The sequence below is a fragment of the Flavobacterium hibernum genome, from assembly GCF_000832125.1.
Taxonomy (GTDB): Bacteria; Bacteroidota; Bacteroidia; order Flavobacteriales; family Flavobacteriaceae; genus Flavobacterium; species Flavobacterium hibernum.
Genome location: NZ_JPRK01000005.1, coordinates 288357 through 346027, shown reverse-complemented (window position 1 = coordinate 346027; position 57671 = coordinate 288357). Strand labels below are relative to the sequence as shown.

The following is a 57671-nucleotide window of genomic DNA, read 5'->3' as shown; positions in this document are numbered from 1 at the left end:
GAAGCATCAATAGTAGTTTGAACTTCTTCAATCGTTCGTCCCGCAGCCCAATAAATATCCTTCAGGAAATTTTGGATGAAAGGAATGTCAAGTTTAGCTTTATCTGTTGAGACACTAATCATAGTTTATTGTTTTTTTGCCGCGAATTTCACTAATTTCCGCGAATTTTTTTTATTCTGCCACAGATTAAAGGATTAAATCTGTGTAAATCTTGTAATCTGTGGCAAAAAAATACAAGTATAATTCGTGTAAATTCGGGAAATTCGTGGCGACTTTTAAATCTTATATAAAATTGGTTTGCTTGGACTTGCATCATTTTCAAACGAAGCAATTTGAAGATTTAGTATATACTCTCCATCTTCAATTTCATCAGGAACAAAAATCATTTCAGTAATTGTTGCATTCAATCTTGCATCAGTGTTCAAGTTCAAAGTGTCTTTTACGTTCCAAAAAGCTTTGTGAGCCAATAATTTTCCTTCGTCATGTTCTTTGTCGACACTTGGTAAATCAATTAGTAAATGCTGAATTTCGCTTTCGCGGATAAATATCGCAGCCTCTTCAGATAAATAAGGAGGATTTGTATTCGAGTATTTTCTAGATTTTTTGTCTCTTTGATTTGGAAGCGTTCGAATTATTAAAGCCTCGTTTGTCATACTGAGTGAAGTCAAAGCGCTCAACGCATTCTGAACTTGCTTTCTAGTTATCACAAAATCATCTCCAATTTTTTCAGGTTCAACTGTAATCAATTTTGCAAAAAAGAAAAACTGTTTCAAGCACTGATTGATGCTATAAAAATCATTCGTAATATGGCCTAAACATTCCGTATGAGTTCCATGTCCATGCGGATTAAAAAAAATATTATTGAAATTAGTCGAAGATTTCCCTTCAGAAACTTTACCAATCCAATCGCCAAAAACAACAGGTTCAATAACCGGTTTTTCAATATACCAGGCAATTGGATTTTCATCAGTATTGGTTAACGGAATCGAAATATCGATTGGTTTTGATATGTCTATCTGATATTTGTTGTCAAGTAGTGCTAGCATAATGGAACGTGGATTTTACGGATATTCTAACGCAGATTTCACGGATTTATCAACGTTGCTTGCATCCGTTTTATTAGCGTTCAATTTTTATTCTTCCAAATTTAGATAAAATAAATCTGAAGCAATTCCATCAGTCAAAAATTTTCCTTTAGGAGTTGGTTTTAAAATGTTGTTTTCTATTGAAAGTAAATCGTCATTTAGGAATTTTTGAGATTGTTTGTTGAGGTAATTCAAATATTCCAATCCAAATTCATTTTCAATTCTCTCTAAAGATACACCCCAAATTGTTCGTAATCCCGTCATAATATATTCGTTATAACGATCTGATATTGTCAGGATTTCAGTTTCAAGAGGGAGTTTGTCTTCCTGAATTGATTTTATATAAAGTGAATTATTGGCAATATTCCAGCCTCTTTTTTCACCATCGTAACTGTGTGCCGAAGGACCAATTCCGATGTATTTTTTGCCCAGCCAATAAGCCGAATTGTTTTTGGAGAAATAACCTTCTTTTCCAAAATTCGATAATTCATAATGAATAAAGTCGTTTTTTTGAAGCGTTTCGACCAAAATCATAAAATGATTGGAAGCAACTTCATCTTGTGGTTCTGCAATTTTTCCGGTATCGATTAGTTTCCTTAAAGCAGTTTTGGGTTCAACAGTCAAAGCATAACTCGAAATATGCGGAATACCAAAACTCAAAGCTGTTTCGATATTTTTTTTCCACATTTCATCTGTCAATCCTGGAATCCCGTAAATCAAATCAAGTGAAATATTATCGAAATATTTTGTTGCTTCGGTCAAACAATTTATGGCTTCTGCCGAATTATGAGCACGATTCATCATCTTTAAATCATCTTCATAAAAAGATTGAATCCCAATGCTTAATCTGTTTATTGGACTCTTAGATAATTCGATTATTCGTTCAGTCGACAGATCATCAGGATTGGCTTCTAGTGTTATTTCGGGATTTTCGATAACATTATAATTATCGTAAATAGTATTTATGAGATGATTAATTTCGTCATTGCTCAAAACAGAAGGTGTTCCGCCACCAAAGTAAATGGTTTCAATTTGGTTGTCATTTTGAGCGGAGTCGAAAAGTTTAAACTCATTTTTACGCATGACAATTTCTTTGGCTAAAGCCAAAACCATCTCGTCTTTCTTTTTCATCGAAGTCGAAAAATGAAAATCACAATAATTACAAGCCTGCTTGCAAAAAGGTATATGAATGTATATTCCTGACATTTTTTAATTAGATAATGTGTCAATTAGATAATGTGTCAATTACATACTAAATATCCGTAATACAGGAATTATCTAATTATCTAATTGACACATTATCTCATTTTTTAACACGTTCTTCGTTTTGTTTCACAAAAGCATCCCAACCTGTATAACTTTTTCCGGCAACTATTTTTCCAGAGTTAAAGAAATGACAAACCGCTGCTGCCAAACCATCTGTAGAATCGAGATTTTTAGGTAATTCTTTTAAACCTAATAGTTGTTGAAGCATTTTTGCAACTTGTTCTTTACTGGCGTTTCCGTTTCCGGTAATAGCCATCTTTATTTTTTTAGGCTCATATTCGGTAATCGGAATATCTCTCGAAAGTCCTGCGGCCATTGCAACACCTTGTGCGCGACCAAGTTTTAACATTGATTGTACGTTTTTACCAAAGAAAGGAGCTTCAATAGCAATTTCGTCAGGATTGTGCGTTTCGATTAACTCAATAGTACGCTCAAAAATGATCTTTAGTTTTTGGTAATGATTGTCGTATTTGGATAATTGCAATTCGTTTAATTGCAAAAATTCCATTTTTTTATTGATAACTTTTATCAATCCAAAACCCATAATCGTTGTTCCTGGGTCAATACCTAATATGATGCGTTCTTTTGTCAAGAGGTTTTTGTTTCAAGTTTAAAGTTTCAGGTTTAGAAAAATTGCCACATTTTCTAATTTTCTAATTGGCACATTTGCTTACTTTTGCAGCATGATTTCAATTCCTCACAAAGCTAAACAATTCCTAGTTCTTCTAGTCAAACTTTTGATTGTAGGTGGCGCATTTTATTTTATTTACGATCAATTGGCGAATAATGACAAACTCGATTGGCAAAAGTTCATCACATTGTTTCGCAAAAATCAATCGGTTTTAGGAATCAGTTTTATATTGCTTTTGAGTGTTTTAAATCGCTATTTCGAGATTCTGAAATGGCAGAATCTGGCCAAAGTTATTCATGAAATTTCTTTCTTAGAAGCTACAAAACAAGTTTTGGCAGCATTAACTGCTGGAATTTTTACACCAAATGGAGTAGGAGAGTATGCAGGAAAGGCATTGTTCTACCCGAAATCTGAAGCTAAAAAAGTAGTTTTCTTAAACCTGATCTGCAACGGAATTCAAATGATTCTGACCATCATTTTTGGAATCTTTGGATTAATGTATTTCAATGTTAATTATAATGTGATTACGACCAAAACAGTTGCGATTTTATTTGGTGGATTTATTTTGGTTTTGATCGTTTTATTCTCTCTAAAGAAAATCAAAATAAAAGGATATTCGATTGAAAAATTAGTGCATAAGATTAATGAAATTCCAAAATCAGTTCATCGTAAAAACATTCTTTTTGGAATTTTGCGTTATTTGGTTTTTTCGCATCAATATTACTTTTTGTTTCTGGCTTTTGATGTTGAGTTGCCGTACTTTATTTTAATGGCAACCATCGCATCCGTTTATTTTTTAGCATCATCATTGCCAACATTTCAGTTTCTGGATTTTGCAGTAAAAGGAAGTGTTGCTATATATTTCTTTGGAATTCTTGGTGTAAACGAATGGATCGTCGTTTTTATTAGTACATTAATGTGGTTCTTGAATGTGGTTCTACCAGTTGTTTTAGGGAGTTATTTTGTTCTGAATTTTAAAACAAAACCAGCGGAATGATTTCTGGTTTGTTTCTCATATTAATCATTTATGCGATAAGTATTGTTTTGCTTGTTTATGGTTTTTTTAAAGTAAAAAGCTATCAGAAAACAGATTTAAAACCGCAAACAACTTTTACAATTGTAGTTCCGTTTAGGAATGAAGCCGAGAATTTACCTAATCTTTTACAGAGCTTTTCTAATTTAAATTATCCGACGGATTTATATGAAGTGATTTTGGTTGATGATAGTTCTAAAGAGAAGTTTCAATTATCGATTGTTAATTATCAATTATCAATTATAGACAATATTCGTGTTTCAAATTCTCCTAAAAAAGATGCTATTACAACAGCAATGCAACATGTAAAAACCAATTGGGTTATTACTACAGATGCTGATTGTTTGGTTCCTGAAAATTGGCTTTTAACGTTCGATAATTATATTCAAAAACATAATATTTCCATGTTGGCTGGCGCGGTTACGTATCAATGTGAGAACTTTTTTTTAGATCATTTTCAGCAACTAGATTTAACAAGTTTGCAAGGCGCTACAATTGGGAGTTTTGGATTAAAGAGCGCTTTTATGTGTAATGGGGCTAATTTTGCGTACAAAAAATCATTATTCGAATCGCTAAACGGATTCGACGGAAATAATAAAATAGCCAGTGGGGATGATGTTTTTTTATTGCAAAAAGCTGCAAATTTATTTCCAAACGAAGTTCATTATTTAAAAGCGAAGGAAGCTATTGTTATCACGAAACCAACAGAAAATTGGAAATCTTTATTTCATCAAAGAGTACGGTGGGCCGCGAAAACAGGTTCTTATGAAAGTAGTTTTGGAAAGTTTTTAGGATTGATTGTTTTTTTTGGCAATCTTACTATCGTAATTGGATTTGTACTGGTTGCTTTTAGAATTTTGCTCTGGGAAGTTTTAGTTTTAATACTTGCTTTCAAGTTTATTATCGATTTTATTTTGCTTTATATAACAAATCGATTCTTAAGTAAGAATAGAATTCAAAGTTTGCTTTTGAGTAGTCTACTTTATCCTTTTTTCAGTTCTGTAGTAGCTTTGTATAGTTTGTTTGGCTCTTATGAGTGGAAAGAGCGAAGATTTGGGAAATAATCTTAATGTCTATTTCTCAGTTTTAGCTTTAAGAATAACAGGTAGAATAAATTGAGTTTTTACTGGAATCCCACGTTTAATGGCTGGGTTTATCTTTGGGAAATCGACTAAACGGGCATGCAAAATACTATCAATTTTAATAGTGTCGTAAGCAACAGAATCTTTAGGGAATTGTGGCTCAAATTTCATGGTAGCATTAGGAAATACAGTAACTTTTACTTCGATTGTATCTAATTCCGGATACATTATTGAGAGCGTATCAATATCTAGTTTTTGCTGAATAAGCTGAGACATTACTTCAAAAAAACATTGTTTGCGTAGTTTTTTATCTGCTATTTTTTCGCAGTTTGAGACTGATGGGTATTCATCAACTTGTTTCCAGTTAATCGATTTTAATTCTTTTTGTAGTAACTCTTTTTCAGACGGAACCTGCTTCTCAAAATATTGACAAGAATTGAAAAATAATATAATTAAAAGAAGGAAAAATTGCTTCAAGATTTTGATGTTGGATTGAGTGTACTAATTAGGACACAAAAATACAATTATTTTTTTTGAGAAGCTTTGTATTCTAAATATTCTTCATAGCTTTCTGAAAGCCATTTTTCTTTGTTCTCTGCTGCAACTTGCTTTTGATCAGGATATAAAGAAGCTAGCCTGTCAGAAAAAGTGGCTATTTGAACAGTGTAATTATAAAACTCAGCTTTGCTCAAGGTTTTATTTGGATCGCTTTTGGCATTGAAAAATTCAAAAAAAAGATTGTCGAAATCTTTCATCGAAAAATTTAATACCTTTTTCTTAGTACTTTTATAAATGCTGTCTTGAACCAATTGATCGTTTATCGAAAGTTTTTTGGTTTGGGCATATATATTGTTGTTCATTAGGATAATCAATGAAGCGCATAATAGGAATTGTATAAACTGTCGCATTGATTGGTTTTATTAATAAGTTTGTAGGTACAAAATTACAAAAAAATATATGGATTCACTATTGTTACTACTTGGTTTTATATGTATGATTATTGGTATTTTTGGTAGTTTTTTGCCAGTTTTACCCGGATTGTCAAGTTGTTGGGTTGGTTTATTATTACTATATTTAACAAAAGCGGTCGAGAACAATTATTGGGTTTTAGGTATCACACTTTTGTTAACGATTGTTATTACCATTCTGGATCATGTGATTCCTGCTAAAGGAACCAAAAAATTTGGTGGTAGCTCTTACGGAATCTGGGGAACTAATATTGGTTTAATAGTTGGTATTTTGACTCCTATACCTTTTGGAGTTATTATTGGCCCTTTTGTAGGTGCATTTGTGGGCGAGTTAATTTATGATTCTAAAAATCATCAACGTGCACTAAAAGCAGCAACAGGTTCGTTACTTGGTTTTATCGCTTCAAGTTTTGTAAATTTTCTATTCTGTATTATTTACTTAGGTATTTTTGTTAGCATTGTTTGGCAAAACCGTGCAGGATTGTTTTGATTTAAGTAATTAAAATTGCGTATTTTCCTATTTTTTTAAATTTCATTAAAATTTCCTTATTTTTTTTGAAAATATTTTTCGTTTGTTTTGATAACGAAGATGTTATGTTTACTGGTGGTTTGAGATTTTTGACTTTAACAATTGTTAATTTTACAATTCACTATTTAACTTATTTTTTGGAAATGTTAAAATATTTTATATTTTTATCCCAATAAACGATAAAAAGCCTCACTTTATCGGCTATTTTGAATGGATTTAAATAATTTTTAAACAATTTAAGTATGACCCCAAACCTACAAATTGAACTTAGACGTTTTATTTCTTCTAATGTTGTTTCAAAGTTAAACAAGTTTTATTTTGAAAATGATGCACTTTTAATAAAGGGAATTGATGTTTCGATAGGTACAGTTTTAATGGGTTTATATAATAGGGCCGAGGAGTTAGATTTTTATAAAGATATTGTTTCATTGCTAGAAGACGATTCTACCTTTTATAAGGAAGTCGATTTTACATCAGGACGAATTTTATCTGTAGATGACTGCTACCGAATCGAAGGAAGCTCTATAGTTAAAGAGATTTTTACAAGCAAAAAAGGTAGGATTTCTGAAATGATTTCCAATGAAGTTGGAATTAAAAGTGAAACTGCCAGAGAGATTCTCAATTTTTCAGCTTTATTAGTCGTCTCTTATCTTAAGAATAACAGTCAATTGCTAGAAAGTTTAAAATTACTTTTGGAGGATCAAAAAAGAGATATTTTAAACAGTATTCCACCCGGAATCAAAATTATGCTTGGATTTTCATGTTATGAAACGGTTGAAGAAAAAAACCAATCAATAGGAAGGTCTATTTTTACACTTTTTGGTCATAACTTTTTTTAGTTTCTAAAATAAAAAATCCCATCTTACAAAAGTAAAATAGGATTTATATATAAAATCAATGTTGAATCGTTTCTTAAACGTTTTTCAAATTGATAATTTCTTGCTCAGTCAAAAAACGCCAGTTACCTCTTGGTAAATTCTTTTTAGTCAAACCAGCAAACGATACACGATCAATACGTAATACATCATAATCAAAGTGTTCAAAAATAGCACGAACAACTTTTACATTCGATGAACGTAATTTAAGACCTACTTCGCTTTTTGCTTCCTTTTCAATATAGCTTACTTCTTCAACAAATACGCGGTGACCGTCTAGAACCAAACCTTTGCTGATTTTTTCTAAATCCTCAAATTTCAAGTTTTTATCTAAAGAGACCTGGTAGATTTTAGATGACTTCTGATTTGGTAAAGTAAATTTACGAATCATATCAGTATCATTAGTAAACAACAACAAACCAGTTGTATTTTTGTCCATTCTTCCAATTGGACCAATTTTTGCATTTGTAGAACCACGAACAAGTTCTAGAACGTTACGATATTCCTGACCTTCGTCAAGAGCAGTAGTAAAGTTTTTAGGTTTGTTCAACAAGATGTACTCTTTCTTTTCAGGAGTCAAAGTAACGCCGTCAAAGTTTATAACATCATTAATTTTTACTAAATAACCCATTTCAGTTACCGGAACACCGTTTACTTTAACGTTTCCAGACTGAATGTATATATCAGCATCACGACGCGAACAAACACCAGAATTAGAGATGTATTTGTTCAAACGAATTTCGTCTGCAGCTTTTTGTCTTTTTGGAGCCTGATTCTGTTTTTTAATTTTTTCAGCCTTTTCTTCTTCGGCAGCCTTAACAGCAGGTTTCACTTTTTTTGGCCCTTGAGCGCGCTTCGCCATAGGAGGTTTTGGCTTGTTAGAGTTTGGTCTAGAGCCACTTGGTCTAGATCCGCCTCTTTTATTATTGCCTTCCTTATTGTTCATAAATTCTGTAATTTGTGCAAAGATAGTTTATTCTTGCTAAATAATCCTAAGTTCATTGTTCTTAGATTGATAGCTGTTATTTTTTGTAGATGTAGAAGCATTATAATTGGCATTTTTTTCAAGCATGGTTTCCCGCTTTTGCTCCAATCTTTTGTTTTTTAAAGGAAAAAACAAAAGGATTTCTGCGCAATCGGGGCTATCCTCAGACAATTAGCTTCTTTTAGACATTTTGTAAAAAAGGTTATTTTACAAAGAAGAATAAAATTTTGAAATTATAATTTATAAACCTTTTCAGTAATTCTTCGAGAATCTCAGTTCAATAGTTTTTAAGACTTTAATAGTAAATTCTTTCCGTGCCACAAAATACTTGGGTTAATCAAAACGATGCAGCAAACGCCGGAAACAATTAAAAACTTCAATACATTATGAAGCAGTAAATACTGTTCTTTAGAATTCGATTTCCATAAATAAATCAAGAAAAATAGTAATACAACAAAGCAGACATAAAAATAAATGTCCATATAACCCACATCATAAATGTTGATTAAAACGTAAACCGGAAGTACAGTTAGAAATGTTAGTATGGTAATAACTTGCTTAGAAATCTTTTCGTTATAAATTATTGGAATCGTTCTGTAATTGTTGGCCAAATCTCCTTTTAGATTCTCTAAGTCTTTGATCATTTCTCTAATAAGCAACAATAAAAACAAGAAAACGGCATGCGCGGAAATCACCATAAAATGACTCATATGATCCTCAATCTCTTCAAAAGAAATTTTGTTGTAGAAGTACAATAAAATCGCGAAAAATGGAATAACAGCCAGAAAAGCCGCAGTCAGATTGCCAACAATTGGATATTTTTTAATTTTATGTGAGTAGAACCAAATCAGGAAAATATAGGCCGAAAAGAATAAAAATGCACGCCAGGAAACAATCAAAGCCATTAAGGCTGCAATAAAATTAAGCGTAAAATAAACTGAAAGTTTCGTTTTTTGACTCACCAATCGATCCAACATAGATTTATTCGGTCTATTAATTAGATCTTTTTGGCTATCGTAAAAATTGTTAATAATATATCCCGATGCAATTGTAATCGCCGATGCAAAAACAATCAAAAATAAGTTGAAATCTAGTAAAATATCAAGTGCTCTTTTTTCAGGAGCCAAAATAAAAATTGCTGATAAGTATTGTGCTAAAACAATAATAGGAATGTTATAGCCTCTTACGACAGAGAACAAACTAACAATTTTCATCACTAAAAGCTTGTGCTGTCTGCTTAACATTTTATAAGATTAGTTTGGGGGATTAATTAAGACTTGTTTCTAAAAAATAGGTTTGCTGTAGATATTAAAGTTTGTCTTTTAATAGTGCTGCAGAACCAAGACCTAATTTTCTAATGCAAGCTAAGGCTTCTTTCTGAGAAATTCCAACTTCTGTAATATCTTTTTTATTTACAAAACATACAGAGCCAGTCCAAGGACTTGGTGCGTCAGGAACAAATACAGTAAAATTGTTTTCGTCTATTTGTTCTATTAAAAAAGCAAATTGCAATCCTGCATCTGTGGGAACTAAGACCACTTTTAAATTTTCATTAGATTCAAAGCCCATTATGTTTTCATTCGTTTTCTTCATGAATGAATAACCTGGAATGAAGCTTAGGATTCCGTTTTCTAATTTTTCAATTAGTCTTTTAGCATATTCTGTTCTGGCAATTAAACCGGCAGTAATACAAATAATGAATATGATTGTTATCGCAACTATTTCTTCGATTGCCAATCCTAAAATTTTCACTTTAGGGAAATGACTTATAATTGGATGTGTTATTTTCTGTATAATATGATATCCTTTTTCAAGAATAACCAATAACAAAACGATTGGCGCCAAAAACAGAATTCCTCCTAAAAAAGTTGCTTTGATGATTTTTAAAATGCTTTTCATATTAGATAGCTTTTATCTTAATAATTTCTGGAAAGACATATTTAGAAGGCTTGATTTTTAAAGAAGTTTTAAATTAGAATTGGTAAACAACTTCTAACTTATAATCTTTTAAAGATGCTTTAGCGCGCTCTAAATCTTCAGTAAAACCAAGAATGTACCCGCCACCGCCAGAACCACAAAGTTTTAAGTAATAATCATTTGTGTCAATTCCGTTTTGCCATATTCCATGAAATTGTTCCGGAATCATTGGTTTAAAGTTATTTAAAACGACTTTTGACAGCTTTTTAGTATTTGTGAATAATGATTTCATGTCGCCATGTAAAAAGTTCTCTACACAAGCGTCAGTATATTTTACAAATTGGTTTTTAAGCATCGCACGAAAACCTTTGTCTTTTAGGTTTTCCATAAAGATATTTACCATTGGAGCAGTTTCTCCAACAATTCCAGAATCTAATAAAAACACAGCCCCTTTTCCATCAAAACTTTGAGTAGGAATTCCCGTTGCTTCAATATTATCTTTGGAATTTATTAAAATGGGAATGCTTAAATAACTGTTTAAAGGATCTAAACCAGAACTTTTTCCGTGGAAAAAGCTCTCCATTTGAGAAAATATATTTTTTAATTGTAGCAGTTTTTCACGAGTTAAATTCTCTAAAACTGTTATTTTGTTTGTAGCATATTTATCATAAATAGCAGCCACAAGTGCGCCACTACTACCAACTCCATAGCCTTGAGGGATACTAGAATCGAAATACATTCCAGTTTCAACGTCATTTTTTAAAGTAGCCAAATCAAAAGTTACTAAATCTGGTTGCTCAGTTTGTAAAGTTTCAAGATAAGTTACGTAACGTTTTAAACTTGCGTTTGATGCCATAGCTTCCTCCGAAGGTTCTTCAGATTTCTTCAATGCACCGTTGTAAAAATTATAAGGAATAGAAAGTCCTTTAGAGTCGCGGATGATTCCGTATTCTCCAAAGAGTAATATTTTTGAGTAAAATAGTGGTCCTTTCATGTTTATTTTATGTCTAAAAATCAAAATTTTAATTAAAGGTACGGAAAATTATAATGCAATTGCACCGTCTCCAATTTGGTCGCAAATGTACTGACGATTCTGACAAAATACAACTAATTCGTCCTGAATAAATTGTAATACTTTCTGGCTAACGCTTTCGGGATAAAGTACATGAACATTTGCTCCCGCATCAAGCGTAAAACAAACGGGAATGTGAGTTTCATTTCTAAATTTCCAAATCGCATTAATGATCTGCAAAGTGTTTGGTTTCATTAAAATAAAATACGGCATCGAAGTCATCATCATCGCGTGCAAAGTCAAAGCTTCGCTTTCAACAACTTTAATGAACTCATCTAAATTTCCGCTTTCAAAAATAGCAATTAGCTGATCCAGATTTTCATGCGCCTGAGCAAAACGTCTTTCGGCATAAGGATGATTGTGCATTAAATCATGTCCAACGGTGCTCGAAACTTGTTTCTCACCTTTGTCCACTAGCAAAATAGTATCTTGATAATTCTTGAAATTGTCATGAATTACATACGGAAATTCAACTCCGTATAAATCTGAACTTTCTTCAATGTTTGCCTGATTTCCCCAAACAACAACGTTTCCTTTTACGCTTCTACAAGCACTTCCAGAGCCTAAACGTGCAAGAAAAGAAGCTTTTTGATAAAAATAGTCATCAGTCATTTTAGGATTTAGCAATCTTTCTAAACTCATAAAATTCATTGCCAAAGCTGCCATTCCCGATGCCGAAGAAGCAATTCCTGAACTGTGCGGAAATGTATTTTGAGTATCGATCGTAAAATGATAGTCTTTTAAAAAAGGTAAATAAATTTCAATTCGTTCTAAAAACTTCTGAATTTTTGGTTTAAAATCCTCTTTTGGTTTTCCTTCAAAAAGTAGATCAAAAGAAAATTCATTTGCCACGCTGAGCTGTCCCGAGACTTCGGCCGAAGCGCTTTTCTTAGTAAAGCCCAATTTCGTAATCGTTTTGCAATTTTTTAAAGTAAAACTTACCGAAGGGTTTGCCGGAATTTGATTGTCTTTTTTCCCCCAATATTTCACTAAAGCAATATTGCTGGGCGCACTCCATTCAAAGTTTCCTTTTTCTACTGTCGAAATATATTGATTTGGAATGAAATCAGTTGTTGTGAACATGAATTATAAAATTTTGGCAAAGATAGTTTTTTCACCATTATAGATAATTTTTTATCCGTGTAACTTGTGTAATAAATTGTAATAATTGAAAGGTAACCTATGTAGCTTCTATGGTTTAAACTTTCTTTTTCACTATTTTTGACTAAAAATTGAAATAGAATGAACAAGATAACCAAAATAGCAATTGCTCTGATAGTTTGTTTAGCAGTAGGATATTCTGCCAGTACTGTAACAAGACCAAGTGTAGAGGCTTGGTATCCAACTCTTATAAAACCAAGTTTTAATCCACCAAATTGGATTTTTATGCCAGTTTGGACTGTACTTTACATTTTTATGGCTGTTGCAGCAGGATTAGTTTGGGATAAGATAAAAGAACAAAATGAAGAGGTGAAAAAAGCACTTGGATTTTTTTTAATTCAATTGGCATTAAATGCAATCTGGTCTTATTTATTCTTTGGATTAAAAAATCCATTATTGGCTTTTATTGAAATTGCACTTTTATGGCTTATGATTTATGAAACGTATTTTAAATTCGTTAAAATCAATAAAATTGCTGGATATTTATTAATCCCCTATTTGGTGTGGGTTCTTTTTGCAGGAGTTTTAAATGCTAGTATTTGGTGGTTAAACAAATAATTGATTTTAGTGCAATGACTTAAATTCTTTGCTTTTAAGCATTAAAAAATCCATTGTCAAGAGAATATTACTGTGATTAAGTAGATTTAATGATCTTGGATCAGCATCACAGAAATCTAAGAACAATTCTTTTTCATCTTGTTTTAATTTTAAATCTTTTAGAAAGAAATCATCTGGAACAGATGTTTTTATTAGTTTTCTGAAGTCAATTTCGGGAGTTTTCTTTTTAGGTTCATTGTCTTCTTTCTTAAACAAATTGACTATACCCGTGCCAAGTCTTGCAAAATCGACACCATTTGTTATGGTTCCATCGTAAACGCCAGTGTACTTTTGTAAAGATGAAACATTTTTTGCGAATTTTATATCATCTATATCTTGCTGAGAAGTATGTATCGGAGCAAATTTTATGTTTGTAATAACGATTTCATTTAGTTCCTCAGGTTTTATAACCATATTGACAATAATATTGTCTTGATCTATATCTCTTTGAGTTAATTTTAATCGGGTGAAAAAATAATCTTTGGAGAAAAACAGTAAACTATCTTTTGCTTTTACCGAAATCGAAAATTCGCCCAAATCATTAGTAGTTGTATTTGTTTTGGCAGTTTTATTAATTACCTCGACTTTATTGAGAGGAGAATTATTAGAAATAACTTTTCCGTTAAGGAGTTTTTCGCTTTGGGAAATACTAAGCTGATACGTGAAAAAAGAAATTGTGGTAAGTAATTTTACTTTCATTTAAAGAACTTTTAGTTTTTAATCTCTGAGTTTAACTGCTGAAACTCTTTGTTTTTAGAATACAAAAAATCCATTGTATTTAAAATATTTGGATTTTCTAAAAGTCTTTTGGATTTTGGATCGGCATCGCAGAATTGAAGAAAAAGTTCCTTTTCTTCAGAATTTAATTTTAAATCTTTGAGAAAGAAATCTTCAGTACATGTGGTTATAATTAAATTTCTAAAATTACTTTTTGAAGTTTCTTTTTTGGGTACCTTTTTCTCTCTTTTGAATAAGTTGTAAACTTCCTTGCCCATACGAATGAAATCCATATCTAGTGGACCTCCTTTTACCTCATGAAAATTTTGAATTTTTAATCCCTCTTTTGATTTATGCGAATTTAATTTGATTTGTTTTATATCTTCTTTACTGAGAAAAACGGGTTTTATTGCTTGAGCAACAATTACCTCATTTAATTCTTCTGGTTTCGCAATCATATTTACTGTAAGATTATTGGTTTCGATTTCCTTTGCTGTAATATTCAACCGTGTGAATAGATAATCTTTTGTGAAAAATATTAAACTATCCTGCGCTTTTACTAGAATCGAGAATTCTCCACGCTCGTTTGTTCTTGTACTAGTTTGAGCTGTTTTATTTATTACTTCAACTTTATTGAGAGGAGAATTATTAGAAATAACTTTTCCGTTAAGGAGTTTTTCGGTTTGGGAAATACTAAGCTGATACGTGAAAAAAGAAATTGTGGTAAGTAATTTTACTCTCATATAGAATTAATTAGTTGAGAGTAAAATTATTAGAATTGTCTTAATGAAAACTTACAGAATGTGTAAATTCTTGTTAATAATATAGTTTGAGTTTTCGAACAAATTTTTCTAACTCTCCATTATTTTTTAAAACAGGTCCGTGACCAAAGCAGAGTATTTTTGGTTTTAAAGCTGCTAATTTTAAAATGGATTTTCTATTCGTTTCTTTATCAGAAGTAAATAACTGCGGCGGTTCATGTAAGCCGACTTTTGTTGTCAAAAGATTCATATTTGTCATCACATCACCAACAATTAAAACGCCATCACTTTCTCTGAAAAAGGACAAATGTCCGCTGGAATGCCCTGGAGTCTCAATAACTGTGAATCCGCCAATTTTATCGCTTTCTTTTAATATTTCAGAAACTTGATGCCCTTTTCCTGCCCAGAATTGTTTTTGAAATTTCGGAATAACGTGATTCGGATTTGGGTATTCGAAAATTACATTTCCATTTTCTGCAGCTGCCTTTTCAGGTTCACTGCATAAAAGCGGAATATTTAGCATTTCGCAGATTATTTTACTGCTTCCCTGATGATCTGCATGTGCGTGAGTCAATGCGTGTTTGATTATCGTTTTATCTTTTAAAGCCTTTATAATTATGTTTGCAGAACTTCGAATTCCGGCATCAATTAAAACATCTTCAATTACATAACAATTGATAGCATTTCTTGGAAACAATGGAATTTGGTAAACGTCTTTGGCAATATTTTTCATTTTATTGAATTTTATATTAACAAAGATTTGAATTTGGTTTCTTAATCTACTTGATAAATGTTAAGAAATACTTTGGCGAATTCTACTCAAAGATTCTGGCGTAATTCCGAGAAAGGAAGCGATATAAATCAATGGAGTACGCTGAATTATTTTGGCTGGAGCCGATTCCAGAAAAGCAAGATATTTTTCTTTTGCCGGAATCATTTGCAGTTTTAAAACACGATCTGCCATGCATAGATAATTTTGTTCGGCTAAAATTCTGCCAACGCGTTCCCAATTCGGTATTTTGTTATACAGAAACTGCATTTTTTCAAAACTGATCGAAAGCACTTCGCAATCTTCTATACATTGAATATTTTCAAAAGAAGGAGATTGATTTATAAAACTGGAATACGAAGCGATAAAACCTTCATTACAGCTTAAATAGGTAGTGATTTCTTTTCCGTCTTTTAAGTAATGAACCCTTGCTAAACCTTCAATAATAAAGAAAATCTTATTACTGATTTTTCCCATTGACGAAAGATATTCTTTAGCATTGAACTTTTCATGTTCAAAACAAGAATCGATTTTTTCGATTTCATTTTCAGAAAACGAAGCGATTGATAGTATTTGTTTTTGTAATGAAGAATTCATGATTTATAATATCTCGATTAATTCCGAAGCATTGTTGATAACCAATTTTGCACCACTTGTTTTTAATTCTTCTTCGGTTCTGTAACCCCACGAAACGCCAACAGGAAACATATTAGCATTTACAGCCGTTTTCATGTCAATATCAGAATCGCCTACAAACAGGATTTCTTCTGGATTTAAATTCCATTTTTTGCTTATTTCAACAGCTTCAAATGGGTTTGGCTTTTTAAGAGCTTCGGTGCTTAAACCAATTGCGGTATCAAAGTAATCAGGAAATATTTCTGATGCTATTTTTTTGGTAAGTTCATCGGCTTTGTTGGAGAAAACAGCTAATTTAATATTTTGCGAAGTCAGATTGTCTAGTAACTCTAAAATACCTTCGTAAGGTTTTGTTTTTAGAGTGCAAATTTTGCGATATTCATTAATCATCGAATCAAAGCAAATTTGAATTTGTTCGTCTGAATTGTTTGATACCGGTAAAGCTTTGCTAACTAAATTTCGTAAACCGCTCCCAATAAAATATTGATAAGTATCGTAAGTATGAGTTGGATAATTTAGATCTTTTAGCACGATGTTCATTGCGCCTGAAATGTCTTCTAATGAATTTACCAATGTTCCGTCTAAATCAAAAATAATTCCTTTATATTTCATTATGCTAAATATTATTGGCTAAAATAAATCCGCTTGTCCATGCATTCTGAAAATTAAAACCTCCGGTAATAGCATCGATATTTACGATTTCACCTGCAAAATAAAGGTTTTTATGCAATTTACTTTCCATAGTTTTAAAATTGATTTCTTTTAAATCGATTCCGCCAGCAGTAACAAATTCTTCCTTAAAAGTACTTTTTCCGTTTACCTGAAATTTTGCTTTAGTTAATTGAGAAGCTAAATTCTGCAATTGAATTTTAGATAAATCAGCCCATTTTGTTTCGGTTTCAATTCCCGAAGCTAAAACTAAACTTTCCCATAAACGGTTTGGGAAGTCAAAAGGAGATTTTTTAGAAACGGCTTTTTTAGCGTGTTCTTGTTTTAAGTCTTTCAGAATTTTTTCGGCATCTTCTGTCTCAACATCATTTAACCAATTTACGAAAATGGTAAACTGATAATTTTTATCAAACAAAGTTCTCGCTCCCCAAGCCGATAGTTTTAAAATTGCTGGTCCGCTCATTCCCCAATGTGTGATTAATAAAGGGCCTGTAGATTCTAGTTTAGTATCTTTTACATTAACCGTAACTTGTGCTGCAACACCGGGTAATTCTTTAATTCTTGGATCTTTGATATTGAAAGTAAATAGGGAAGGTACGGGGCTTACAATTGCATGTCCTTGTGTTTGTAGCATTTCCCAAATTTTAGGATTACTTCCAGTTGCCAACACTAATTTTTCGGTAGCATAATTTTCGTCCTGAGTATCAATTTTCCAATGATTTTCGGCTTTAAAAATTGATTGTACACTTTGTCCTGTCAATACTTTAATTCCTAGTTTTCCGGTTGCTTCTAAGAAACAATCTATTATGGTTTGAGAAGAATTCGAAACGGGAAACATTCTCCCGTCGTCTTCAATTTTAAGTTCTACACCATGTTTTTCGAACCATTCGATTGTATCGCCGGAACAAAATTGATGAAAAGGTCCACGAAGTTCTTTTTCGCCTCTTGGATAAAATTTTACCAGTTCATTAGGTTCAAAACAAGCGTGTGTTACGTTGCATCTTCCACCACCGGAAACACGAACTTTAGAAAGTACTTCTTTTCCTCTTTCCAGAATGGCAATTTTAAGTTTCGGATTTTTCTCTGTAATATTAATTGCTGTAAAAAAACCTGCAGCGCCTCCGCCAACAATGATTATGTCGAAATTTTTGATCATATTTTTTTGGTTTGCCACGAATTACACGAATTGGCACTAATTTTTTTCTGCCACAGATTACACAGATTAAAAGGATTTTTCCTTTAGCAACGAATTAATTTATTCATTTTTAAATTTGTGAAAATTTGTGTAATTCGTGGCAAAAAAATCTGTGGATATTTTAAACTTTATATTTTATCTGGATTATCAGAGATAATTCCGTCTACTTTATAACCTTTTACTTTTTGAATGTCTTGTTCTGAATTTACTGTCCATGGAAAAACCAGAAATCCTTTTTCCTGCAATTGATGAACATTTTCTTTATTCAATAAATTAAAATCAGGATTAATGGCTTTTGCTTTGATTTTTTCGGCGAAAGCCAGAGCGGTATCAAGATTTTCTTCTGTTAAAACTCCAATTGGAATATTCGGATTTAGATTTGAGGTTTCGTCTAACATATTCCAATCAAAACTTGAAATGATGAAATGATTGTAATTCCAGTTTTTTTCTGAGATGTATTCTTCTATAAGAGATACAACTTTACTTGGAGTTCCTAAACCTTTTAATTCGATATTGATCAGGCATTTTTTGTCAACCAAATCGAAAACTTCTTTTAAAGTTGGAATTTGGTATTTTTCATCAATTAAAAATGATTTTAATTCTGCTAAAGTAAAATCATTTACAAGACCTTTTCCATTAGTCGTTCTATCTATTGTTTCGTCATGAATAACAACAAGATACCCGTCAGCGCTTAAGTGAACGTCGAGTTCTATTCCGTCAGCATTTAAATCTAATGCTTTCTGGAAGGATTTTAAAGTATTTTCGGGTTCGTATCCTTTGGCACCGCGATGAGCTATTTTTAGCATTTTGAAGATTTTAACTGCAAAGGTCGCGAAAAATAGATTTGCTCTGTCCAGTTTTACCGCAAAGTGCACAAAGTTTTTTTATGTAAGTGATTTTATAAAACACAAAGTTCGCAAAGCTTTGTGTTGATTTATCTTTGCGAACTTTGTGTTTACTCTTACTATAGTAGAGAAAAAAACCTTGCGAACTTTGCGGTTAAATGCGCTCCAATAAAACAATATCAAAATCACTGTCAATAATTACTTTTCCGTCAATTACTTCGACATTTTGATTGGAATAAGTATCTTTTAATTTGGCTCCGTTTGGGAATACTTCGCCAACAGGAAGTTCTTTTCTGCCTTTTGGCAAATCTACTCCCATAACTACTTTGTCTGTAAAAACTCCTTTGGTAAAAATTCTAGAGAAAGTATAAGGATACGGATTAATCAGTTTGTGAACTCCCGCTCCAACGGCAGGATGATTTCTTCTGAATTGCCCTAATTTCTGCCAGTGTAGAACTGTCTTTTGAGCTTCAGGATTGTTTTGAATCTCATCCCAATTCATGTTAGAACGCAAAGTTGCATCACCTTGAGTACCTTCAATCACTAATGAGCGATTTGATTCGTCGCCATAATATACTTGCGACATTCCCGGTGAAAGCAATAATTTTGTACCGGCTTCGATACTTTTTGTTCTATTAGCATCGAAAGGCTGGCCATCGTCGTGTGAGGACATATAATTTAAAACCGAATATCCTTTTAAATCATTGTTCAAAGCATTCGAATATTTAGAAAATAAACCTTCATAATCGTTTTGAGCAGCATTCCACTTAAACTCAAAATTAATCATGCAGTTAAATCCATTTTGGAAATAATTTACTTTTCTGTCTCCAAAATCATAATCTTGTCCGCCACTAATTCCGTAACCATAAACCTCGGCAATGGTGTAAAACGGGTTTTGATCTAAAACTTCTTTTGGATGGTTTTTCTTCCATGTTTCGAAAGCATATTCACATTCTTTTTTAAAATCAGCCCAAACGTTTTCATCGGTATGTTTTACCGTATCTCCGCGATAACCATCAACGCCAAATTCAAGGACATAATCTGTAAGCCATTTTATAATGTAATATTTTGGTGTTCTTGGATAACCAGTTCTTTTAAAGAATTCGTTTAGAGAAGCAATTTCTTTTTCATAACGACCTTCCTTTTTCCATTTTTCGATTAAAAAAGGAGGTAATTGTACTTCCTGAGTACTTTCAGTTCTTACGTCTGGAAGGTTTTCAACCAAAGTACACATTGTAGTATTTTCAAACGATTTGTAATCGCAAACAACACCAGTTCTAACCCAGTCCGAAGGCCAAACAGGATCTTCTGGAGTTACTGGTCCTGTATGATTTATTACACCATCAAGAATTATTCTAATGCCTTTTTCGTGTGCTTTTTTTACAAGTTTTGCCAAGTCTTCTTTGGTCCCAAAGTTTGGATCGAGTGCTGTCCAGTCTTTTGCCCAATAACCATGATAACCGTAACTAAGACCCGTTCCTTCGTCAACACCATCGTGAATCTGCTCGACAATCGGTGTAAGCCAAATGGCATTTATACCTAATTTATCAAAATAACCTTCGTCTATTTTTTTTGTAATTCCTATAATGTCTCCGCCCTCAAATCCGCGTAGTTTACCCGGAGTTTTGGTTCGGTTAAAATTGACTTCGTTAGAAGTATCTCCATTATAAAAACGATCTGTAAGTAAAAAATAAACATTTGCTCCTTCCCAAACGAAAGGTGTTTTCGAAGTATTTTCGTTATTCATTGAAACTGATTTTGAGCCAGAACAACTCATTATTAAGTATACTAAAGATAAAAAAAGGAAAGTGTATTTTTTCATTATTTAGGAATATTTTGGGATGCATTGTGTTGAAAAAATAGCCACAGATTAAAAGATTAAAATGATTTTTAAATCTAGGATAATACTTTAATCTGTGGCAATAAAATTTTAAACACATAGAATCATAGCGTTTCTTTGTCTTAGAAAGATTTAAATAAATGACTAGTCATTTACACATAGCTTTGGGTTTACAAGGCTATGTTTGTTTAAACAAGTGAAACGCTTTTATCGAAACAGAAAATCTATGATTCTATGTGTTTAAATAAAATATTTATTCCAATTCTAAAACCAAGGCTGATTTTGGTTCTAAAGTAATTTCAGAAGATAAATCGAATGTTTTTCCTGTAATGACATCTTTTCCTGATTTAAAGTTTTTGATATTTTCTTTAAAACGGTTTGTTTTTACAATTTGTTCTTTTGCATTATTATTGAAAACCACCATTACGGTTTTAGCATCTGTAGATCTGAAATAAACATAAGTGTTATTTTCTGGAATATAATGTGTCATTTTCCCAAAATGAACTGCTTCATTCGATTTTCTCCAATTGAATAATTTTGATGTAAAATCGAAATATTTAGCTTGTTCAGGTGTTCTTCCTGCTGCGGTCAAGGCATTGTTTTTATCGCCAGCCCATCCTCCTGGAAAATCTTGACGAATATCTGCATCGCCTTTGCTTTTGTCACCACCCATTCCAATTTCTGAACCGTAATATACTTGTGGAATTCCGCGGATTGTTGCCAATAAAGTCATTGCCAGTTTGTATTTTGGCAAATCATATTTGAACTTATCGTTCATACGGTCTGTATCATGATTTTCGGCAAAAATTAAAATATTATCCGTGTTTGGATACAAAAAATCCATTGCGAAATTATTGTAGAATTTAATCAATCCGTTGTCCCAAGTTGGATTATCTTCATTGAAAGCAGAAGTAATCTGACTTTGAAGTGTAAAATCCATTACGCTTGGTAAATTCGAATTGTAATTTTCGATTGCACCAATTTTACTGTCTTTTTGCCAATAGGCTAAACTTGCCTGATTGTGCATCCAGATTTCACCCACAATATTAAAATTAGGATATTCATTTGTAATTGATTTTGCCCAATTTGCCATAGCTGTTGGGTCAGAATAATTATAAGTATCTACTCTAAATCCGTCAAGATTTACATATTCAATCCACCAGATGGCATTTTGAGTAAGGTATTTTGCTACTAGAGGATTTCTCAAATTCAAATCGGGCATTGAAGGAACAAACCAGCCGTCAATACAAATTTCTTGATCTAATTTTGAGGCGTGAGGATCTGTAATTACCTCTCTACGGTGATGTGTTTGAGTAAAAGTCTCAAATTGATTGAACCACGTTTTAGTTGGCATATCTTTGATCATCCAATGTGTAATTCCCCAGTGATTTGTTACATAATCCATCACTAGTTTCATGTCTTTTTTGTGCATTTCTGCAGATAAACGAACGTAATCTTCATTAGTTCCATAACGAGGATCTATTTTGTAAACATCAGATTGCGCATATCCATGATACGAATGTTGTTTATCATTGTCTTCGCATAAAGGCGTATTCCAGATCGTTGTTGCGCCTAAAGATGAAATATAATCCAGGTTTTTGATAATTCCTTCGATATCGCCACCGTGACGTCCGCTTGGGTCTTGACGATTTCCTTTTTCAGTTAAAGAAGCATCACTGTCGTTTTTTGCGTTTCCGTTTGCAAAACGATCCGGCATAATCAAGTAAATCATATCCGATGCATCGTAACTTTTTCTGTTTGCTGAATTTGCTCTTCTTTCTTTAAGCGAATATTTCTGCGTGAAAGCAACTTTGTTTTTGGTTTTGAATGAGAAAATCAATTCAGAAGCTTTTAAATTTTGCGTATCAATTGTTACAAAAAGGTAATTTGGATTTTCTGTTTTCTCTACATTTTTAATCACAACATTGTTTGAAACCGAAGCTTCGTATTGTGCGATATTTTTTCCGTAGAACATAATCTGTAATTCCGGATTTTTCATTTCGGCGTACCAGAATGGCGGTTCTACTTTCTGAATTTGTGCTTTTGCGGAAGCGGAAAAAATAAGAGCAATTAGAATTAATTTATAGATAAGTGATGTTTTTTGGTTTTTCATAGTTATAATAATTATTCTCACTGTCAGTTCGAGCAGAGTCGAGAACCTATACGGCATCTCGACTTCGCTCGATGTGACAAAAAGATTTTGATAAAAAAAAGACAAGTAATCTTGGGGAAAATTACTTGTCTTAAAAAAATTATTTAGTTTCGATAATGCTTATGGCATAACCTCCGCCTGGAGCAGATAACTGCGATAATTTTGATTTGTTTGTTACAGCAATTTTCTTGATGGTGTAAGCTTGCGGATTTGTTTTGTAATGCGCATCTTTTGCATCAGCATAAATTGTTGCGGTGTATTTTTTACCTTTTTCAAGGAAACTGAAATCGATGTTTGATGTGCGTGGAGTTTCTCCGTTTACATTACCAACAAACCAGTTGTTTGTTCCTTTTGCTTTACGAGCAACTGTAATAAAATCTCCTGGTTCAGCCTCAATATATTTACTTTCTGACCAATCTACAGCTACATCTTTAATGAATTGGAATGCATCTGGAAAACGGTTGTAGTTTTCTGGAGTATCTGCAGCCATTTGTAATGGGCTGTACATGGTAACGTATAATGCTAGTTGATTTGCAATTGTACTGTTTACATGCGATTTGTTCTCTGGATTCATTTTGCTGATATCCATTTCGAAGATTCCAGGAGTATAATCCATTGGACCTCCAATTAAACGTGTAAATGGTAAAACGGTAACGTGATTTGGTTTAGAACCTCCAAAAGCTTGGTATTCTGTTCCTCTTGCGGCTTCGTTTCCAATTAAGTTAGGATACGTTCTTGCAATTCCTGTTGGGCGAACAGCTTCGTGAGCATTTACCATAATTTTATAATCTGCTGCTTTTTCGATAGCATATTGATAGTGGTTTACAATCCATTGATCGTAATGATTTTCACCGCGTGGTAAAATATCTCCAACGTAACCGCTTTTTACAGCAGTGTATCCGTTATCGTTCATGAATTTATAAGCAGCATCCATATGACGCTCGTAGTTACGAACAGAACCAGATGTTTCGTGGTGCATAATAATTTCTACACCTTTAGATTTTGCGTATGCATGCAAACCTTTTACATCAAAATCCGGATAAGGCGTTAAGAAATCAAAAACATAATCTTTTGAGTGTCCGAACCAGTCTTCCCAACCTTCGTTCCAACCTTCAACTAAAACAGCATCGAAACCATTTGCAGCTGCAAAATCAATGTATTTTTTTACGTTAGCATTATTTGCTCCGTGAGTTCCGTTTGGTTTTGCTTTAGAGAAATCAGAAACACCCAATTGTACTGTAGGGAAATCGTTTGTGTATGACCAAGAGCTTTTTCCTGTAATCATTTCCCACCAAACACCAATATATTTTACTGGCTTAATCCAAGAAGTATTTTCAATTTTTGATGGATCGTTTAAGTTATAAGTCATTTTTGAAGCTAAGATTTCTCTAGCATCATCGCTCACCATAATGGTTCTCCAAGGAGAATGACTTGGCGCTTGCATATATCCTTTATCTCCTTTTGCATCTGGCGTTAACCAAGATTGGAAGATCATGTTTTTGTCATCAAGATTCAAGTGCATACAAGAATAGTTGATCAACGCAGCTTCGTGTAAGTTAATGTATAAACCATCGTTAGTTTTTAACATTAAAGAAGTCTGAACTCCTGTTGGAGAAAAGTTCTTTTGCGAAACGTTTGCTGTATATGCTTTTTCTGACAATCCTCTAATTTCAGATAATTTAGATTTTGTGTAATCGTATTCCTGAGTATCGTAATCTCCCGGAATCCAGAAAGCAGTGTGATCTCCGGTCATAGCAAATTGAGATCTTTCTTCTTTGATTACAAAATAGGTAAGATTTTTTTGTGCTGGAAATTCATATCTAAATCCTAAACCGTCATCAAATAAACGAAAACGAATTACGATTTGTCTTTCTGTTCCTTTTTGATTTAAAGTTACAGCCAATTCATTATAGTGATTTCTAATATTATCTACTTCGCCCCAAACTGGTTTCCAAGTTTCATCAAAAGTTGAAGTTTTAGTGTCAACAACGGTAAAGTCATTCAATAAAGATTTTTTATCATCTTTAAGTTCAAGACCTAATTTACTGGTTTTTACAACTTCTTTGTTTTTGTATTTTAAATTGTAAGTTGGAGTTCCGTCGTTCTGAAGCGAAAATTCCATTACGAACTTGCCTTCGGGTGATTTTAATTGTTGTGCTTTTGCAATCGAGCTAAAAGCAAACAAGATTAAACTTGCGAAAAATAAGTTTTTCATGTTTTTTAGATTTTAGAGTATTGTAATTTAATTAATTTGTACAAATTTACTTGCAATTACAGGATTTCCGTTAACTACAATTGTTAAATCTTGATCGCCATCTACAGTAAAAGTAGTTTTGTCATGATTTACAGATACTTTTAGAATTTGGTTTCTAAAGTTTATTTTGAAGGAGTAACCTTTCCATTCTTTTGGAATTTTTGGAGAAAAATGCAGTTGGTCATTTTTCACACGCATTCCGCCAAAACCTTCTACGATACTCATCCAAGTTCCTGCCATAGATGTGATGTGACAACCTTCCTCAACTTCTTTGTTGTAATCATCAAGATCTAAACGGGATGTTCTTAAATAAAATGTGTATGCCATATCCATTTTATCTAAAGCCGCAGCCTGAATTGAGTGTACACAAGGCGAAAGTGAACTTTCGTGAACGGTAAACGATTCGTAAAATTCAAAATTGCGTTTTAATTCTTCTTTAGAAAAATGATCTTCAAAGAAATAGAAACACTGCAAAACATCGGCTTGTTTGATGTATGGCGAACGTAAAACACGATCCCATGACCATTTTTGATTAATTGGGCGTTGCGATTTGTCTAGGTCTTTTACAGGAACTAAGTCTTTGTCTAAGAAACCATCTTGTTGCAAATAGATGTCCAGTTCTTTAGAAAATGGGAAATACATATCATTGGCTACTTTTTTCCATGCCTGAATTTCAGTTGCCGATAGGTTTACTTTTTCTAAAATGCGTTTGTGATCTGCGGGATATTCTGCAGCAACTTTTTTAATTTGTTCTTCGGCATAATCAATACACCATTTTGCAATATAATTGGTGTAGAAATTATTGTTGATATTGTTTTCGTATTCATTTGGGCCTGTAACTCCTAAAATTACATACTGATTTTTGTCTTTAGAGAAAGAGGCTCTTTGATGCCAAAAACGTGCGATTCCAATTAATACTTCTAAACCTTTTTCAGGAATATAAGAGTAATCTCCGGTAAAACGGTGATAATTGTAAATTGCAAATGCAATCGCGCCATTTCTATGAATTTCTTCGTGTGTGATTTCCCATTCGTTGTGGCATTCTTCACCATTCATGGTAACCATTGGATATAATGCTGCGCCGTCTTTGAAACCTAAATTGTCTTTGGCGTTTTCTATCGCTTTATCCAATTGATTGAAACGATAGGTCAATAAGTTTCTTGCAACTTGCTGATCTTTTGTCGCCATGTAAAATGGAATGCAATACGCCTCAGTATCCCAATAAGTAGATCCTCCGTATTTTTCTCCGGTAAAACCTTTTGGGCCAATATTTAAACGAGAATCTTTTCCTAAATAGGTTTGATTTAGTTGAAAGATGTTGAAACGAATTCCTTGTTGTGCTTTTACATCGCCATCAATTGTAATGTCTGACATTTCCCAGATTTTACTCCAAGCGTCAATTTGATTTTGAAGTAAAGCATCATATCCTAAACTAACAGCAGTTTTGATCGTTTTTTCGGCTGCAGCCAAAGTGTTTTCGTGATTTAAAGAAACGGTATATCCACCAATTTTCTGAATTGCTGAGGTTTGTCCTTTTGCAATAATAGTTCCGTAAGTAAACTGAACTCTATCAGTAGTTGAATCGATTGTTGAAGGGGAAATATTTACATTTTCTCCGTTTGCAAAAATCGTATTGTGCATGAAGGTTGTAACTTTAAAATGCGTTTTGAACGTTTGTGCGGTTACAAAAGCTTCGTTTGTTCCTTTTTTTACTTCAAGTGGTTCCCAGAATTTTTCTTCCCAGTTCGCATCTTCATTAGTTACACCAGCGTCGATATAAGGTTTGTAAACAATTTTTGCATCTTTGTTTAGCGGCGTAATTTCGTATTTGATAATTCCTGTTTCATCCAAATCTAAAGAAAGAAAACGACGAACATTTACGGCAATTTCGGTTCCGTTTTTCAATGTAGCTTCAAAAGAACGATTGTACCAACCTTCTTTCATATTCAATTCTCTACGGAAATTTTTAATTTCGGTACAAGTATTTAAATCGAGGTTTTCTTCGTTAATTTCAACGTCAATTCCAATCCAGTTTGGAGCGTTTAATACTTTTGCAAAATATTTTGGATATCCGTTTTTCCACCAGCCCACTTTTGTTTTGTCTGGATAGTAAATTCCTGCGATGTAACTTCCCTGAAAAGTTTCGCCAGAATACGTTTCTTCAAAATTGGCTCTTTGTCCCATAGCGCCGTTCCCGATGCTAAAAAGACTTTCGGACGATTTTACTCGCTCTGCATCAAAACCTTCTTCGATGATGGACCAATTGTCTGGTTTTATATAATCTTGATTCATTTTTTTCTTTAATTAGATAATTGGGCAATTGGATAATTAGAAAATGTGTCAATTAGATAATTATTGTTTGACGTTTCTAACTTGATTTTATCTGTAATTGCTGATTGTTTTATTGTTTGTTGATTAGATGATTTGTTATGATTTTTGTTTTTTCAATTAGATAATTTTTCATTTTGTAATTATCAAATTGACACATTGCCACATTCTAGATTAACCAATCAATTTCTCGATAAACTCTGAACTGATTTCGGTAAAATCTTTAAAAATGTATTGAGCTTCATGTAAAATTGTTTCCTCACCAATTCCTACACTTACCATTCCGCCAATATTGGCTGCCTGAATTCCTGCTACAGAATCTTCAAATACAATTGAATTTTTTGCATCAATGTTTAATAATTGCGCTGCTTTCAAGAAAACTTCTGGATCTGGTTTTGCATTTGTAACGTCGTTTCCGTCAACAATAACATCGAAGTAAGATAGAATCCCTGTTTTTTCCAGAATTGGTCTTGCATTTTTGCTGGCAGAACCCAACGCAATTCCTTGATTTTTATCTTTTAATAGTTTCAGAATTTTTAAAACTCCCGGAAGAATTTCACTTTCATTCATGTCGACTAAATACGATAAATAATCTTCGTTTTTTTGAATTAACCATTTGTCCTTGTCTTCCTGCGAAGCCTGAACGTTTCCTAATCCAAGTATAATATCCAACGAACGTACCCGACTTACACCTTTTAGTAATTCGTTATCTTCGTGTGTGAAATTTATATTTAAAGATTGTGCAATTTTTTGCCAAGCTAAAAAATGGTATTTGGCGGTATCAACGATCACTCCGTCAAGGTCGAATATGAATGCTTTTTTGTTCATTATATAGAAAATTCTGCTTTATTATTTTTGAATAGTATCGTCTACATCTTTTACTTTGTAGACTAAAAGAGCGGCAATTAAAAAACTAACTCCACTTGTAATTAGGGCATAAATGGCATCGCCGTTGTAAAGATATTTTACAATTGGACCTCCAATAAGTGCATTTACAATTTGCGGAATAACAACAAAGAAGTTGAAGATTCCCATGTAAACGCCCATTTTTTTAGGAGCAATTGATCCTGCAAGAATCGCATAAGGCATTGCCAGAATACTTGCCCACGCAACTCCAATTAAAATCATTGGTAAAACAACCCAATCTTCATTTGGCATAAAATAAATCGAGATTAACCCAATTCCTCCAATAATTAATGAAAGTGCATGCGTTGATTTTCGACCAATTTTTTTAGCGATGTATGGAAGAAAAAACAGTGCGATAATAGCTGAAACTAAGTTGTAAACACCAAATAAAATTCCGACCCAGTCTCCAGCATCCTGATATTGCTGGCTTGAAGTGTCGCTTAATGGTAATCCGTAAATGTGATGTGCAATTGCCGGAGTGGTAAAAACCCACATTCCAAATAATCCAAACCAAGAGAAAAATTGTACCCAACTTAGCTGACGCATTGTTGTTGGCATTTTTGCAAAGTCTGTAAAAATGTCTGTAAGTTTTGATTTCTCATCAGAAGGAATATCTGCTTCACTTTGCGGATCTTCAAAATTGGCTAATTCTTCGGGAGTATATTCTTTTGTTGTAAAAAGTGTTACTAAAATTGAACCAATTAAAACCGCAGCACCAATAATAAAAGAAAGCGTCAAATTTAAGGGTACACTTCCGGGAACGGTGCTGTTTGAAACATGAAAGTATTTTGTTAAAACATAAGGTAAAGCTGAACCAATTACGGCTCCAAAACCAATTAATGAAGTTTGAATACTGAAACCTGCCGTACGTTGATCTGTTCTTAAGTTGTCACCAACTAAAGCACGAAAGGGCTCCATTGCAATGTTGAAAGAGGCGTCCATGATCATTAACATTCCGGCTCCAACCCATAAAGCGGGTAATACTGAAATGAAAATATTGGCCTGTGGCATTAAAATTAATCCAACTGAAGCTAAAATAGCACCTACAAGAAAAAATGGCTTTCGTCTTCCAAATCTTCCCCAAGTTTTGTCGCTATAATGACCAATAACAGGCTGCACTATTAATCCCATAAGAGGAGCAATAATCCAGAACCATGATAATTCATGTACGTCGGCACCAAAAATTTGAAGAATTCTACTGGCATTTGCATTCTGAAGTGCAAATCCCATTTGTATTCCTAAGAAACCGAAACTCATATTCCAGATTTCCCAGAAACTTAATTTACGCTTTTCCATTATCGTAATTAAAAAATTAATTAGACGATAAGCGCTTTGCTTATCAAAACTTACTGTTTTTTCGAAGTAAAAGTAAAAGCTTTGATCGGCGTAAAAGTATTAATTATTTTTTTAAATAGCCTAACAAAAAAGCCATAAATATTATTTATGGCTTTAGAATATGTTGATTTTAAGAAAATTAGTCAGTAGATTCTCTTTTTATGAGATGTGTTTCGATCACTTCGGTGGTATAATTTTCATTTTCTTCTTCGTCATCATCGTGATCGGCTTCGAGTCTTTCGATCAGCATTTTAGCTGCTTTATTTCCCATTTTTTCACCGCTTTGACTTACTGTTGTAATACTTGGCGTAGAGTATTTGGAGATAATTCCATCTGTAAAAGCAATTACAGCCAAATCTTCGGGAACTTTTAATCCCATTTTACTTGCAGTTTTGATAATTGTTACGGCAAAAAGCTCGTTTACAGCAAAAACAGCGTCAAAAGCTCTGTCGTGTAAAAGCTGACTTATGGTAATTTCGCAAGTATCTACATCTTCAATTTTAATGATTAAATCTTCGTTGAATGGTAATCCGTTGTCCAGAAGTGCTTTTTCGTAACCATCGGTTCTTAATTTTCCAACACTTACATAATCAACAGTAGTTACGAGAGCGATCTTTTTTCTGCCGTTATCAATTAAACTTTGAACAGCTTCATAAGCGGCAGCTTTATCATCAATAATTACTTTATCGCACAAAATATCGTTGGTAACGCGGTCAAACATTACAACGGGCATTCCTTGATTGATAACTTCGGTAATGTGGTGAAAATCGCCTTTGTACTGGGTTTCTTTAGAGAGAGACATGATAAAACCGTCGATGCTTCCGTTGGCTAACATTTCCATATTTAGGACTTCTTTATCAAAAGAATCATCGGATAAACAGATCACAACACTATAGCCGTTTTCGTTGGCAACTTGTTCTATTCCGTTGATTACAGTAGAGAAAAAATAATGTACAATTTCCGGAATGATAATACCAATACTTTTGGTTTTTCGATTTTTTAGACTAAGAGCGATGTTGTTGGGCTTATAGTTGTAAAACTTTGCAAAAGCTTGAACTTTTAAACGTGTTTCTTCTCCTATTTCCAGACTGTTTCGTAGTGATTTTGAGACAGTTGAAATGGATACGTCAAGTTCCTTTGCAATCTGTTTTAGGGTTATTTTGCGTTTCATGGTATTTATTTGAAAAAAATCTAATTGTTAATAAAGGTATCTTATATTTTTATAATTGACAATTTTTGACTTAAAAGATTACAAAAAATAGAAAGTTTTCAACACTACCACGTTTTCGTAACTCAATAAAAATTGACTGTGGTCGAGCATGTTAATAAATTCCTAATTTTGAAATTCGAAGTAAAATTAAAAACTTAACTAACAATCAAAAACTCAAACTAATTTAAACAAAAAGTATGAAAACAATTTACAAAAAGTTGTTATTTTTATTCCTACTGTTGCCGTTTACTGTGCTCGCTCAAAGTACTTTAAAAGGAACGGTTGCCGATTTGGCAACGGGACAACCAATCCCGGGAGTAAATGTAAATGTACAAGGTGCTCCAGGTGGCACATCAACAGATTTTGACGGTAAATTTCAGTTATCTAATTTAAAAAATGGAGACAAAATTAATGTTTCATTTATTGGATACAAAACGTCAACTGTTACTTATAATGGACAACAATCGTTAACTGTTTCTTTAGAAGAAGATAACAATCAGCTTAAAGAGGTTGTGGTACAAGTAGGTTACGGTACTGTTAAGAAAAAAGACGCAACGGGATCTGTTTCTCAAATTTCTGCAAAAGAATTTAATAAAGGAATTAACGTAACTCCAGAAAGTTTAATTAGCGGTCGTATTGCTGGTGTAAACGTTGTTGGTGGAGGTGCGCCGGGAGCTAAAGCAGATATTAGAATTCGTGGAGGATCTTCGTTAAGTGCTTCGAATGAGCCTTTAATTGTAATTGACGGACTTCCTATGAGTAATGCGGTTCCTAACGGATCTACAAGTATTTTGTCTACAATTGATCCAAATGATATCGAATCTTTTACTGTGCTTAAAGATGCTTCTGCTGCTGCAATTTACGGTTCTAGAGCTGCAAATGGTGTAATTGTAATTACTACTAAAAAAGGAACTAAAGGTGGTGTAAAAGTTAACTTTAATTCTCAAGTAGGTATTAATACAGTTGCAAATACTGTAGATGTTTTAAGTGCTGACCAATTTCGTGCTTTAGTAAATGAAAAAGGAAATGCAGCTCAAAAAGCTTTATTGGGTACAGCAAATACAAACTGGCAAAATGAAATTTTTCATACTGCTTTAACAACAAACAACAATATCTCTGTAAGTGGTGCTTTGTTCAACAAATTGCCCGTACGTTTATCTGTTGGAAATGTTGATAATCCTGGAATCTTAAGAAACACTTCTTTTGAAAGAACTACGACATCGTTATCGTTAAACCCAGTTTTATTTGATAATCACTTAAAAATTGATATTAGCGGAAATTTAGCATTTGGAAAAAATCAATTTCAAGATGAAGGTCCGGTAATTGGTAGTGCTATTTCATTCGATCCAACACAATCTGTTTATCAAACGGGTTCTCGTTATGCAGGTTACTTTGAATGGTTGGAGGCAAATGGAAATGTACCATTATTGCCTGCAAGAAACCCAGTTGCCAGATTAAATCAAGACGATCGTAGATCAACATCTACTAGAAAATGGGGAAATATTAGATTAGACTATAAACTTCATTTCTTCGAAGATTTAAGAGTAGTTGTAGAAGGAGGAATTGATAAATTTAATAGTAATGGTTATACAAGAGTAAGTAACCAAAGTATTTTAGGATATCAGCCAGAAGTATTTAGCAGTGGAAAATGGGTAAATTTAGGAGGAGATATTCATTATACTGATAGTCGCCAAAATAAAAACTTAAATACTTATTTTAACTATACTAAAGATTTAGGTAAGTTTAAAATTGATGCAACAGCAGGATATAACTACCAGTTGTTTCAAAGAGTTGGATATGATTCAGGTCAAACAAAAGAGCCAAATCCAAAAGAAGATGTTACTACAGATCCGGATATTAACTTACAATCGTATTTTGGTCGTTTGACTTTAAATTATGACAGTAGATATTTATTGACTTTAAACTACAGAAGAGACGGAACTTCTCGTTTTGCTAAAGAAAACAGATGGGGTAATTTTGGAGGAGCTGCTTTTGCATGGAATGTTGCTCAAGAAGAGTTCTTAAAAGATAATGAGACTTTGTCAAGTTTAAAATTAAGAGTTGGATACGGAACTACAGGTCAGCAAGATATTGTACCTCAATACGATTACCTAAGAAGAGTAACTTTAGGAACAATCAATACACAATACCTTTTTAATGGAGTTATTTACAAAGCTGCAAGACCAGAAGGTTATAACCCAGATATTAAATGGGAAGATTTGGCTGAGATGAACGTAGGTGTGGATTTTGGATTTTTTAAAGACAGAATTACTGGAACGGTTAATTATTTTGATAAAAAATCAAGTGACCTTTTGGCTGAAATCGCTTACCCTGATGGTGCAAATATTAGAAACCAAGGATATAGTAATATTGGTAGCGTAAGAACTAAAGGGGTTGAGTTTAATCTTCAGTCAGACATTATCAAAAATGATAAATTGACATGGAACCTTGCTGTTAATGCAACTTATATCGATCAAAAAATCACTGATTTAGGAACTAATGTTCCAGGATTTCAAGGATATATTACAGGAGATATTATTGCTGGAGGTACAGGAAACCAAGTATTGATACATTCTGCAGGATTTGCTCCAAATTCATTCTTTGTTTTTGAGCAATTATATGATGCAAACAAGAGACCAATTCAAGGTGCTTATGCAGACAGAAATGGCGATGGCGCTATTACAGATGCAGATCGTTATAAATTTCATAAACCAACGGCAGATTATACTTTCGGGTTGTACTCTACTTTGAATTATAAAAAATTCGATTTTACAATGAACTGGAGAGCTAGTTTAGGAAACTATATTTATGATAACGTAAGTTCTGATAAAGGATATTTACAAGCAGGGTTAAGAAGAGATTCTGATTTGTCTAATATTAGTACTGATTATTACAATACTGGTTTTACTACAGAAAGTAACTCTAATGGAACGCAACGTAATTACTCGGATTATTTTGTAAAAGACGCTTCTTTTATCAAACTTGATAACGTAGTATTTGGATACACTTTTGATAAAACATTATTAAAAGCTGCTTCGTTAAGATTTACGGTAGGAGTTCAGAATGTTTTTGTTTTAACAAAATACGATGGTTTAGATCCTGAGAAATTCAACGGAATAGACAATAATGTTTATCCAAGAGCCAGAACATTCTTGTTTGGAGTAAATGCGAATTTCTAATAGTACATTGAAAAATTAAATTTAAAAATAAACAAAATGAAAATATCATTTAAATATATATCTTATTTTCTCCTATTCATTTTAGGATTGAGTATGACGCTTACTTCGTGTACGAGCGACTTAGATGTGACGCCAAAGGATGATGATGAGTTTCTTTCTGATACCTTTTTTCAAGATCCGGCATCATACAAACAAGTTTTAGCAAAATTGTATGCAGGTTTATATGTAGGAGGAAATGATGGAGATGGTTCTCCGGATATTTTTGGTCTTACGGGAGATTTTAGTAGTTACTTGCGATTATTATTTGTTTCGCAGGAATTCCCAACAGATGAGGCTATTATTGCATGGGCAGATGATGGTTTACCAGCAATAAATGGTCAGCAATGGAGTCCAAGTAATCAGTTTTTGTACGGAATTTTCTCAAGAGCTTTTTACGAAATTAGTGTTGCTAATGAGTTTTTAAGACAAACAACGGATGAAAAACTTACGGCAAGAGGTGTTGATGCTACTTTAAAGGCAGAAATTGTTAAGCTTAGAGCAGAAGCTCGTTTTTTAAGAGCTTTTTCTTATGTGAATTTAATGGACTTATTTGGTAATGTGCCAATTACTACTGAAAAAGATCCAGTTGGATTCTATTATCCAGAGCAAAAAACAAGAGCAGAAGTTTTTGCTTTTGTAGAGTCAGAATTAAAAGATATGGATAATACATTAGTTGCTTCTGGAGCTAATGAATATGGTAGAGTAGATAAAACGGCTGCTAAGTTTTTATTAGCGCAAATTTATTTAAATGCTAAAGTATACACTGGAACAGAAAGAAATAATGATGCTGCTACAGTTTGTAATGATATTATAACTGGTTCTGCATATACTTTTGCAAATGTACCTTACCGTTTCTTGTTTTCTGCTGATAACAATAGAAATGGAGCACAAAAGGAAGTTATCTTCCCAATTGTTGGAGATGGTAATGCAATTAGAGCTACCGGAGGAGGAATGAGTTTTATTCTTCATGCATCTATTGGTGGAAGTATGAATGCTGCTGATCAAGGTATGAACGGTGGATGGTCTGGAATACGTGCAAGACCAGAGTTTGTTCAATTGTTTCCAGATGCAACTGCAACTGCTGATAAAAGAGGAACTTTTTATACAAATGGGCAAACTTTAGATATTGCTGATTATGGAGTATTTACTAATGGTTATGCGGTTAAAAAATTCACTAACGTAAATTCTGATGGAACTGCTGCACAAAGAAATGATATTCCTGATACAGATTTCCCAATGTACAGATTGTCTGATGTGTATTTAATGTATGCAGAAGCAACTTTAAGAGGAGCATCTTCTGGTAATACTACAACAGCTTTAGGGTATATTAATAAAATTAGAGTAAGAGCTGGTGCTGGTGTCGTTACCGCTACAGACTTAACGCTAGACTTTATTTTAGATGAAAGAGCAAGAGAATTGTTCTGGGAATGTCACAGAAGAACAGATTTAATTCGTTTTGGTAAATTCACAGGAGGATCTAAGATCTGGCAGTGGAAAGGTGGTGTTAAAAATGGTAGTGGTACAGAAGAATTTAGAAATCTAATGCCAATTCCTTCAAAAACTATTCAGGCTAACCCAACTTTAAAACAAAATCCAGGATACTAACTAACCTTATAAAAAATAATAAAATGAAAAATATATATAAAATTTTAATCGCATTCATTGGTGTTTTAGCAGTATCATGTAATGCAGATGATGTAGAAAACAGACCAGTAATACAGCCAGTTACGGCTCCAGTTTTACTTAGCCCAAAAAATGATTTCAATATTGTTCTTACAAAAGATAAAGAAAAAGAAATTGCTACAACAGTAATTTGGGATGATGCGAAGTACGACGGGACTCAAACAGTAGTAAACTATACAATTGAAATTGCAAAAGCGGGAACTAAATTTGCTGCTCCTGTTGCTGTAACTACAACTACTGCTCGTTTTAAAGCTTTGACAGTAGCAGAATTGAACTCTGCTTTAGTTAATGGTGGTTTTATTGAGAAACAAGAAAATAGTGTAGACATTCGTATTAAAGCTACTGTTGGAATTGGTGCTGAAGCACAATACTCAAACTTCTATACTTTTAAAGCAACTCCTTATCACACGCCATTAGCAAGTTCTCACTGGTTAGTTGGAGCAGCTACACCTGGTGGATGGAGCTGGGACGGAGATGCTGAAACTGAGTTTCCTTTAGTTCCAGGTCAAACTAATATTTACCAAGTGACTATTGTTCTTAAAAGCGGAGAAGCATTTAGAGAATTTTTATCAAATGACTTTACAAGTGGTGGTAACTGGGGCGCAAATAATAGTCATAACTATACTTACTATTCAGGTTTAGGTTATACTATCGATTCAGAATTAGTAAATGCTGCAGATGGTGACAGTAACTTTAAATACACTGGACCAACAGGACCAAGAGTTTTAAAAATTGACAACGTTGCAAAAACTATAACAGTAGATTAATTTTTAATCCCTAAATAATTTAAAGGCTATCCTATGGATAGCCTTTTTTTTTTGAAAGAAAAATGAGTTCTCTTAACAATATAAAACTTTACTATCCTTCTGTTATTACACTACCATTTCAAATAGAAAATTAAACCCGATTAAATTATAAAAAAAGGCTGTCTTATATCGACAGCCTTTTTTTTATGGAATACTATTTATCCTTTAGATTTTTAATGACAGATGTGTCTAACTTTTGTAAGACAAACAATGACATGTAACACTTTTTTATGCAATATAATTATGATTTAATCTTAAATAACTTTTTGCTGATTATTAATCGAAAAAAGAAGTTTTAAAAATAGTAAATATGTAAAATTAGCATAGTTTGTTTTTTGAATGCATAATAAATTAATTATTTTTTTATCATTTTAATTATTTATTAACAATATAACGTTGTAGTTGAGCTTTGGAAAAAGCTAAGGTATTTTGATCGTATATTTTTTATATTTTTAAGAGAAATACGACATTTTAAGTATTTAACAGCCTGATTAATTTGTAGTTGCAAATACGAATCAAAAGGTTGTCAAAATTGGTTGCGCAACTTGGACCGAGCTAGAAATTGATGTCTTGAAAATAGGATTTTAAAAAACAAAAAAGCGGAAGCCGAAAAGCTAATGAGTAGGCTATTTTAACCTATTAGTAATGAAAAAAATTAGTTTAAAGAACATTCATGAAGGCATGAAAAGAGAAGAAATGCGCATGATACAAGGTGGTTCTGGCTGCGGTTGTGGTGTAGGTAGTACATGTATTCCCGGAAGTCCGGTGTTTAATTGTGCTCCACCTTTAAAATGCATTTCTAAACCCAAATATCCGGGTGATACATTAACCTATTGTTCTTAATAACCATAAAGCGAAAGTCGAAAAGCTAATGAGTAGACATGTAAAAATCAAAACGTATTGAAATGAAAAAAATTAGTTTAAAAAATATTACAGAAGGCTTAAAAAGAGATGAAATGCGCACGATACAAGGAGGCTCCGGATGTGGATATCCTGCGGGTGGATTTTGTTATGTTGGGCACAACATCTTCAATTGTGCGGTAGGTTTAACTTGCGTTAGAGATAACAGATATTCTAATAACGCTGGATACTGCGCTTAGAACATTCTTTCATCACTACAAGTTCTGTTTCAAACAATAATAAAGCGGAAGTCGAAAAGCTAATGAGTAGACAAACAAAAAATAAAAACGTATCAAAATGAAAAAAATTAGTTTAAAAAACATTACAGAAGGTTTAAAAAGAGACGAAATGAGAATGATTCAAGGTGGTTCAGGATGTGGATCTCCAGCGGGAAGTTTTTGTTATGTAAATCACGGTATATTTAATTGTGCTCCAGCTCTAAAATGTGTTCCAAAACCACAATATCCAGGAGATATTTATACTGGAATCTGCTACTAAACCACTCTTTTAATGTATTAAAAGAAGTGTTTTGAAAAACAATAAGCAGAAGTCGAAAAGCTAAAGAGTAGACATACAAAAAATCAAAACTTATCAAATGAAAAAAATTAGTTTAAAAAACATTACAGAAGGTTTAAAAAGAGATGAAATGCGCATGATACAAGGTGGTTCAGGGTGTGGATCTCCAGCAGGAAGGTATTGTATGCTAAATCATGGTATATTTAATTGTGCTCCATCTCTAAAATGTGTTCCAAAACCTGAATATCCGGGAGATATTTATACAGGAATCTGCTCTTAAGCCATTCTTATAATGTATTAAAAGAAGTGTTTTGAAAAACAATAAGCAGAAATCGAAAAGCTAAGGCTACAGATGCACTGTTTAATGGATTGTTTTATAAAAGACTATACTATAAGAAATTATAGTATAGTCTCTTTTTTAATTTGAAAAAATGAATAAAATAGTATTGCTTAATTGTTATCTGGGAAAACTGCCGTGGTATTTTGATTTTTTCCTGAAATCCTGTGAAACCAATCCAACCGTTGATTTTATAATATTTTCAAATGATGATAAAGAAGGAGACGTTCCACAAAATGTAAAAATGGTAAAATTTTCATTAGAAGCCTTTAATATCCTTGCGTCACAAAAGCTTAATCTGGATATAAAGATTACCAATGCCTATAAAATTTGCGATTTTAAACCCGCTTTCGGAATTATTTTTCAAGATGAAATTTCTCCTTACGATTTTTGGGGAGTTTGTGATATTGACCTTGTTTTTGGAAGAATAAGAGAATTCATGACTCAGGAATTACTGAATGATTACGATGTAATTTCCGTAAAAGATTCTTTTCCGTCAGGCTATTTTTTACTTTTTAGAAACAACACAATAGTCAATCATCTCTTTGAAAAAAGTAAAGATTATAAATACATTTTTACCACTAACGATAATTATTGTTTTGATGAATGCGGAGGCGCTTATGATGAAGTAATTTCAGGAATAAATATTCTTGATGTACCTACAGAAACAGAAAGTATACACCATGTTTTAGTCAAAGAACAAAACAATATTAGAGTACATTTTGATCTCTTTATTATCGAAGGAACACCGGGCAGAATAAAATGGGACAATGGAATTTTAAGTTATAAAAATGAATACGAAGTACTGTTATATCATTTTAGCAGTTACAAGAATAATATTTTTTCGGGCATAAAAAAATGGAAAAAAATACCAGATTCTTATTACGTCGATAAATACAATATAAGGAAATATTCAAGTTTAGGAATCCCTGCAAAATGGACAGATGATTTTAAACCAAATTTTAAAAATTCGCTGTTTAAAATAGACATGTTCTGGTCAAGATTTTTTAAAATCAAACCAATGCGAAGTCTGGAAAAAGGACAATATTCTTATATGAATCGATATATGTTTATTGGCAAAAACGCCAAAGAACAAAACTATGTCTATTATGAAAATCCGGAAAATCAATTTGATTTAAGCAGAATGATTTTTCATTCGAATTACTTTTTTAATACACATACCAAACAATATTATAAAGACGAAAAAAATAGTTTCTCTGAAGTTATGCTTGACGGAAACTTAATTAAATACTCCAAATCATAAAATTAAATGAAAATAATTCAATCATTTTGGTCTCAAAATCTAGAAGATCCGTTAACCGAAAATTATGGCTGGTTATCCAATGCACATAACTGGTTAAGTTGGATATTAAGCGCAAATCAACTGGCGAAATTTTATAATGTAGAATTATATACAGATCAAAAAGGATATGAAATATTAATTGAGAAACTACAATTGCCGTACAATAAAGTTCATGTTGTTTTAGACGAACTCAATCATTATCACAAAAGCCTTTGGGCAATGCCCAAAATTAAAACATACAGCCTGCAAAACGAACCTTTTTTGCATGTTGATGGCGATGTGTTTATCTGGAAAGAGTTTTCGGATCAATTATTAAATGGAGATTTTATTACCCAGAATTTAGAGATAACAACAGAATATTACGAAGGGATGTGGAAGGAGATTTATCCTAATTTATTGTATGTCCCAAATGAAATGAAAGACTACATCAATAACAACAGCAATTATGCCTACAATATGGGTATAATTGGAGGTAATAATTATGAGTATTTCAAGAAATATGCTGCTATTTCGTCTGCATTTGTAGATCGTAACAAATCAGTTTGGAACTCCATTAACGGTTTTAATTTTAATATATTTTTTGAGCAAGTCCTGTTTTACAATATGATAAAAGAGACTTCAGAGCAAGTTAATTGCTTGTTTGCCGACACTCCAAATGACAATAGTTATATAGGTTTTGGCGATTTTGATAAAGTACCCAATCAAAAAAGTTACCTGCATTTGTTAGGAACATATAAAAAAAGTGTGCGCATTTGCAGTAATCTGGAAACCTACGTAATTAAGGAATATCCGGAATATTTTGAACGCTTACGAAAATTGTTACCCGATTATTTTTCATATTATGAAACCTCTTTTAACGCATCTAAAAATCAAGATTTAAAAAATGATTTTAAGTCAATAAATACATTTGGAAGCAATCAAAATATTTCGAATGAATACATGACAGGAAGAAATTTTATGTCTCTGGAATTTCCACAAGAATTTGATCAATTAGTAGCCCATAATACAGCGTTTGAGTTATTCAAATTTTCGGAAGTTGAGATTAAAGACTATTTCAATGAAGAGTTAAATCAAGAAATAAGATCGGCCATCGTTCCAGAGCTTGGTTATAAAATTTCGCAAGTAAGTCTGGACGAAATTGATGAACTAATTTTAAGTGAATTAGAAACCCCAATTCTTTATCAAGATTTTATACTCAAAATGAATACCTATTTAGAAGAAGACATTGACGAAGCGGGGAAGTTAGATTTTATAGAATTAATTCAAACCAGAACTCGGTTTTTTATAGTCGAAAAAATACTATTCTTAAAAGTAAAAATCGAAGAAACTGATTTAATTCCATTAAGATGACAGACTTCTTTTACCTCAAAAAATATCTTCGAGAGCATAAATATTATCATTTTGAAGAAAAAATAATACTCGAATTAGAATCACATCCTGATTATCCAAGTTTAGCGGCAATAGTAGACGTATTCAATTATTATGATATCGAAAATATTGCAGCCCGAATTGATCAAAGTGATTTAATGAATTTGCCTAAAACATATCTTTCCGTTTTTTCGACACATACAGGAAATGAAATTGTTTACACAAAAAAAACAGGAAATGATTTTGAAATTCAGTTTGCAAACGGTTTTGTTCAAAAGCTTTCAAGAGCAAAGTATCTTGAAGGATGGAACGGAATGATTGTAGCAATCGAAGAAAATGAAAATAGTAATAAAGAACAAAAAAGTATCATTTCGGGAAACATCGGATTGTTTTTAATTGGTACTATTTGTTTGGCCTTATTTCATGTGTATTGGCTAAATTCATCAAATCCTATTTTGCCAATTTGTTACGCTTTAACAGCTATTGCAGGATTACTAATTAGCGTTTTTTTAGTTAGAGAAGACTTAGGATTTCAAGACGATTCTATTTCAAAAATTTGTCATGCAACAAAAAAAACAAGTTGTAAAGAAGTACTATCTTCTAATAATGCGAAAGTTTTGAGCAATTTAAAATTAAGTGACATTTCCTTAATTTACTTTTCGGTTTTAACCGCTTTTTCAACCTTCACATTAATTCAGGATACCGCTTTTGTTTATAGTTGTTTGGCATTGTTGAGTATTCCAGTGTTGCTTTATTCACTATTTGCTCAATATTTTATAGTAAAAAAATGGTGCATTTTGTGTTTGGGCATTGCAAGCGTTTTAGCGATGCAAATTGCTTTGATTTTGATTTACGGATTTGATAATTTTTCGTTTTTAGAGCATCTAAAAAACACTGCCACATTTTTTGCCATTTTGATTCTGTCAACCATTGTTTGGATGGAGCTTAAAAATTTAATCAGGAATAATTTAATTTATAAAAATAGCGAATTAAAATACCATCAGCTTAAACGCAAATATCCCGTTTTTAAAGGGCTTTTAAGCGATGATCAAAGTGTAAATACACATACGTTAGATAGATTAGAAGCCATTACAATTGGCAATGAAAATGCACCCATAACACTCTATGCAGTACTTAGCGCATCGTGTGGACATTGCCATAAAGCTTATGAAAACTTAATGAAGTTGCTGGCCAAGAATGAAGAACAAGTAAACGTTAAACTCATTTTTAATATAAATATCGACAACTACAATAACCCTTATAATGGGATCTATCAGCAGATAATGAATTATTATCTTTTAGGAGATTATTCTAGAGTTACAACAGCACTACAGGATTGGCATATACAAAGAGTAACACTCGAAGACTGGAAATCCAAATGGAAGTTCAAACAATCAGAACAAGCAAGTGTAATAATACAAGATCAATACAATTGGTGTCTTGAAAATAAGGTTTTTCATACTCCCGCAATCATTTTAAATGGACAGCTGCTTCCTAAAGAGTATGATGTTAATGAACTCAATTTTTTTATTGAACGTTTAATAGAAGAAAAAAACCTAGTATTTTGAAAATAATAAATTTCCCTTTCTACAAACAGCCCGATGCCAAAGATTGCGGCCCAACTTGTTTGCGCATTATTGCAAAATATTACGGAAAAGTAATAGAGCTACAGCAAATAAGAAACCTGTCTGAAACTACACGAGAAGGCAGTAGCTTACTAGGATTAAGTGATGCCGGCGAAGCTTTAGGGTTTCGAACTCTTGGTATAAAAAATAATTTTGAGACCTTGCAAAATGAAATGCCACTTCCGTGTATTGTTCATTGGAACAACCAGCATTTTGTAGTTGTTTATAAAATAAAAAAAGATAAAGTCTATATCTCAGATCCCAGTCATGGATTAATAACCTACACCAAAGAAGAATTTATCAAGTTTTGGATAGGTAAAAATGCACATGAAAAAACCGAAGAAGGTATTGCACTTTTGTTAGAGCCAACGCCAGAGTTTTTTAAAAACGAATGGGATAACGAAAACTCAAAAAGGAGTTTTGGGTATCTCACAAAGTATTTGTTTCGTTATAAAGGTTTAGTTATTCAGCTCGTAATTGGGTTGGCAGCGGCGAGTTTATTTTCGTTGTTATTTCCTTTTCTAACCCAAAGTATTGTCGATGTTGGAATTCAGACACGGGATTTAAATTTTATCTATTTAATTCTGTTGGCGCAACTAATGCTTTTTGCGGGACAAACCGCAATCGAAGTACTTCGTTCCTGGATAATGCTTCACTTGAGCACCAGAATTCATATTTCGTTAGTTTCAGATTTTTTTATAAAACTGATGAAATTACCCATTAGTTATTTTGACAGCCGAATGACCGGCGATATAATGCAGCGAATAGGAGACAATAGAAGAATAGAACAATTACTTACCGGAAGTTCATTAAATGTTATGTTCTCGTTAGTAAACCTAGTCGTGTTTAGTTTTGTCCTGATTTTTTATAATCTACAATTGTTCTTAGTGTTTTTAGTGGGCAGTATCGCTTACCTCGGTTGGATTTTATTCTTTTTGAAGAAACGAAAAGAACTGGATTACAAACGCTTTTCGCAAGTTTCAAATGAACAATCTAAGGTTATGGAACTTATAAACGGCATGCAGGAAATTAAAATGCACAACGCCGAAAAGCAAAAACGTTGGGGATGGGAGTTTGTTCAAATTCGCCTTTTTAAGGTAAACATGCAATCGCTAACTCTGGAGCAATGGCAATCTGTAGGATCAAACTTTATCAATCATCTTAAAGATTTATTAATCACCTTTTTTTCGGCAACCTTAGTAGTCAAAGGAGAATTGACATTAGGGATGATGTTGTCTGTTCAATACATAATTGGTCAGTTAAACAATCCGTTAATGCAAATGGTAGGTTTTGTACGTTCGCTTCAAGATGCTAAAATAAGTTTAGAACGACTAGGCGAAATTCACGATAAAGAAGATGAAGAAGACCTTTTAAATCCTAAAATCTATGATTTAGGACATTCTGATATTTGCATTAAACACCTATCCTTTCGATATACCGGAAATCCAGATTACGTTCTGGAAGATTTGAGTTTACTTGTCCCCAAACAAAAAACAACTGCGATTGTAGGAACAAGCGGAAGTGGAAAAACAACTCTACTCAAGCTTTTAATGAAATTTTACGAGCCAAATGCAGGCGAAATTCTTCTTGATAAAATGAGGTTTAATATGATTTCTCCAAGCGCCTGGAGAGGTAAATGCGGAGTCGTAATGCAGGAAGGATTTATTTTTAATGATACAATTGCCAACAATATTGCGGTTGGAGAAGATTATGTCGATAAGAAAAAATTACTGCATGCCGTTGAAACTGCCAATATTAGGGAATTTATAGAAAGTTTACCACTTTCCTACAACACAAAAATAGGGAACGAAGGAACAGGAATTTCTGGCGGACAGCGACAGCGATTACTGATTGCCAGAGCAGTGTATAAAAATCCTGATTATTTATTTTTTGATGAAGCTACTTCTTCTCTTGATGCCAATAATGAAAAGGTAATTATGGAAAATCTGAATCAGTTTTTAGTTGGTAAAACAGCGGTTATTATAGCACACCGATTATCGACAGTAAAAAATGCAGATCAAATTGTAGTACTCGAAAAAGGAAAAATAGTTGAGATAGGAACACATAAAGAATTGGTTTTAGCTCAAAAAAACTATTACGAATTAGTAAAAAATCAATTAGAATTAGGGAATTAATATCCTTTTAAAATAAATTAAAATGACACGAAATAATGTTTTAGAAGATATAGAATTACGTTCAGAGTCAGTACAGGAAGTACTGTCCAATCCGCCGGCTTGGATTGTTCGTTACGGTATTTCGATCATTTTCGCAATAATACTGCTGTTTATCGTTGGATGCTGGTTTATAAAGTATCCAGATGTAATTTCGGCAAAAGCTGTGATAACTTCACATCATCCGCCAGAACGAATGGAATCTAAGGTTAATTCAAGAATCGTTAAACTTTGCGCTGCTAACTCTTCAAAAGTAAAAAGCGGAACAATACTGGCAATTTTAGAAAGTACAGCCAATTTTGAAGATGTTTTAAAACTGGAAAAAATGGTAAACTCAATTCCGTCTGATTATCAGTTGTTTTATTTCCCATTTAAAGATTTGAATAATTTGCAACTGGGAGATATTCAAACCTCCTTTAGCCAGTTTCATAAAATCTATATTGAGAATGATTTGAATCAAAAACTTCATCCATATTCAGAAGAAATTAGCGCAGCCAGAAGTTCTCAGTCCGAAAATATAAATCGACTGGCATCATTATACGAACAGCAAAAACTAGAAAAAGTAAAACTAAACTTAAGCGATGTACAGTACAAAAGATCATTGCAATTGTTTGAAAAAGGAGTTATATCTAAATATGATTTAGATGTTCAAAAAGCAAATAATTTACAAGCAAAACAAAGTTACGATCAAACCAACTCAACAATTTCGCAACAGAAAGAAGCAATAGATCAGGCTAAAAAGCAAGTCGTAATCAATCAAATTTCTCAGGAAAAAGCAGATGTAACCAATTTAAGCTCCTTGTTTCAAGCTCTCGACGAATTAAAAAAAAGCATTCATATCTGGAAACAAAACTATTTGTTTGTTGCAAGTTATGATGGCGTTTTTAGGTTTCAGAATTCATGGAAAGAAAATCAACTTATAAAAACGGGAGATTTATTTGCTACTATACTGCCAGAAAATCAAGGAGATTATGTAGGCAGTTTAAAAGTTCCGCTGCAGAATTCGGGAAAAATCCAGCTAAACCAAAAAGTCTTAATCAAATTAGATAATTTTCCTTTTCAGGAATATGGAATGCTGGAAGGACGTATTCAATCCATGTCGACAATCACAGATAAAGACGGAGATTATTTTATAGAGGTCGCAATGCCAAACGGACTAAAAACAACTTACGGGAAAAAGATAAAATTTGATAAAGAACTAATAGGTTCCGGAGATATCATAACAGAAGAAATGCGTTTGATCGAACGAGTTTTTTATCAATTCAGGAAATTGTTGCAACGCTAATTCGCTTTTTTAAAGATTCAATATCGAAAATTATATAAAGTTGATTTTCCTGTATGAAAAATTTACGTTTTTGTATGATTTTAAGGGAATTGCAATAAAGTTTTAAACACTACAACGTTTGCGTTATTGTATTTCGAAAACGCTATAGTAGAATGTGTTATTAATAAATATCTTTATTAATTATCTAACTTTTTACCACAAAATATACCAATTCTAATTATGAAAAAAACTTTACTCTTACTATTTCTTTTGATGTCTGCGGCTCTTTTTGCACAGACACAAACGATAACCTATTCCATAAATCCACAAACTTTTGAAGACACAACTCCAATTACTATAACCGTTGATGGAAGTAGTATAAACGAAGGTACATGGTCGGTAACAGGAAATGCTTTATATCTGTGGTCTTGGTCGTATGATATAAATGATACTGCTCAGGCGGATTCGCCTTCAAATGGATCTTGGACAGCTTCAAACGAGGCAAGTAGATTCACCTATAATTCAGCAACAGATACTTATACAAAAACCTTTACGCCATCTGTTTACTTTAATAGAAACGGAATTGGAAAAATTGGATTTCTAATAAAAGCCAAAGACGGAACGGGAGCAAAACAATCGCAAGATATTTTGGTTGAGGTTGGTACATTTCAGGTAAACTTGACCGCTCCAGTTGAAAATAGTGCAACAATTTTGGCTTCTGGCTCAAATTTTAATATCACGGCAACAAATACAAACGGGTTGGCAAGTTATTCGCTAAAAGCAAACGGAGTTGTCATTAACACAGTTGCAAGTGCTTCAAGTTATACGTATTTACATACCAGTATTACAAGTAATCAAACCTACGAATTGGCGGTAACGCAGGGAGCTACTACAATTACCAAAAAGTTTTCGGCAATAGTAAATCCAAATACAGTTTCAGCAGCAATGCCTGCGGGTTTAGTCGACGGAATAAATTATAATTCAACAGATGCTACAAAAGCAACTTTAGTTCTGGATGCACCTTTAAAAGATTTTGTTTACGTTGCAGGAAGTTTTAATAACTGGCAGCCTTCATCGGCGTATGCCATGAAAAAAGATCCAACTTCAGGTAAATTCTGGTTAGAGTTAACCGGATTAGTTTCAGGAGTAAGCAATACCTATCAATATTGGGTCGTAAAAACAACACCAATTGCAAATTCGCCAGCGTTGGTAAAAACAGCAGATCCATACTCAACATTAGTTTTGTCGCCTTACGACGATCCTTCAATTCCTGCTGCTTCATACCCAAATATGCCAGTATATCCTGTAGGGCAAAGTTTTGAAGTTACCGTTCTAAAAACAGGACAAACACCATACAATTGGAAAGTAACTAATTTTACAAAACCTGAAAAAGATAAATTAGTAGTCTATGAAGTTTTGGTTCGTGATTTTGATGCTGCCAGAAGTTATCAAAGTTTAATTGATAAAATAGACTATTTTAAAAATCTTAAAATAAATGCTATTGAATTAATGCCGGTAATGGAATTTGAAGGCAATGAAAGTTGGGGTTATAATACTTCGTTTCATATGGCCTTGGATAAATTCTATGGAACTTCGGATAAATTAAAAGAACTAATCGATTTATGTCATCAAAACGGAATTGCCGTTATTTTAGATGTGGCGCTAAATCACGCTTTTGGCAGAAATCCAATGGTTCGTATGTGGATGAACGATCCTGATGGTGATGGTTTTGGGGCGCCAACTGCCGAAAATCCTTATTTTAATACCGTAGCAAAACACAGTTATAGTGTTGGAGAAGACTTTAATCATCAATCATTAAAAACACAATATTATGTAGATCGCGTTATTAAACAATGGATTGAAGAATATAAAATTGATGGTTTCCGTTGGGACTTAACCAAAGGATTTACTCAGGCTTGTACAGCTAATGATCAAAATTGTACCAACGCTTATCAACAAGACAGAGTTGATGTTTTAAAGAAATATGCAGATTACTCATGGAGTTTAGACCCAACACATTATACCATTTTTGAACATTTAGGAACTGATGCCGAAGAAAAAGAATGGGCAAATTACAGAGTTGCAGATCCTGTGAGCAAAGGAATAATGATGTGGGGTAAAATGACAGATCAATACAGCCAACTAGCGATGGGTTATGCGACAAACACAGATATTTCGAGAATGGCTAGTGCTAGTCATGGTTTTGTAGCAAATCGTTTAATGGGTTATGCAGAAAGTCATGACGAAGAACGTGTAATGTATAAAAGTTTACAATTTGGAGCTTCAAACGGGTCTTACGATGTAAAAAACTTAAATACAGCATTGTCGAGAATGCCTGCACTTGGAGCAGTTTCATTATTGGTTCCAGGTCCTAAAATGATTTGGCATTTTGGAGATTTAGGTTGGGAGAGTTCTATTTTTACCTGCAATAATAATACAGTAAACACAGATGTCGATGGTACGGCCGGAGATTGTAAATTAGATACTAAGCCACAACCTCAATGGGTAAATAATTGGTTGGGAAATTCAAATCGAAGCAAGATTTACAACGATTGGGCAAAAATGATTACGCTTAAAACTACAGAGCCTGTGTTTTTAGGAACTCCCACAATTGCAAGTGCCAGTACATTATCTGTAAATATAAAAATCACGAACAGTAATTTGTCTTCGGCACAATTAAAAGATGTTTTAATCTTGGCGAATTTTGATACAACGGCAAAAAATGTTCCAACAGGTTTTCAATATACTGGAATATGGTACAATTTAATGGACAACAGCACAATCAATGTGACAGATGTAAATGCGGTTATAAACATACCAGCTGGAGAGTATAGAATTTACGGTAACAAAGTAGCAAATCTAGCAATAGAAGATTTTGAGAAAGGAAATACAGTTAGCTTATATCCAAATCCGGTTTCAAATTATTTTACACTAAACATAGCTACAACCAAAGTTCAGGTTTATGCAATTTCAGGACAACTGGTAAAAAGTTTTGCAAACGGAAATACAGATTCTCAGTTTAATGTAAGTGATTTAGAAACGGGCTTATATGTTGTAAAAGCTTTGGATGAAAACGGAAAAACTCAAGTAATGAAGCTTATTAAAAAATAAATCTATTAAAGCATATCTAACAGATTAAAAATTTGGTTTGGTTAGTAGTTCGAAAGGGCTGTTCTATGAAAATAGACAGCCCTTTTATGTTGCAAAAATCGGTTATTATTTTTTCTCGTTATACTCTCCAACTACAGCAAAATAGCCAAAAGTTCCCAATCCTAAAACAATTAACGGAGTAAGAATAAAAAGAATAATAATGCCAAAGACCAAATCGTCTTGTTTGTCTGAAAGTAGTTTAGGTAATCCAAATTCAAAAACGCAAAAATAAGCGGCCGCAACGGCCAGAATAATCCATAAAACGCCTAAAATTTGTTTGATCGCATTCATAAGTTAAAGTGGTTTAGATGTGGTTAGTTTTGTTTTTATTATCAATATAAATCATTCCAATTACAAAGCAAACAGAAGCAATGACAATAGGATACCAAAGTCCGTCAAGGTAAAAATCAGACTTTCCTGAATTCTTGGCGTGTGTTACAAAATAAGTTGAAATGGCAGGAAGTAAACCGCCAAAAATACCATTACCAACATGATAAGGAAGAGACATTGAAGTATATCTAATTTTCGTTGGAAACATTTCTACTAAAAAAGCAGCAATTGGACCATATACCATAGTTACAAATAGAACCTGAATAAAAACCAGTAAAATCAAAGTCCATTCGTCGCTGGAATTAATAGTAATGGAAACGTGACTTTGCGGTTCCTTTTTATCGTTAAACGTTATTTTCTTCTCCACATACGAAGTTTCGTCAGTATAGGTTTTTGAAATTGTGGTAATTAAATCATTATTTTGATTAGTTTCAGTTTTTTCAAGTCTTTTTTCTACAATTTCAGTCTTGTAGTTTACATCAGTAGTGGTATACATCATTTTGTAAATAGGCCTGTAAAATAAAATAGCAAGCAACATTCCGCCCATCATAATATATTTTCGGCCTACTTTATCACTTAGCCATCCAAAGAAAATAAAAAACGGAGTTCCTAATAATAAAGCAATTCCCAATAAACTGTCAACTTGCGAAGAGTCGACATTCATAACCGTTTTCATGAAACTCATCGCATAAAACTGACCAGTATACCAAACAACACCTTGTCCCATAGTTGCTCCAAATAAAGCAAGCAAAACAAATTTTAAGTTATATCTGTTTCCAAAACTTTCCTTAAGTGGATTTGTACTCGTAGTTCCTTCTTTTTTAGCCTTAGCAAATTCAGGAGATTCGTCCATGTTTTTACGAATCAAATACGAAACGCCAACCATTACAATAGAAACCCAAAACGGAACGCGCCATCCCCATGTATCAAAATCTTCTGCCGAAAGCACATTCTTTGTTGCTAAAATTACCATTAGCGAAATAAACAAACCAACCGTAGCAGTAGTCTGAATCCAAGAAGTCCAATATCCTTTTTGTCCCGTAGGAGCATGTTCAGCAACATAAGTGGCCGCACCGCCATATTCTCCACCAAGAGCTAATCCTTGTAATAATCGAAGAATTAAAACCAATAAAGGAGCCAGAAAGCCAATAGTTTCATAACTCGGAATACAGCCAATTAAAAAAGTAGAGCCGCCCATTAATAATAAAGTAGCCATGAAAGTATATTTACGACCAATAATATCACCAAGTCTTCCGAAGAATAAAGCTCCAAAAGGACGAACAACAAATCCTGCTGCAAAAGTGGCCAAAGTCGATAAAAATGCAGCGGTTGGATTATCGCTCGGGAAAAATTTTGTTGAAATTACAACAGCTAAACTTCCAAAAATATAGAAATCGTACCATTCAATCATTGTACCCATTGACGAGGCCGAAATCACTTTCCAAATGCCTTTAGTAGAAGTTTTGCTCATAAAATCTGATGTGTTTTTAATAATAAATAAAATTATTAATTATGATTTTACGAATATAGAAGATATTTTTTTATTTAGTTAATGCTTTTTTAACAAAAAGTGATTGTTTTTTGATTAGTGTAATGTTGTTTGAAATTGTATTCCAAGTGAGAGTATTCGTTATATATTTGATATTGCAGAAAGAAGTATATTTTTAGAATTTATTTACCATGAAAAAAGAAATTAGTCTATTTTTGATTTATCTGATATTGTTGGCTTGTTCATCTCCAAAAAAGATAGTTTCTAATCAGGAAAATTGTAAAGCAGTAATTACCCCGTCAGAAGATTTGATTCTAAATTACAGCAGCTTAATTTCATCTTCTGATTTTAACGTAAAACAATTTGAAGATTTTGATAAAGTAAAAGATGGGATTTTGCTATACAAATGGCAAGAAGGCAGTGGAAGTTCATCATTTTTAATAGTTAATTACGATGAAAAATTTAGTGCTTTTAGCAAAAGTGAAAAATTTAGCAAAGAGGTGAATTTTTCTGTACAAGAAAAAAACGACCTAAAAAGTATCGTTCAAACATTAAAAAAAGAAAGCTATTATCAAAGTTGTGTAATTGTTGAGGGACATTCATCTGTTTATATATTAGTTATTAGGCGTAATGATGAAAATATTCTTCAATATTATTCTCCTTTCATTTCTCCTTATGAAATAAAAACTTCATATGATAATATAAAATCTATTCAGAAAATATTAGGTATAATAGATTATAAATAATTGTTTTTTTATCTTAAAAAAACAAAGAAAACACTAGTTTTGCACCTCAAATTTTAAAAACAGAAATTGGTTGTCATATTGATAAAATATTGACATTAAAAGGGAATTTGGTGTAACTCCAAAACTGTCCCGCAGCTGTAAGCTCATTAACTGAAACCCTTTAATAAGTCACTTTTCATCTAGAAAGGGAAGGCTGGGTGTAGGGAGCAAGTCAGAAGACCTGCCATTTTCATAGTAATAATATAGCTTTCGGGGATTGAAGCTTGAATTAAAAATAATACTAATCGCTTTCCGTGATTATGTATTGTTTGGTTATTCTATTCTCGTAAGTCAAAACTGAATTTATGAGAATCTTTTTTCCTCAAATATTATATCGTAAAAGAAATTTCCTGTGGGAAGTTTTCCTGCTCGATGCCTACATTTTCTTCACAAAAAAATCATTAAAACTTATCGCTGTACCAAATGTTTTGCTTCTTAACAAAAGCAAGCAAAATGCTATATAAAACTTTTTGTTACAATCGATTTTAAAAATTAAGTACTATAATTTTAAATATTTAACAATGAAAAACCATTTTTTTTCCAGACCATTAATCGCAATTGCTTCGTTAATGTTGCTAACAGTTTCATGTAACAATGATGACGATTTTACAGCACCTCCTGCCATAAAAGGAGAACAGCAATTAAAAGATACTTTGACAATTGGAAAAACATTACAATTAAGTTCAAAAATAGCCGATCGAAATAATGTTGTTTTTGAATGGGCAGTCGACGGAAATGTTGTAGGATCTGATTCTACTTATACTTTTAAACCAGAAACAAGAGGTGACTTTAAAATAACAATGACAGCCAAAAATAATGGAGGAAAAGTTTCTCTAACATACGATATTCACACTTTTGGAGCGTATGAAAATGGTTTCTATATGATTAATGAAGGATGGTTTGGGCACGGAACAGGAACAGTTGGTTTTTACAGATATGATACAAAAGCAATAGAAGACAGTGTTTTTGTAAAAGTAAATCCTGATAAAAATCTAAAGCCAGAATCGTCAACATTAGAATTTGGAACAATTTTTAATAAAAAACTATTTTTAGTTTCCAAAGTGGGCGGACCTGTTGTGGTAGCAGATGCTTATTCGCTAAAAGAAGAAAAAAGAATTCCTGCTCAAGGCGGAAATGACTGGCGTGCAGTAGTAGGTATTGATGAGAATCAAGCGTTATTAACTTCAAGTAAAGGAATCTTCAAGCTTAATCTTAACACAATGACATTAAATGGTCAAATAGAAGGCGTTACAGGACAAGTGGGAGATATCGTAAAAGCTAATGGTTACATTTTTGCATTATCTTCTTCAAAAGGAGTGATTGTTATTAATGCTTCGACATTGGTTGTCGAAAAAACGATTCCAAGTATGGTTCTGGGATTTGCAGTAACCGACGATAAAAAAGTTTGGGCAGCAGGAGGTAAAAAACTGATAAGTATAGATTCAAATACGCTTGAAGTAAAAGAAATTGCAATAGGATTTCAAGCCTACGGAAGTTGGGGAGCATGGCATCCAGGATCTATTGTAGCAGCTAAAAACAATGTTTTTATTGCTAAAAATGGAAGTTTTAGCGGTGGTAAAGAAATTTATAAATATAATGGAGATGAAGCTTCATTGGCAACACCTTTTATTACATTGACACAATCTAATATACTATACGGCGCAGGAATTGGTTACGATCGAAAGAAAAATTCTTTGGTAGTAAATACAGTTAATGAGGGATTTGGAACAAATTTCGCAATCAATAATCTTTATTTGTTCAATGCTGACTCAGGTGTTAAGAAAGAAACGATAAGTTTTTCTGGATATTATTTCCCTGCAGTTTCTGTATTTCATTAATAGTTTATTTTAACCGCAAAGGGCACAAAACAAAAAACGCAAAGGTTCACAAAGTTTAATTTAAAACTTTGCAAACCTTTTGCTTAAATCCTAGCGTACTTTGGGTTTAAATTTTTAACGAAATTATTAAAAACAAAAAACCCGAATATTGCTATTCGGGTTTAACGGTGGTGCCTCCAGGGATCGAACCAGGGACACATGGATTTTCAGTCCATTGCTCTACCATCTGAGCTAAGGCACCGTGCTCATTGCGGGTGCAAATATAGAATCATTTTTCGTTTATCCAAAACATTTTTTTAAAAAAATCAATTCGTATCTTCGCAAAGGTAAAAAAACAAACTATGATTTTAACGGTTGACGTTGGTAATACTCGAATTAAAGCTGCTGTTTTTGAGGGAAGTAATATTCTTGAAAAGTTTATTTTTGAGAAAAATGAGCTCGAAAAAAATATTGAAAAAATTTTAGAAAAATTTCAAAATTGTTCCGATTTGGTTGTGGCGTCCGTTGGAAATATCGAAAAACAATCTTTTCTGAATTTCGAAAATCAACTTAAAATTCATTTTTTGACACATGAAGATCTGTTTCCATTTGTAAATAAATATGCAACCCCAAAAACTTTAGGAATTGACCGAATGGTTTTGGCTGCCGGAGCAACCCTTCAGTTTCCCAAACAAAACAGATTAATAATAGATGCAGGAACTTGCATTACCTACGATTTTATCGACGAAAATGATAATTATTTGGGCGGAGCAATTTCACCAGGCCTCAGATTGCGATATGAAGCGCTGCATAACTACACGGCCAAGTTGCCTTTGCTAACATTTGAAGAGCCCGAATTATATATAGGAAACTCAACAAAACAGGCAATTCATTCCGGAGTTGTCAATGGGTTCGTCTATGAGATTGACGGTTTTATCGATGAATATCGAACAAACTTTTCAAATTTTATAATAATTTTAACGGGAGGAGATGCAGATTTTTTGGCTAAACGATTAAAAAATACCATATTTGCCAATTCAAATTTCCTTTTGGAGAGTTTGAACCAAACATTTCAATATAAAATCGACAATGATTAAAAAAATTATAGTAAGCGCTTGTTTGCTTATCTCGTTCGTTTCATTCGCTCAACAGGGTACCGCTTCACCTTATTCTTTTTTTGGAATTGGTGATGTAAGATTTAAGGGAACTCTTGAAAACAGGTCTATGGCCGGAGTTTCAGTTGAGCAAGATAGTATTCACTTGAATATTGAAAACCCATCAAGTTATGCTAGTTTGAGACAAACAACTTTTACTGTTGGAGGATCTTTTGGTTCATCAAAATTTAAAACAGATACACAATCAGAAAAAGCGCAACGTGCTACATTTGATTATTTGGCATTAGGAATCCCAATGGGAAAATTTGGAGCAGCGTTTGGTTTAGTTCCGGTAACTTCAGTAGGATATAAAATTCGAAACGACAATACAGCTACCGAAGGAGCAACAAGTTCTCAACTTGAAGGTAAAGGTGGAGTAAATAAAGTGTTTTTTGGTTTAGGATATAAAATTAGACCAAATTGGAATATTGGAGCAGATGCACAATATAACTTTGGTAAAATTACAACGACAAGTTTAGAGCTTGTGACTGGTGTTCAAAATGCAACAACAGAAACCAATACATCAGAATTATCAGGTGTTAGCTTTAATATTGGTACAATGTATCAAACAAAAATTGATAAAAAGTTAACCTTGTTCACAAGTTTGAACTACACATTTGCGAGCACACTAAGTTCACATAACTCAAGAGTTATTGCCGTAACAACAGATCCTGATCCTTATGTGGTTCCGTCAACAGATACAGATTTAAAATTGCCAAACAAAGTTACATTTGGCGCAGGTATTGGGCAGCCTAGAAAATGGTTAGTAGGTACTACAATGTCTTTTCAAGGTAATGGACAACTTGCAAATTATTACAACTCAGCAGATAATGTGCGTTACGAAAAATATCAAAAATATGCTGTAGGTGGATATTTTATTCCTAATTATGCATCTTTTACAAGTTACTTGAGCAGAATAACGTATAGAGCAGGTTTAAAATACGAGAAAATTGGTTTAGTAGTTAATAATCAAGATATCAATGATATTGGTATGAACCTTGGAGCTGGAATTCCGCTAGGAAATGGATCTTTCTCAAATGTAAACGTAGGTTTAGAATTTGGTAAAAGAGGTACAATGACAGCGAATTTAGTTCAGGAGAATTATTTCAATTTTAGCTTAAGTTTCTCTTTTAACGACAGATGGTTCGTGAAAAGTAAATTCAATTAAGCATAAGTCTTTATGTTTTTATAAGCTCAGTACAATTTACTACATTTGGCAAATGAATTTACCAAAGAGATATATTATAGCAGTTGTCACAGTTTTTACTGTGACACTGTTTTTTGGATGCGAAAGTAACTTTAAAGAAGTTCAGAAAATTAACTTCTCAGAGTTCGTTCCAGGAAGTGATGCAGATACAGTTAATATCAAATACACAGACTCCGGACTAATAACAGGTATTCTTAAAAGTCCAAAAATGCTGGATTATTCTAATCTTGAATTTCCTTTTACAGAATTCCCAAAAGGATTAGATGTAGTATTATATGATAAAAAACAAAAGCGTACTTTTATCAGAGCCGATTATTCTGTTTCATATAAACCAACAAGTGTAATAGATTTGCAGGGAAAGGTGAAAATTACATCAGAAACCGGGCAAATGCTTGAAACGGAGCAATTGTATTTTGATCAGATAAATGAATGGTTTTATACCGAAAGAAAATTTAAACTTACAGATGCGAAAGGAGTTTCGTACGGACAAGGAATAGATTTTAGTAAAGATTTTAAAGTGATTAACTCGCAACGCGTAAGTGGCGAAATTGAATCAAACGAATAAAAAAATACGATTATGGGTTACATGAAATATACACAATATGTTTACGTAGTATTTGCGCTCTACTTTATATATAGCGGATTTACAAAGATGAACGATGGAACCGATACTGCGGTTTTGCACTTTGCAATTGCAGGTCTGGCGATGTTTATGTTTTTCTTTAGAAGAAGATTTCTCAAGAAATTTGAGGATCGTAATAAAAAACAATAAAAATGGAAATTAGTATTATAATACTATGTTTAATACTATCAGCCTTTTTTTCGGGAATGGAAATAGCTTTTATTTCTTCGAACAAAATTTATCTTGAGATTGAAAAAAAACAAGATAATTTTATTTCACGAATTCTAACAAAACTTACAGAGAATCCTTCAAAGTTTATTGCTGCAATGCTTATTGGTAACAATGTAGCTTTAGTTGTTTACGGATTCTATATGGGAGATTTGATTTTGAAATGGATCATTAATTTGGGATTTCATTTTTCAGATCTTTCCAGTTTGTTGTTTCAGACCATACTTTCGACTTTTTTGGTTTTAATAACGGCTGAATTTTTCCCTAAAGTCTTTTTTCAAATATATGCCAATTCATTAATTAAGTTTTTTGCACTTCCGGCCTATTTGTTTTACAGATTGTTTTATTACATCTCTACTTTTTTTATATGGATTTCGGATTTTGTTTTGCGAAAATTTTTCAAGACAGAAGGCGATCAGGTTCAGTTGTATTTTAGTAAAATAGAACTTGGTAACTATATCACCGAGCAAATGAATTCTGTTGAAGATGATGAGGAAGTTGATTCTGAAATTCAGATTTTTCAAAATGCATTAGAATTTTCAGGTGTAAAAGCCCGCGATATTATGACGCCCCGTACAGAGATTGTCGATATCGATTTGTTTGACACTGTAACTGATCTTAAAGAGCTGTTTATCGAAACGGGATACTCCAAAATAGTAGTCAGTCAAAATTCACTTGACGATATTGTGGGTTACGTGCATTCGTTTGATTTATTTAAAAAGCCAAAAACAATAAAATCAGTTTTAATGACTGTTGAATTTGTTCCGGAAACAATTTTGATAAAAGACGCATTGAATTTGTTGATTAAAAAACGAAAAAATGTAGCCGTAGTTTTGGATGAATATGGTGGAACTGCTGGAATAATTACAATAGAAGATAT

General features: G+C 32.8%; 51 protein-coding genes, 1 tRNA gene, 2 pseudogenes and 1 riboswitch (2 of these 55 cut by a window edge). Of the genes and pseudogenes, 26 read left to right on the top strand and 28 right to left on the bottom strand.

Annotated features, from left to right (window positions below):
• The 4 genes from IW18_RS05805 to ruvC all read right to left on the bottom strand — a co-directional run.
• A protein-coding gene (locus tag IW18_RS05805) for a GNAT family N-acetyltransferase (protein WP_041516640.1) crosses the window boundary here: on the bottom strand, window positions 1-122 show its beginning. The gene continues 277 nt to the left of window position 1, outside the view; the window shows 122 of its 399 coding nt (coding positions 1-122); the start codon lies at window positions 120-122; its stop codon lies off the left edge, out of view.
• Between the two features lie 153 nt (window positions 123-275).
• Window positions 276-1046, bottom strand: coding sequence for a cyclase family protein (locus IW18_RS05800; RefSeq protein WP_041516639.1), 771 nt, complete (start codon window positions 1044-1046; stop codon window positions 276-278).
• Window positions 1047-1133: 87 nt separating this feature from the next.
• A complete protein-coding gene (gene hemW / locus IW18_RS05795; RefSeq protein WP_041516638.1) occupies window positions 1134-2291 on the bottom strand; it encodes a radical SAM family heme chaperone HemW in 1158 nt (385 codons plus the stop codon).
• A 97-nt stretch (window positions 2292-2388) separates the two neighbouring features.
• A complete protein-coding gene (gene ruvC / locus IW18_RS05790) occupies window positions 2389-2943 on the bottom strand; it encodes a crossover junction endodeoxyribonuclease RuvC (RefSeq protein ID WP_041516637.1) in 555 nt (184 codons plus the stop codon).
• A gap of 91 nt (window positions 2944-3034) precedes the next feature.
• Here ruvC and IW18_RS05785 point away from each other — a divergent pair, with 91 nt between their 5' ends.
• Both IW18_RS05785 and IW18_RS05780 read left to right on the top strand, forming a co-directional pair.
• On the top strand, window positions 3035-3979 hold the full coding sequence (locus tag IW18_RS05785) for a lysylphosphatidylglycerol synthase domain-containing protein (RefSeq protein WP_041516636.1): 945 nt from the start codon (window positions 3035-3037) through the stop codon (window positions 3977-3979).
• Window positions 3976-5079: a glycosyltransferase family 2 protein gene (locus IW18_RS05780; RefSeq protein WP_041516635.1), complete on the top strand. Its 1104-nt coding sequence runs from the start codon at window positions 3976-3978 to the stop codon at window positions 5077-5079. The genes IW18_RS05785 and IW18_RS05780 overlap by 4 nt, the downstream gene beginning before the upstream one ends.
• Window positions 5080-5088: 9 nt before the next feature.
• Here the strand turns inward: IW18_RS05780 and IW18_RS05775 are convergent, their stop codons facing one another.
• Window positions 5089-5574 (bottom strand): hypothetical protein, encoded by a 486-nt coding sequence (locus IW18_RS05775; RefSeq protein ID WP_041516634.1) that lies wholly within the window; start codon window positions 5572-5574, stop codon window positions 5089-5091.
• A gap of 47 nt (window positions 5575-5621) precedes the next feature.
• A complete protein-coding gene (locus IW18_RS05770) occupies window positions 5622-5957 on the bottom strand; it encodes a hypothetical protein (RefSeq protein WP_041516633.1) in 336 nt (111 codons plus the stop codon).
• Window positions 5958-6054: 97 nt separating this feature from the next.
• Between IW18_RS05770 and IW18_RS05765 the strand changes: the two genes are divergently transcribed.
• Complete coding sequence (locus tag IW18_RS05765; RefSeq protein WP_041516632.1) at window positions 6055-6555, top strand: DUF456 domain-containing protein; 501 nt, start codon at window positions 6055-6057, stop codon at window positions 6553-6555.
• Window positions 6556-6836: 281 nt separating this feature from the next.
• Window positions 6837-7433, top strand: coding sequence for a DUF937 domain-containing protein (locus IW18_RS05760; protein ID WP_041516631.1), 597 nt, complete (start codon window positions 6837-6839; stop codon window positions 7431-7433).
• A gap of 73 nt (window positions 7434-7506) precedes the next feature.
• Here IW18_RS05760 and IW18_RS05755 read toward each other — a convergent pair whose 3' ends face one another.
• The 5 genes from IW18_RS05755 to IW18_RS05735 form a co-directional block, all read right to left on the bottom strand.
• Complete coding sequence (locus tag IW18_RS05755) at window positions 7507-8415, bottom strand: pseudouridine synthase (RefSeq protein ID WP_041516630.1); 909 nt, start codon at window positions 8413-8415, stop codon at window positions 7507-7509.
• Between the two features lie 326 nt (window positions 8416-8741).
• Window positions 8742-9698 (bottom strand): geranylgeranylglycerol-phosphate geranylgeranyltransferase, encoded by a 957-nt coding sequence (locus tag IW18_RS05750; RefSeq protein WP_041516629.1) that lies wholly within the window; start codon window positions 9696-9698, stop codon window positions 8742-8744.
• A gap of 64 nt (window positions 9699-9762) precedes the next feature.
• Window positions 9763-10353 carry a DUF502 domain-containing protein gene (locus IW18_RS05745; protein WP_041516628.1) on the bottom strand — a complete coding sequence of 197 codons (591 nt, stop codon included), beginning with the start codon at window positions 10351-10353 and terminating at the stop codon, window positions 9763-9765.
• Between the two features lie 73 nt (window positions 10354-10426).
• Window positions 10427-11365, bottom strand: a complete 939-nt coding sequence (locus IW18_RS05740; RefSeq protein WP_041516627.1) for a mevalonate kinase family protein — start codon at window positions 11363-11365, stop codon at window positions 10427-10429.
• 48 nt (window positions 11366-11413) lie between these two features.
• The gene (locus tag IW18_RS05735; protein ID WP_041516626.1) at window positions 11414-12526 is read right to left on the bottom strand and encodes a diphosphomevalonate/mevalonate 3,5-bisphosphate decarboxylase family protein; all 1113 of its coding nucleotides are present in this window, start codon (window positions 12524-12526) and stop codon (window positions 11414-11416) included.
• A 159-nt stretch (window positions 12527-12685) separates the two neighbouring features.
• On the opposite strand from IW18_RS05735, the gene IW18_RS05730 reads away from it, so the two are divergent.
• Complete coding sequence (locus IW18_RS05730) at window positions 12686-13162, top strand: TspO/MBR family protein (protein WP_041516625.1); 477 nt, start codon at window positions 12686-12688, stop codon at window positions 13160-13162.
• Window positions 13163-13168: 6 nt separating this feature from the next.
• Here IW18_RS05730 and IW18_RS05725 read toward each other — a convergent pair whose 3' ends face one another.
• From IW18_RS05725 to IW18_RS05660, 14 genes are all read right to left on the bottom strand, one after another.
• Window positions 13169-13900: a hypothetical protein gene (locus IW18_RS05725; RefSeq protein WP_041516624.1), complete on the bottom strand. Its 732-nt coding sequence runs from the start codon at window positions 13898-13900 to the stop codon at window positions 13169-13171.
• An 11-nt stretch (window positions 13901-13911) separates the two neighbouring features.
• Window positions 13912-14661: a hypothetical protein gene (locus IW18_RS05720; RefSeq protein WP_041516623.1), complete on the bottom strand. Its 750-nt coding sequence runs from the start codon at window positions 14659-14661 to the stop codon at window positions 13912-13914.
• A gap of 73 nt (window positions 14662-14734) precedes the next feature.
• Window positions 14735-15412: an MBL fold metallo-hydrolase gene (locus tag IW18_RS05715; RefSeq protein WP_041516622.1), complete on the bottom strand. Its 678-nt coding sequence runs from the start codon at window positions 15410-15412 to the stop codon at window positions 14735-14737.
• Window positions 15413-15472: 60 nt separating this feature from the next.
• Window positions 15473-16045 (bottom strand): Crp/Fnr family transcriptional regulator, encoded by a 573-nt coding sequence (locus IW18_RS05710; RefSeq protein WP_041516621.1) that lies wholly within the window; start codon window positions 16043-16045, stop codon window positions 15473-15475.
• Window positions 16046-16048: 3 nt separating this feature from the next.
• On the bottom strand, window positions 16049-16696 hold the full coding sequence (locus IW18_RS05705) for an HAD family hydrolase (protein ID WP_041516620.1): 648 nt from the start codon (window positions 16694-16696) through the stop codon (window positions 16049-16051).
• A 4-nt stretch (window positions 16697-16700) separates the two neighbouring features.
• Window positions 16701-17909 carry a BaiN/RdsA family NAD(P)/FAD-dependent oxidoreductase gene (locus tag IW18_RS05700; protein WP_041516619.1) on the bottom strand — a complete coding sequence of 403 codons (1209 nt, stop codon included), beginning with the start codon at window positions 17907-17909 and terminating at the stop codon, window positions 16701-16703.
• 167 nt (window positions 17910-18076) lie between these two features.
• Window positions 18077-18754: a glycerophosphodiester phosphodiesterase gene (locus tag IW18_RS05695; protein WP_041516618.1), complete on the bottom strand. Its 678-nt coding sequence runs from the start codon at window positions 18752-18754 to the stop codon at window positions 18077-18079.
• A 193-nt stretch (window positions 18755-18947) separates the two neighbouring features.
• Window positions 18948-20615 carry an alpha-amylase family glycosyl hydrolase gene (locus tag IW18_RS05690; RefSeq protein WP_041516617.1) on the bottom strand — a complete coding sequence of 556 codons (1668 nt, stop codon included), beginning with the start codon at window positions 20613-20615 and terminating at the stop codon, window positions 18948-18950.
• 271 nt (window positions 20616-20886) lie between these two features.
• Complete coding sequence (locus IW18_RS05685; protein WP_041516616.1) at window positions 20887-22746, bottom strand: glycoside hydrolase family 13 protein; 1860 nt, start codon at window positions 22744-22746, stop codon at window positions 20887-20889.
• 139 nt (window positions 22747-22885) lie between these two features.
• Window positions 22886-25000, bottom strand: coding sequence for a glycoside hydrolase family 97 protein (locus IW18_RS05680; protein ID WP_041516615.1), 2115 nt, complete (start codon window positions 24998-25000; stop codon window positions 22886-22888).
• 27 nt (window positions 25001-25027) lie between these two features.
• Window positions 25028-27331 carry a glycoside hydrolase family 65 protein gene (locus IW18_RS05675; protein ID WP_041516614.1) on the bottom strand — a complete coding sequence of 768 codons (2304 nt, stop codon included), beginning with the start codon at window positions 27329-27331 and terminating at the stop codon, window positions 25028-25030.
• Window positions 27332-27541: 210 nt separating this feature from the next.
• Window positions 27542-28195: a beta-phosphoglucomutase gene (gene pgmB, locus IW18_RS05670; protein ID WP_041516612.1), complete on the bottom strand. Its 654-nt coding sequence runs from the start codon at window positions 28193-28195 to the stop codon at window positions 27542-27544.
• A gap of 21 nt (window positions 28196-28216) precedes the next feature.
• Entirely contained in the window at window positions 28217-29569 is a 1353-nt protein-coding gene (locus tag IW18_RS05665) for an MFS transporter (protein ID WP_041516611.1), read from the bottom strand.
• Between the two features lie 178 nt (window positions 29570-29747).
• A complete protein-coding gene (locus IW18_RS05660) occupies window positions 29748-30779 on the bottom strand; it encodes a LacI family DNA-binding transcriptional regulator (protein ID WP_041516610.1) in 1032 nt (343 codons plus the stop codon).
• A gap of 236 nt (window positions 30780-31015) precedes the next feature.
• Between IW18_RS05660 and IW18_RS05655 the strand changes: the two genes are divergently transcribed.
• The 14 genes and pseudogenes from IW18_RS05655 (at window position 31016) to IW18_RS05595 (ending at window position 49120) form a co-directional block, all read left to right on the top strand.
• Window positions 31016-33997 carry a SusC/RagA family TonB-linked outer membrane protein gene (locus tag IW18_RS05655; protein WP_041516608.1) on the top strand — a complete coding sequence of 994 codons (2982 nt, stop codon included), beginning with the start codon at window positions 31016-31018 and terminating at the stop codon, window positions 33995-33997.
• A 36-nt stretch (window positions 33998-34033) separates the two neighbouring features.
• A complete protein-coding gene (locus IW18_RS05650; RefSeq protein WP_041516606.1) occupies window positions 34034-35641 on the top strand; it encodes a RagB/SusD family nutrient uptake outer membrane protein in 1608 nt (535 codons plus the stop codon).
• 23 nt (window positions 35642-35664) lie between these two features.
• Window positions 35665-36486: a SusE domain-containing protein gene (locus tag IW18_RS22625; protein WP_052480092.1), complete on the top strand. Its 822-nt coding sequence runs from the start codon at window positions 35665-35667 to the stop codon at window positions 36484-36486.
• Window positions 36487-37221: 735 nt separating this feature from the next.
• Window positions 37222-37368, top strand: a complete 147-nt coding sequence (locus IW18_RS23175; RefSeq protein WP_160113214.1) for a hypothetical protein — start codon at window positions 37222-37224, stop codon at window positions 37366-37368.
• Between the two features lie 62 nt (window positions 37369-37430).
• Window positions 37431-37625, top strand: a complete 195-nt coding sequence (locus IW18_RS05635; protein WP_041516602.1) for a hypothetical protein — start codon at window positions 37431-37433, stop codon at window positions 37623-37625.
• Between the two features lie 97 nt (window positions 37626-37722).
• Window positions 37723-37923, top strand: a complete 201-nt coding sequence (locus tag IW18_RS05630) for a hypothetical protein (RefSeq protein ID WP_041516601.1) — start codon at window positions 37723-37725, stop codon at window positions 37921-37923.
• A gap of 97 nt (window positions 37924-38020) precedes the next feature.
• Window positions 38021-38221, top strand: a complete 201-nt coding sequence (locus IW18_RS05625) for a hypothetical protein (protein WP_041516599.1) — start codon at window positions 38021-38023, stop codon at window positions 38219-38221.
• A gap of 151 nt (window positions 38222-38372) precedes the next feature.
• Complete coding sequence (locus IW18_RS05620) at window positions 38373-39542, top strand: DUF6625 family protein (RefSeq protein ID WP_052480091.1); 1170 nt, start codon at window positions 38373-38375, stop codon at window positions 39540-39542.
• A gap of 6 nt (window positions 39543-39548) precedes the next feature.
• Window positions 39549-40931, top strand: a complete 1383-nt coding sequence (locus tag IW18_RS22620) for a DUF6734 family protein (RefSeq protein WP_052480090.1) — start codon at window positions 39549-39551, stop codon at window positions 40929-40931.
• The gene (locus IW18_RS05610; RefSeq protein ID WP_041516598.1) at window positions 40928-42517 is read left to right on the top strand and encodes a vitamin K epoxide reductase family protein; all 1590 of its coding nucleotides are present in this window, start codon (window positions 40928-40930) and stop codon (window positions 42515-42517) included. The genes IW18_RS22620 and IW18_RS05610 overlap by 4 nt, the downstream gene beginning before the upstream one ends.
• Window positions 42514-43836 (top strand): annotated as a pseudogene (locus IW18_RS23485) (cysteine peptidase family C39 domain-containing protein); the annotation flags it as partial. The gene IW18_RS05610 and the pseudogene IW18_RS23485, both read left to right, overlap by 4 nt.
• Window positions 43837-44031: 195 nt before the next feature.
• Window positions 44032-44709, top strand: a pseudogene (locus IW18_RS23480) (ATP-binding cassette domain-containing protein); the annotation flags it as partial.
• 22 nt (window positions 44710-44731) lie between these two features.
• Window positions 44732-46030, top strand: coding sequence for an HlyD family secretion protein (locus tag IW18_RS05600; protein WP_041516596.1), 1299 nt, complete (start codon window positions 44732-44734; stop codon window positions 46028-46030).
• 219 nt (window positions 46031-46249) lie between these two features.
• Window positions 46250-49120, top strand: a complete 2871-nt coding sequence (locus IW18_RS05595; protein ID WP_041516595.1) for an alpha-amylase family glycosyl hydrolase — start codon at window positions 46250-46252, stop codon at window positions 49118-49120.
• A 105-nt stretch (window positions 49121-49225) separates the two neighbouring features.
• Here the strand turns inward: IW18_RS05595 and IW18_RS05590 are convergent, their stop codons facing one another.
• Both IW18_RS05590 and IW18_RS05585 read right to left on the bottom strand, forming a co-directional pair.
• Window positions 49226-49450: a DUF6814 family protein gene (locus tag IW18_RS05590; protein WP_041516594.1), complete on the bottom strand. Its 225-nt coding sequence runs from the start codon at window positions 49448-49450 to the stop codon at window positions 49226-49228.
• 13 nt (window positions 49451-49463) lie between these two features.
• Window positions 49464-50960: an MFS transporter gene (locus tag IW18_RS05585; protein WP_041516593.1), complete on the bottom strand. Its 1497-nt coding sequence runs from the start codon at window positions 50958-50960 to the stop codon at window positions 49464-49466.
• 209 nt (window positions 50961-51169) lie between these two features.
• Between IW18_RS05585 and IW18_RS05580 the strand changes: the two genes are divergently transcribed.
• Together IW18_RS05580 and IW18_RS05575 are read left to right on the top strand one after the other, a co-directional pair.
• The gene (locus IW18_RS05580; RefSeq protein ID WP_041516591.1) at window positions 51170-51724 is read left to right on the top strand and encodes a hypothetical protein; all 555 of its coding nucleotides are present in this window, start codon (window positions 51170-51172) and stop codon (window positions 51722-51724) included.
• A gap of 50 nt (window positions 51725-51774) precedes the next feature.
• A riboswitch (cobalamin riboswitch) is annotated at window positions 51775-51966 on the top strand.
• A gap of 318 nt (window positions 51967-52284) precedes the next feature.
• Complete coding sequence (locus IW18_RS05575) at window positions 52285-53601, top strand: DUF5074 domain-containing protein (RefSeq protein ID WP_041516590.1); 1317 nt, start codon at window positions 52285-52287, stop codon at window positions 53599-53601.
• Between the two features lie 168 nt (window positions 53602-53769).
• On the opposite strand, the gene IW18_RS05570 is transcribed toward IW18_RS05575, so the two are convergent.
• A tRNA-Phe gene (locus tag IW18_RS05570) sits at window positions 53770-53842 on the bottom strand.
• 100 nt (window positions 53843-53942) lie between these two features.
• On the opposite strand from IW18_RS05570, the gene IW18_RS05565 reads away from it, so the two are divergent.
• The 5 genes in view from IW18_RS05565 to IW18_RS05545 are tightly spaced (at most 52 nt apart) and all read left to right on the top strand, a layout consistent with a single transcriptional unit that may run on beyond the window.
• Complete coding sequence (locus IW18_RS05565; RefSeq protein ID WP_041516588.1) at window positions 53943-54677, top strand: type III pantothenate kinase; 735 nt, start codon at window positions 53943-53945, stop codon at window positions 54675-54677.
• Window positions 54670-55902 (top strand): hypothetical protein, encoded by a 1233-nt coding sequence (locus IW18_RS05560; protein WP_041516587.1) that lies wholly within the window; start codon window positions 54670-54672, stop codon window positions 55900-55902. Before IW18_RS05565 ends, IW18_RS05560 begins: the two co-directional genes overlap by 8 nt.
• Before the next feature lie 52 nt (window positions 55903-55954).
• Entirely contained in the window at window positions 55955-56506 is a 552-nt protein-coding gene (gene lptC, locus IW18_RS05555; protein ID WP_041516586.1) for an LPS export ABC transporter periplasmic protein LptC, read from the top strand.
• A gap of 12 nt (window positions 56507-56518) precedes the next feature.
• Window positions 56519-56713 (top strand): hypothetical protein, encoded by a 195-nt coding sequence (locus tag IW18_RS05550; RefSeq protein ID WP_041516585.1) that lies wholly within the window; start codon window positions 56519-56521, stop codon window positions 56711-56713.
• Between the two features lie 2 nt (window positions 56714-56715).
• On the top strand, window positions 56716-57671 hold the 5' portion of the coding sequence (locus IW18_RS05545; protein WP_041516584.1) for a hemolysin family protein. The gene runs 304 nt beyond the window's last position; 956 of the gene's 1260 nt are visible here — the first part of the coding sequence; the start codon lies at window positions 56716-56718; its stop codon lies beyond the right edge, outside the window.

Coding starts and splice junctions, on each gene's coding strand:
- IW18_RS05800 (WP_041516639.1), bottom strand. CDS start 1,046: ATGCTAGCACTACTTGACAACAAATATCAGATAGACATATCAAAACCA.
- hemW (WP_041516638.1), bottom strand. CDS start 2,291: ATGTCAGGAATATACATTCATATACCTTTTTGCAAGCAGGCTTGTAAT.
- IW18_RS05785 (WP_041516636.1), top strand. CDS start 3,035: ATGATTTCAATTCCTCACAAAGCTAAACAATTCCTAGTTCTTCTAGTC.
- IW18_RS05780 (WP_041516635.1), top strand. CDS start 3,976: ATGATTTCTGGTTTGTTTCTCATATTAATCATTTATGCGATAAGTATT.
- IW18_RS05770 (WP_041516633.1), bottom strand. CDS start 5,957: ATGAACAACAATATATATGCCCAAACCAAAAAACTTTCGATAAACGAT.
- IW18_RS05765 (WP_041516632.1), top strand. CDS start 6,055: ATGGATTCACTATTGTTACTACTTGGTTTTATATGTATGATTATTGGT.
- IW18_RS05760 (WP_041516631.1), top strand. CDS start 6,837: ATGACCCCAAACCTACAAATTGAACTTAGACGTTTTATTTCTTCTAAT.
- IW18_RS05755 (WP_041516630.1), bottom strand. CDS start 8,415: ATGAACAATAAGGAAGGCAATAATAAAAGAGGCGGATCTAGACCAAGT.
- IW18_RS05750 (WP_041516629.1), bottom strand. CDS start 9,698: ATGTTAAGCAGACAGCACAAGCTTTTAGTGATGAAAATTGTTAGTTTG.
- IW18_RS05745 (WP_041516628.1), bottom strand. CDS start 10,353: ATGAAAAGCATTTTAAAAATCATCAAAGCAACTTTTTTAGGAGGAATT.
- IW18_RS05740 (WP_041516627.1), bottom strand. CDS start 11,365: ATGAAAGGACCACTATTTTACTCAAAAATATTACTCTTTGGAGAATAC.
- IW18_RS05735 (WP_041516626.1), bottom strand. CDS start 12,526: ATGTTCACAACAACTGATTTCATTCCAAATCAATATATTTCGACAGTA.
- IW18_RS05730 (WP_041516625.1), top strand. CDS start 12,686: ATGAACAAGATAACCAAAATAGCAATTGCTCTGATAGTTTGTTTAGCA.
- IW18_RS05725 (WP_041516624.1), bottom strand. CDS start 13,900: ATGAAAGTAAAATTACTTACCACAATTTCTTTTTTCACGTATCAGCTT.
- IW18_RS05720 (WP_041516623.1), bottom strand. CDS start 14,661: ATGAGAGTAAAATTACTTACCACAATTTCTTTTTTCACGTATCAGCTT.
- IW18_RS05715 (WP_041516622.1), bottom strand. CDS start 15,412: ATGAAAAATATTGCCAAAGACGTTTACCAAATTCCATTGTTTCCAAGA.
- IW18_RS05710 (WP_041516621.1), bottom strand. CDS start 16,045: ATGAATTCTTCATTACAAAAACAAATACTATCAATCGCTTCGTTTTCT.
- IW18_RS05705 (WP_041516620.1), bottom strand. CDS start 16,696: ATGAAATATAAAGGAATTATTTTTGATTTAGACGGAACATTGGTAAAT.
- IW18_RS05700 (WP_041516619.1), bottom strand. CDS start 17,909: ATGATCAAAAATTTCGACATAATCATTGTTGGCGGAGGCGCTGCAGGT.
- IW18_RS05695 (WP_041516618.1), bottom strand. CDS start 18,754: ATGCTAAAAATAGCTCATCGCGGTGCCAAAGGATACGAACCCGAAAAT.
- IW18_RS05690 (WP_041516617.1), bottom strand. CDS start 20,615: ATGAAAAAATACACTTTCCTTTTTTTATCTTTAGTATACTTAATAATG.
- IW18_RS05685 (WP_041516616.1), bottom strand. CDS start 22,746: ATGAAAAACCAAAAAACATCACTTATCTATAAATTAATTCTAATTGCT.
- IW18_RS05680 (WP_041516615.1), bottom strand. CDS start 25,000: ATGAAAAACTTATTTTTCGCAAGTTTAATCTTGTTTGCTTTTAGCTCG.
- IW18_RS05675 (WP_041516614.1), bottom strand. CDS start 27,331: ATGAATCAAGATTATATAAAACCAGACAATTGGTCCATCATCGAAGAA.
- pgmB (WP_041516612.1), bottom strand. CDS start 28,195: ATGAACAAAAAAGCATTCATATTCGACCTTGACGGAGTGATCGTTGAT.
- IW18_RS05665 (WP_041516611.1), bottom strand. CDS start 29,569: ATGGAAAAGCGTAAATTAAGTTTCTGGGAAATCTGGAATATGAGTTTC.
- IW18_RS05660 (WP_041516610.1), bottom strand. CDS start 30,779: ATGAAACGCAAAATAACCCTAAAACAGATTGCAAAGGAACTTGACGTA.
- IW18_RS05655 (WP_041516608.1), top strand. CDS start 31,016: ATGAAAACAATTTACAAAAAGTTGTTATTTTTATTCCTACTGTTGCCG.
- IW18_RS05650 (WP_041516606.1), top strand. CDS start 34,034: ATGAAAATATCATTTAAATATATATCTTATTTTCTCCTATTCATTTTA.
- IW18_RS22625 (WP_052480092.1), top strand. CDS start 35,665: ATGAAAAATATATATAAAATTTTAATCGCATTCATTGGTGTTTTAGCA.
- IW18_RS23175 (WP_160113214.1), top strand. CDS start 37,222: ATGCGCATGATACAAGGTGGTTCTGGCTGCGGTTGTGGTGTAGGTAGT.
- IW18_RS05635 (WP_041516602.1), top strand. CDS start 37,431: ATGAAAAAAATTAGTTTAAAAAATATTACAGAAGGCTTAAAAAGAGAT.
- IW18_RS05630 (WP_041516601.1), top strand. CDS start 37,723: ATGAAAAAAATTAGTTTAAAAAACATTACAGAAGGTTTAAAAAGAGAC.
- IW18_RS05625 (WP_041516599.1), top strand. CDS start 38,021: ATGAAAAAAATTAGTTTAAAAAACATTACAGAAGGTTTAAAAAGAGAT.
- IW18_RS05620 (WP_052480091.1), top strand. CDS start 38,373: ATGAATAAAATAGTATTGCTTAATTGTTATCTGGGAAAACTGCCGTGG.
- IW18_RS22620 (WP_052480090.1), top strand. CDS start 39,549: ATGAAAATAATTCAATCATTTTGGTCTCAAAATCTAGAAGATCCGTTA.
- IW18_RS05610 (WP_041516598.1), top strand. CDS start 40,928: ATGACAGACTTCTTTTACCTCAAAAAATATCTTCGAGAGCATAAATAT.
- IW18_RS05600 (WP_041516596.1), top strand. CDS start 44,732: ATGACACGAAATAATGTTTTAGAAGATATAGAATTACGTTCAGAGTCA.
- IW18_RS05595 (WP_041516595.1), top strand. CDS start 46,250: ATGAAAAAAACTTTACTCTTACTATTTCTTTTGATGTCTGCGGCTCTT.
- IW18_RS05590 (WP_041516594.1), bottom strand. CDS start 49,450: ATGAATGCGATCAAACAAATTTTAGGCGTTTTATGGATTATTCTGGCC.
- IW18_RS05585 (WP_041516593.1), bottom strand. CDS start 50,960: ATGAGCAAAACTTCTACTAAAGGCATTTGGAAAGTGATTTCGGCCTCG.
- IW18_RS05580 (WP_041516591.1), top strand. CDS start 51,170: ATGAAAAAAGAAATTAGTCTATTTTTGATTTATCTGATATTGTTGGCT.
- IW18_RS05575 (WP_041516590.1), top strand. CDS start 52,285: ATGAAAAACCATTTTTTTTCCAGACCATTAATCGCAATTGCTTCGTTA.
- IW18_RS05565 (WP_041516588.1), top strand. CDS start 53,943: ATGATTTTAACGGTTGACGTTGGTAATACTCGAATTAAAGCTGCTGTT.
- IW18_RS05560 (WP_041516587.1), top strand. CDS start 54,670: ATGATTAAAAAAATTATAGTAAGCGCTTGTTTGCTTATCTCGTTCGTT.
- lptC (WP_041516586.1), top strand. CDS start 55,955: ATGAATTTACCAAAGAGATATATTATAGCAGTTGTCACAGTTTTTACT.
- IW18_RS05550 (WP_041516585.1), top strand. CDS start 56,519: ATGGGTTACATGAAATATACACAATATGTTTACGTAGTATTTGCGCTC.